This window comes from Ensifer sp. NM-2 (assembly GCF_003024455.1).
Classification (GTDB): domain Bacteria; phylum Pseudomonadota; class Alphaproteobacteria; order Rhizobiales; family Rhizobiaceae; genus Ensifer; species Ensifer canadensis.
In genome coordinates, this window is sequence record NZ_PVZR01000001.1 from 961,387 (window position 1) to 1,014,952 (window position 53,566).

The 53,566-nt window shown below is 62.5% G+C and carries 60 protein-coding genes and 3 pseudogenes (2 of these 63 running past the window's edge); 23 read left to right on the forward strand and 40 right to left on the reverse strand.

The window, feature by feature from the left end; translation table 11 throughout:
- Positions 1-612 carry the 3' portion of a glutathione S-transferase family protein gene (locus C6558_RS04665; RefSeq protein ID WP_025426245.1) on the forward strand. 9 nt of this gene lie to the left of the window's left edge, so 612 of the gene's 621 nt are visible here — the last part of the coding sequence; its start codon lies beyond the left edge, outside the window; the stop codon is at positions 610-612.
- A 9-nt stretch (positions 613-621) separates the two neighbouring features.
- On the opposite strand, the gene C6558_RS04670 is transcribed toward C6558_RS04665, so the two are convergent.
- A complete protein-coding gene (locus tag C6558_RS04670) occupies positions 622-1,038 on the reverse strand; it encodes a hypothetical protein (protein ID WP_057211496.1) in 417 nt (138 codons plus the stop codon).
- A 125-nt stretch (positions 1,039-1,163) separates the two neighbouring features.
- Complete coding sequence (locus tag C6558_RS04675; RefSeq protein WP_025426247.1) at positions 1,164-2,081, reverse strand: bestrophin family protein; 918 nt, start codon at positions 2,079-2,081, stop codon at positions 1,164-1,166.
- A 249-nt stretch (positions 2,082-2,330) separates the two neighbouring features.
- Here C6558_RS04675 and C6558_RS04680 point away from each other — a divergent pair, with 249 nt between their 5' ends.
- Positions 2,331-2,909, forward strand: a complete 579-nt coding sequence (locus C6558_RS04680; RefSeq protein ID WP_025426248.1) for a dihydrofolate reductase family protein — start codon at positions 2,331-2,333, stop codon at positions 2,907-2,909.
- A 112-nt stretch (positions 2,910-3,021) separates the two neighbouring features.
- On the opposite strand, the gene C6558_RS04685 is transcribed toward C6558_RS04680, so the two are convergent.
- Positions 3,022-3,408, reverse strand: coding sequence for an MmcQ/YjbR family DNA-binding protein (locus C6558_RS04685; RefSeq protein WP_051509197.1), 387 nt, complete (start codon positions 3,406-3,408; stop codon positions 3,022-3,024).
- Complete coding sequence (locus C6558_RS04690; RefSeq protein ID WP_057212448.1) at positions 3,405-3,608, reverse strand: hypothetical protein; 204 nt, start codon at positions 3,606-3,608, stop codon at positions 3,405-3,407. The genes C6558_RS04685 and C6558_RS04690 overlap by 4 nt, the downstream gene beginning before the upstream one ends.
- A 90-nt stretch (positions 3,609-3,698) precedes the next feature.
- On the opposite strand from C6558_RS04690, the gene C6558_RS04695 reads away from it, so the two are divergent.
- Positions 3,699-4,640, forward strand: a complete 942-nt coding sequence (locus tag C6558_RS04695; protein WP_025426250.1) for a LysR substrate-binding domain-containing protein — start codon at positions 3,699-3,701, stop codon at positions 4,638-4,640.
- 36 nt (positions 4,641-4,676) lie between these two features.
- Here the strand turns inward: C6558_RS04695 and C6558_RS04700 are convergent, their stop codons facing one another.
- Positions 4,677-5,336 (reverse strand): glutathione S-transferase family protein, encoded by a 660-nt coding sequence (locus tag C6558_RS04700; RefSeq protein ID WP_025426251.1) that lies wholly within the window; start codon positions 5,334-5,336, stop codon positions 4,677-4,679.
- Between the two features lie 221 nt (positions 5,337-5,557).
- Between C6558_RS04700 and C6558_RS04705 the strand changes: the two genes are divergently transcribed.
- The 4 genes from C6558_RS04705 (at position 5,558) to C6558_RS04720 (ending at position 10,918) form a co-directional block, all read left to right on the forward strand.
- Complete coding sequence (locus C6558_RS04705; RefSeq protein WP_128090418.1) at positions 5,558-5,911, forward strand: hypothetical protein; 354 nt, start codon at positions 5,558-5,560, stop codon at positions 5,909-5,911.
- Between the two features lie 158 nt (positions 5,912-6,069).
- On the forward strand, positions 6,070-7,446 hold the full coding sequence (locus tag C6558_RS04710) for a PepSY domain-containing protein (protein WP_107026872.1): 1,377 nt from the start codon (positions 6,070-6,072) through the stop codon (positions 7,444-7,446).
- A gap of 169 nt (positions 7,447-7,615) precedes the next feature.
- Entirely contained in the window at positions 7,616-9,949 is a 2,334-nt protein-coding gene (locus tag C6558_RS04715; RefSeq protein ID WP_025426254.1) for an EAL domain-containing protein, read from the forward strand.
- A gap of 180 nt (positions 9,950-10,129) precedes the next feature.
- Positions 10,130-10,918: a L,D-transpeptidase family protein gene (locus C6558_RS04720; protein ID WP_107026873.1), complete on the forward strand. Its 789-nt coding sequence runs from the start codon at positions 10,130-10,132 to the stop codon at positions 10,916-10,918.
- Between the two features lie 141 nt (positions 10,919-11,059).
- Here C6558_RS04720 and C6558_RS04725 read toward each other — a convergent pair whose 3' ends face one another.
- On the reverse strand, positions 11,060-11,536 hold the full coding sequence (locus tag C6558_RS04725) for a MarR family winged helix-turn-helix transcriptional regulator (protein ID WP_025426256.1): 477 nt from the start codon (positions 11,534-11,536) through the stop codon (positions 11,060-11,062).
- 117 nt (positions 11,537-11,653) lie between these two features.
- On the opposite strand from C6558_RS04725, the gene C6558_RS04730 reads away from it, so the two are divergent.
- The gene (locus C6558_RS04730; protein WP_025426257.1) at positions 11,654-12,076 is read left to right on the forward strand and encodes an organic hydroperoxide resistance protein; all 423 of its coding nucleotides are present in this window, start codon (positions 11,654-11,656) and stop codon (positions 12,074-12,076) included.
- A gap of 223 nt (positions 12,077-12,299) precedes the next feature.
- Here C6558_RS04730 and C6558_RS04735 read toward each other — a convergent pair whose 3' ends face one another.
- Positions 12,300-12,512, reverse strand: coding sequence for an alkylphosphonate utilization protein (locus C6558_RS04735; protein ID WP_025426258.1), 213 nt, complete (start codon positions 12,510-12,512; stop codon positions 12,300-12,302).
- Positions 12,513-12,713: 201 nt separating this feature from the next.
- Entirely contained in the window at positions 12,714-14,276 is a 1,563-nt protein-coding gene (locus C6558_RS04740; RefSeq protein ID WP_025426259.1) for a helicase HerA-like C-terminal domain-containing protein, read from the reverse strand.
- Positions 14,277-14,631: 355 nt separating this feature from the next.
- Between C6558_RS04740 and C6558_RS04745 the strand changes: the two genes are divergently transcribed.
- Entirely contained in the window at positions 14,632-15,024 is a 393-nt protein-coding gene (locus C6558_RS04745; RefSeq protein WP_053250731.1) for a DUF2780 domain-containing protein, read from the forward strand.
- Here the strand turns inward: C6558_RS04745 and C6558_RS39585 are convergent.
- The 4 genes from C6558_RS39585 to wrbA form a co-directional block, all read right to left on the reverse strand.
- Positions 15,008-15,433: an MBL fold metallo-hydrolase gene (locus C6558_RS39585; RefSeq protein ID WP_128090419.1), complete on the reverse strand. Its 426-nt coding sequence runs from the start codon at positions 15,431-15,433 to the stop codon at positions 15,008-15,010. The genes C6558_RS04745 and C6558_RS39585 overlap by 17 nt on opposite strands.
- A 110-nt stretch (positions 15,434-15,543) precedes the next feature.
- Positions 15,544-15,723 (reverse strand): hypothetical protein, encoded by a 180-nt coding sequence (locus C6558_RS04750; RefSeq protein WP_025426261.1) that lies wholly within the window; start codon positions 15,721-15,723, stop codon positions 15,544-15,546.
- Positions 15,723-16,916 carry a CynX/NimT family MFS transporter gene (locus tag C6558_RS04755; protein ID WP_107026874.1) on the reverse strand — a complete coding sequence of 398 codons (1,194 nt, stop codon included), beginning with the start codon at positions 16,914-16,916 and terminating at the stop codon, positions 15,723-15,725. The genes C6558_RS04750 and C6558_RS04755 overlap by 1 nt, the downstream gene beginning before the upstream one ends.
- Entirely contained in the window at positions 16,916-17,548 is a 633-nt protein-coding gene (gene wrbA, locus C6558_RS04760) for an NAD(P)H:quinone oxidoreductase (protein WP_025426263.1), read from the reverse strand. The genes C6558_RS04755 and wrbA overlap by 1 nt, the downstream gene beginning before the upstream one ends.
- A gap of 130 nt (positions 17,549-17,678) precedes the next feature.
- Between wrbA and C6558_RS04765 the strand changes: the two are divergent.
- Positions 17,679-18,586: pseudogene (locus C6558_RS04765) on the forward strand (LysR family transcriptional regulator).
- 9 nt (positions 18,587-18,595) lie between these two features.
- Here C6558_RS04765 and C6558_RS04770 read toward each other — a convergent pair.
- From C6558_RS04770 to C6558_RS04780, 3 genes are all read right to left on the reverse strand, one after another.
- The gene (locus tag C6558_RS04770; RefSeq protein ID WP_025426264.1) at positions 18,596-19,756 is read right to left on the reverse strand and encodes an MFS transporter; all 1,161 of its coding nucleotides are present in this window, start codon (positions 19,754-19,756) and stop codon (positions 18,596-18,598) included.
- Positions 19,757-19,875: 119 nt separating this feature from the next.
- The gene (locus C6558_RS04775; RefSeq protein ID WP_025426265.1) at positions 19,876-20,712 is read right to left on the reverse strand and encodes an aldo/keto reductase; all 837 of its coding nucleotides are present in this window, start codon (positions 20,710-20,712) and stop codon (positions 19,876-19,878) included.
- Positions 20,713-20,799: 87 nt separating this feature from the next.
- On the reverse strand, positions 20,800-21,981 hold the full coding sequence (locus tag C6558_RS04780; RefSeq protein ID WP_025426266.1) for an MFS transporter: 1,182 nt from the start codon (positions 21,979-21,981) through the stop codon (positions 20,800-20,802).
- A 139-nt stretch (positions 21,982-22,120) separates the two neighbouring features.
- Here C6558_RS04780 and C6558_RS04785 point away from each other — a divergent pair, with 139 nt between their 5' ends.
- Entirely contained in the window at positions 22,121-23,014 is an 894-nt protein-coding gene (locus C6558_RS04785; protein ID WP_025426267.1) for a LysR family transcriptional regulator, read from the forward strand.
- Positions 23,015-23,039: 25 nt separating this feature from the next.
- On the opposite strand, the gene tam is transcribed toward C6558_RS04785, so the two are convergent.
- From tam to C6558_RS04810, 5 genes are all read right to left on the reverse strand, one after another.
- Complete coding sequence (gene tam / locus C6558_RS04790; protein ID WP_025426268.1) at positions 23,040-23,813, reverse strand: trans-aconitate 2-methyltransferase; 774 nt, start codon at positions 23,811-23,813, stop codon at positions 23,040-23,042.
- A gap of 12 nt (positions 23,814-23,825) precedes the next feature.
- Entirely contained in the window at positions 23,826-24,488 is a 663-nt protein-coding gene (locus C6558_RS04795; protein ID WP_025426269.1) for a haloacid dehalogenase type II, read from the reverse strand.
- A 181-nt stretch (positions 24,489-24,669) separates the two neighbouring features.
- Entirely contained in the window at positions 24,670-25,230 is a 561-nt protein-coding gene (locus C6558_RS04800; RefSeq protein WP_025426270.1) for a phosphatase, read from the reverse strand.
- A 112-nt stretch (positions 25,231-25,342) separates the two neighbouring features.
- On the reverse strand, positions 25,343-26,383 hold the full coding sequence (locus C6558_RS04805; RefSeq protein WP_025426271.1) for a zinc-dependent alcohol dehydrogenase family protein: 1,041 nt from the start codon (positions 26,381-26,383) through the stop codon (positions 25,343-25,345).
- Positions 26,355-26,909: a GNAT family N-acetyltransferase gene (locus tag C6558_RS04810; RefSeq protein ID WP_051509198.1), complete on the reverse strand. Its 555-nt coding sequence runs from the start codon at positions 26,907-26,909 to the stop codon at positions 26,355-26,357. The genes C6558_RS04805 and C6558_RS04810 overlap by 29 nt, the downstream gene beginning before the upstream one ends.
- Before the next feature lie 160 nt (positions 26,910-27,069).
- Here C6558_RS04810 and C6558_RS04815 point away from each other — a divergent pair, with 160 nt between their 5' ends.
- Positions 27,070-27,951, forward strand: coding sequence for a branched-chain amino acid aminotransferase (locus C6558_RS04815; RefSeq protein WP_107026902.1), 882 nt, complete (start codon positions 27,070-27,072; stop codon positions 27,949-27,951).
- 21 nt (positions 27,952-27,972) lie between these two features.
- Here C6558_RS04815 and C6558_RS04820 read toward each other — a convergent pair.
- The 3 genes and pseudogenes from C6558_RS04820 to C6558_RS04830 form a co-directional block, all read right to left on the reverse strand.
- Positions 27,973-28,413 (reverse strand): annotated as a pseudogene (locus C6558_RS04820) (phosphotransferase); the annotation flags it as partial.
- A 24-nt stretch (positions 28,414-28,437) separates the two neighbouring features.
- Positions 28,438-28,767 carry a hypothetical protein gene (locus C6558_RS04825; protein WP_025426275.1) on the reverse strand — a complete coding sequence of 110 codons (330 nt, stop codon included), beginning with the start codon at positions 28,765-28,767 and terminating at the stop codon, positions 28,438-28,440.
- Positions 28,768-28,942: 175 nt separating this feature from the next.
- Entirely contained in the window at positions 28,943-29,278 is a 336-nt protein-coding gene (locus tag C6558_RS04830; RefSeq protein ID WP_025426276.1) for a hypothetical protein, read from the reverse strand.
- Positions 29,279-29,502: 224 nt separating this feature from the next.
- Here C6558_RS04830 and C6558_RS04835 point away from each other — a divergent pair, with 224 nt between their 5' ends.
- Positions 29,503-30,105 (forward strand): superoxide dismutase, encoded by a 603-nt coding sequence (locus C6558_RS04835; RefSeq protein ID WP_025426277.1) that lies wholly within the window; start codon positions 29,503-29,505, stop codon positions 30,103-30,105.
- Between the two features lie 229 nt (positions 30,106-30,334).
- Positions 30,335-31,219 carry a metallophosphoesterase gene (locus tag C6558_RS04840; RefSeq protein ID WP_025426278.1) on the forward strand — a complete coding sequence of 295 codons (885 nt, stop codon included), beginning with the start codon at positions 30,335-30,337 and terminating at the stop codon, positions 31,217-31,219.
- Here C6558_RS04840 and C6558_RS04845 read toward each other — a convergent pair.
- Positions 31,185-31,880, reverse strand: coding sequence for a YafY family protein (locus C6558_RS04845; RefSeq protein WP_025426279.1), 696 nt, complete (start codon positions 31,878-31,880; stop codon positions 31,185-31,187). The genes C6558_RS04840 and C6558_RS04845 overlap by 35 nt on opposite strands.
- 132 nt (positions 31,881-32,012) lie before the next feature.
- Between C6558_RS04845 and C6558_RS04850 the strand changes: the two genes are divergently transcribed.
- The 4 genes from C6558_RS04850 to C6558_RS04870 all read left to right on the forward strand — a co-directional run bounded on the left by C6558_RS04850 (position 32,013) and on the right by C6558_RS04870 (position 35,325).
- A complete protein-coding gene (locus C6558_RS04850) occupies positions 32,013-32,651 on the forward strand; it encodes a LysE family translocator (protein WP_025426280.1) in 639 nt (212 codons plus the stop codon).
- Positions 32,652-32,859: 208 nt separating this feature from the next.
- On the forward strand, positions 32,860-33,306 hold the full coding sequence (locus tag C6558_RS04855) for a cytochrome c (RefSeq protein WP_025426281.1): 447 nt from the start codon (positions 32,860-32,862) through the stop codon (positions 33,304-33,306).
- 253 nt (positions 33,307-33,559) lie between these two features.
- Positions 33,560-34,474, forward strand: a complete 915-nt coding sequence (locus tag C6558_RS04865) for a cytochrome c (RefSeq protein ID WP_025426282.1) — start codon at positions 33,560-33,562, stop codon at positions 34,472-34,474.
- Between the two features lie 176 nt (positions 34,475-34,650).
- A complete protein-coding gene (locus C6558_RS04870) occupies positions 34,651-35,325 on the forward strand; it encodes a nitroreductase family protein (protein ID WP_025426283.1) in 675 nt (224 codons plus the stop codon).
- Between the two features lie 221 nt (positions 35,326-35,546).
- On the opposite strand, the gene C6558_RS04875 is transcribed toward C6558_RS04870, so the two are convergent.
- The 4 genes from C6558_RS04875 to C6558_RS04890 all read right to left on the reverse strand — a co-directional run bounded on the left by C6558_RS04875 (position 35,547) and on the right by C6558_RS04890 (position 38,292).
- Positions 35,547-36,128, reverse strand: a complete 582-nt coding sequence (locus tag C6558_RS04875) for a DJ-1/PfpI family protein (protein ID WP_025426284.1) — start codon at positions 36,126-36,128, stop codon at positions 35,547-35,549.
- 10 nt (positions 36,129-36,138) lie between these two features.
- Positions 36,139-36,642: a GNAT family N-acetyltransferase gene (locus tag C6558_RS04880; protein WP_025426285.1), complete on the reverse strand. Its 504-nt coding sequence runs from the start codon at positions 36,640-36,642 to the stop codon at positions 36,139-36,141.
- Between the two features lie 257 nt (positions 36,643-36,899).
- Positions 36,900-37,313: a helix-turn-helix domain-containing protein gene (locus tag C6558_RS04885; protein WP_025426286.1), complete on the reverse strand. Its 414-nt coding sequence runs from the start codon at positions 37,311-37,313 to the stop codon at positions 36,900-36,902.
- Between the two features lie 112 nt (positions 37,314-37,425).
- Complete coding sequence (locus tag C6558_RS04890; RefSeq protein ID WP_025426287.1) at positions 37,426-38,292, reverse strand: alpha/beta fold hydrolase; 867 nt, start codon at positions 38,290-38,292, stop codon at positions 37,426-37,428.
- Positions 38,293-38,686: 394 nt separating this feature from the next.
- Between C6558_RS04890 and bla the strand changes: the two genes are divergently transcribed.
- The gene (gene bla / locus C6558_RS04895) at positions 38,687-39,571 is read left to right on the forward strand and encodes a class A beta-lactamase (protein ID WP_025426288.1); all 885 of its coding nucleotides are present in this window, start codon (positions 38,687-38,689) and stop codon (positions 39,569-39,571) included.
- A 159-nt stretch (positions 39,572-39,730) separates the two neighbouring features.
- Here the strand turns inward: bla and C6558_RS04900 are convergent, their stop codons facing one another.
- The 4 genes from C6558_RS04900 to C6558_RS04915 all read right to left on the reverse strand — a co-directional run bounded on the left by C6558_RS04900 (position 39,731) and on the right by C6558_RS04915 (position 43,825).
- Positions 39,731-40,192, reverse strand: a complete 462-nt coding sequence (locus C6558_RS04900; RefSeq protein WP_025426289.1) for a hypothetical protein — start codon at positions 40,190-40,192, stop codon at positions 39,731-39,733.
- A 105-nt stretch (positions 40,193-40,297) separates the two neighbouring features.
- A complete protein-coding gene (locus tag C6558_RS04905) occupies positions 40,298-42,631 on the reverse strand; it encodes a glucose/quinate/shikimate family membrane-bound PQQ-dependent dehydrogenase (RefSeq protein ID WP_025426290.1) in 2,334 nt (777 codons plus the stop codon).
- Between the two features lie 350 nt (positions 42,632-42,981).
- On the reverse strand, positions 42,982-43,281 hold the full coding sequence (locus C6558_RS04910) for a hypothetical protein (RefSeq protein ID WP_025426291.1): 300 nt from the start codon (positions 43,279-43,281) through the stop codon (positions 42,982-42,984).
- Positions 43,265-43,825: a GFA family protein gene (locus C6558_RS04915; protein ID WP_025426292.1), complete on the reverse strand. Its 561-nt coding sequence runs from the start codon at positions 43,823-43,825 to the stop codon at positions 43,265-43,267. The genes C6558_RS04910 and C6558_RS04915 overlap by 17 nt, the downstream gene beginning before the upstream one ends.
- Before the next feature lie 182 nt (positions 43,826-44,007).
- Here C6558_RS04915 and C6558_RS04920 point away from each other — a divergent pair, with 182 nt between their 5' ends.
- Positions 44,008-44,616 (forward strand): TetR/AcrR family transcriptional regulator, encoded by a 609-nt coding sequence (locus tag C6558_RS04920; RefSeq protein ID WP_225906244.1) that lies wholly within the window; start codon positions 44,008-44,010, stop codon positions 44,614-44,616.
- Positions 44,617-44,660: 44 nt separating this feature from the next.
- Here the strand turns inward: C6558_RS04920 and C6558_RS04925 are convergent, their stop codons facing one another.
- Both C6558_RS04925 and C6558_RS04930 read right to left on the reverse strand, forming a co-directional pair.
- On the reverse strand, positions 44,661-46,166 hold the full coding sequence (locus C6558_RS04925; RefSeq protein WP_025426294.1) for a YdiU family protein: 1,506 nt from the start codon (positions 46,164-46,166) through the stop codon (positions 44,661-44,663).
- A gap of 161 nt (positions 46,167-46,327) precedes the next feature.
- Positions 46,328-47,284, reverse strand: coding sequence for a homocysteine S-methyltransferase family protein (locus C6558_RS04930; protein ID WP_025426295.1), 957 nt, complete (start codon positions 47,282-47,284; stop codon positions 46,328-46,330).
- A gap of 241 nt (positions 47,285-47,525) precedes the next feature.
- Between C6558_RS04930 and C6558_RS41510 the strand changes: the two are divergent.
- A pseudogene (locus C6558_RS41510) lies at positions 47,526-47,684 on the forward strand (TetR/AcrR family transcriptional regulator); the annotation flags it as partial.
- Between the two features lie 274 nt (positions 47,685-47,958).
- A complete protein-coding gene (locus C6558_RS41515) occupies positions 47,959-48,030 on the forward strand; it encodes a hypothetical protein (protein WP_354006113.1) in 72 nt (23 codons plus the stop codon).
- A 116-nt stretch (positions 48,031-48,146) separates the two neighbouring features.
- On the opposite strand, the gene C6558_RS04940 is transcribed toward C6558_RS41515, so the two are convergent.
- The 5 genes from C6558_RS04940 to gstA all read right to left on the reverse strand — a co-directional run bounded on the left by C6558_RS04940 (position 48,147) and on the right by gstA (position 52,315).
- Positions 48,147-48,674, reverse strand: a complete 528-nt coding sequence (locus C6558_RS04940) for a DUF1697 domain-containing protein (RefSeq protein ID WP_025426297.1) — start codon at positions 48,672-48,674, stop codon at positions 48,147-48,149.
- Positions 48,675-48,793: 119 nt separating this feature from the next.
- The gene (locus C6558_RS04945) at positions 48,794-50,902 is read right to left on the reverse strand and encodes a S9 family peptidase (protein WP_025426298.1); all 2,109 of its coding nucleotides are present in this window, start codon (positions 50,900-50,902) and stop codon (positions 48,794-48,796) included.
- A 183-nt stretch (positions 50,903-51,085) separates the two neighbouring features.
- Positions 51,086-51,298 carry a 4-oxalocrotonate tautomerase family protein gene (locus C6558_RS04950; RefSeq protein WP_025426299.1) on the reverse strand — a complete coding sequence of 71 codons (213 nt, stop codon included), beginning with the start codon at positions 51,296-51,298 and terminating at the stop codon, positions 51,086-51,088.
- A 10-nt stretch (positions 51,299-51,308) separates the two neighbouring features.
- On the reverse strand, positions 51,309-51,704 hold the full coding sequence (locus tag C6558_RS04955; protein ID WP_025426300.1) for a nuclear transport factor 2 family protein: 396 nt from the start codon (positions 51,702-51,704) through the stop codon (positions 51,309-51,311).
- Positions 51,701-52,315 (reverse strand): glutathione transferase GstA, encoded by a 615-nt coding sequence (gstA, locus tag C6558_RS04960; RefSeq protein ID WP_025426301.1) that lies wholly within the window; start codon positions 52,313-52,315, stop codon positions 51,701-51,703. The genes C6558_RS04955 and gstA overlap by 4 nt, the downstream gene beginning before the upstream one ends.
- Positions 52,316-52,450: 135 nt before the next feature.
- Here gstA and C6558_RS04965 point away from each other — a divergent pair, with 135 nt between their 5' ends.
- Positions 52,451-52,849: a helix-turn-helix domain-containing protein gene (locus C6558_RS04965; protein ID WP_025426302.1), complete on the forward strand. Its 399-nt coding sequence runs from the start codon at positions 52,451-52,453 to the stop codon at positions 52,847-52,849.
- A 27-nt stretch (positions 52,850-52,876) separates the two neighbouring features.
- Here C6558_RS04965 and C6558_RS04970 read toward each other — a convergent pair whose 3' ends face one another.
- On the reverse strand, positions 52,877-53,566 hold the 3' portion of the coding sequence (locus C6558_RS04970; RefSeq protein ID WP_107026877.1) for a LysR family transcriptional regulator. Its footprint extends 243 nt past the window's final position; 690 of the gene's 933 nt are visible here — the last part of the coding sequence; the start codon falls outside the window, past its right edge; it ends in the stop codon at positions 52,877-52,879.

The following is a 53,566-nucleotide window of genomic DNA, read 5'->3' on the forward strand; positions in this document are numbered from 1 at the left end:
TTGTTTTACACCCCGGGAACCTGCTCGCTGGCCTCGCACATCGCGCTGGAAGAGACTGGCATCGATTACACGGCCGCGCCGGTCGATTTTTCCAAGGCGGAACAGACCAAGCCCGACTATCTCGCGATCAACCCGAAGGGGCGTGTCCCCGCGCTCGTCACCGATCGCGGCACAATTACCGAGACCCCGGCGATCCTCACCTACATTGCCCAAAGCGCTCCGCAAGCGAAGCTGGCACCGCTCGACGATGCCTTCGAGTTTGCACGGATCCAATCCTTCCTGAGCTATCTCTGCTCGACCGTGCATGTCGCCCATGCCCACGGCCGGCGTGGCTCGCGCTGGGCCGACGACCCGGCGGCGCATGAGGCGATGAGGGCCAAGGTTGCTTCGAATATGACGGATTGTTTCGAGCTGATCGAAACCAGGATGCTCGCCGGTCCCTTCGTCACCGGCGACACCTACTCGATCGCCGACCCCTACCTGTTCACGATCGCTGGCTGGCTCGAGCCGGATGGCGTCGACCCGACACGCTTCCCGAAGATTTTGGACCACCGCAACCGCATGACGCAGCGGCCGGCAGTCGCCCGGGTTCTCGCGGTTCTGAAGGGTTAAGGATCGGGGCTAACGGCCAGCGAGTCTCTCGGGCAGGTCGAGCGGGGGTTCGTCTGCCCAGGCGACGAATTCCCCGTAGCTGATCTGATCGTCGATAATGGCGCGGACGAACAGGCGGCAATAGGCTGCCGGAATCTCTGCCAGCCGCACGTCAAAATGGGACCCCAGCTTCGCCAGGTCGACATTGGCGATCCGGCCTTCGGCAATTCGCTTTTCCATCCCAAGCCTGCACCCGGTCACTGCACGGGAAAAGGCGTGGCGTTCTTCGCGAAGAGCACGTTTCCTCTGCTGCCATTCCTCGACCGTAAGGTTGTCAGCGCTGGAGGCACGGCCGAATTCGGCCACCCTGAAGTTCATCACAAGCATGAGAACAACGACAAGGCCGAGGCTTACGATGAGTCCGTTCAATGCCTTGCTGAGCCGCATTCGAAACCTTCGCTTTCAGGACACCCTGCATAGCAAATAGAAAACAAAGCTGGAAGCTGCAATGAGTTATCATGGCTATCCTGGCGTGTGTTGCCACAAGCCTGCGGTCCTTGGAAATCTGTCGGCTACATCAACATGTAATCCTTCGGTTGCGGCAATTCGGGCAGGTCGGTTTCTCCAAGCGCCTCGCGCAGATTGATCTCGATCGTATCGGCAAGCGCCACGATCGGCAGGTCGTTCGGCAGCGTGCCGAACGGCTCCTCCAGTTCATCGCCAAGCGCGTCGAGACCGAAGAAGGTGTAGGCGACGAGTGCCGTTACGAACGGCGTCGCCCACCCGAGCGCATCGGCAAATCCGAAGGGCAGGAGGAAGCAGAAGAGATAGGCGGTGCGGTGCAGAAGCAACGTGTAGCCGAAGGGAACCGGCGTGTTGCGGATGCGCTCGCAGGCGGCAAGCACGGCCGACATGCGTCCGACCGTGCCGTCCAGCATCATGTACTGAATGTCGCTGATCCTCTCAGTGGCACGCAGGCTGGCAAGCAGGCCGCCGATCTCGCGCAGCAGCAGGTCCGGGGCATTGCGGCTTGCCTTGTAGGTAGGCAGGAGATCCGCTGGCAGCCTCCGCAACGCCTTGTCGGGCTTGCTGCCCGGCCGCAGGTGGCAGACCAGCGTCTGCGCAAAGATGATCACCAGATTGAGCAAACGTGCCCGCGCGCCGTCCGCGTCACCTGCTTCGAGGATCAGTGTCTGGCGGGCAAAGTCACGCGAGACGAAAATCAGCTGCCCCCAATCCTTGCGGGCCTCCCACCAGCGGTCGTAGCAGGCATTGTTGCGAAAGCCGAGAAACACCGAAAGGGCGATGCCCAAAAGCGCGAACGGTCCGCTGTTGACGCTCGGCACCATCGTCGGGAAGGCCTGGTGCGACCAGACGACGCCGGCTGACAGGGCAAAGACGAACAGCACCTGCGGGAAGATCCGCTGGATGACCGAGCCGCGCAGAATGAAGAAGAGCTTGGGGAGGCTGGGGCGGTCGCGAACGATCATCGACGGGTACCTGTGCGGCAAGGATTTAGCATCGGTACAGGCGGGACACGAAAATTGGAAGAGCGCGCGATGTTGTCAGCGCCCGCATCCGTGCCTTGCCATGACCAGCAATGTAAATTGGCGATCTTCCCGCTGCCGTCCTTTTCGCCGCCTGCACCGCGGCACCAGTCTCCAACGATATTTCAGGCACCCTGTCGGCACGCGGGCGTCCCGCTCGTCCTTGATGAGAGCATCGAAGAGGAGACGAAAATGCGCAAGGTTGTTGCCGGCATGCAAATGTCCATCGATGGCAAGATCGATGGTCCCGATGGCTATGCCGATTGGGTCGAGTCCTGGTCGGATACCTTTGATCTCTTGCCCGAAATCGATGCCTGCGTGCTCGGAAGCGGCATGTATTCGGGCTACGAACAATATTGGAGCGCGATCAAGGCCGACCCGCACAGCCCGCTCGAATTGAGCGGAAACCTGCCGACACCAGAGGAAATCGAATACGCCGACTTCGCCCTGAACACGCCGCATTATGTGCTGTCCAACACGCTCGACGGCGTGCGCTGGGCGAACACGACGGTGCTGCGCGACGCAGCGGATGTTGACGCTTTGCGGCAACGGTCGGGCAAGACCATCTATGTGGTCGGTGGCGCGCAGACGGTTTCCGGCCTGCTCGACAGGGGCGTGATCGATGAGTTGCGCCTGACGATCCATCCGCTGGTGGTGGGGGAGGGCAAGGCGCTGTTTGCAACGATCGCGCAACGGCATCGCCTGCAGCTCAACGAGGCGAAGTCGCGCCCGGACGGCACTGTCAGCCTCGTTTATGCCGTCGGCGATTGAGCGATCCGGCTGGCTTGGGTTCAAAGGCAGGGAGCTAACGGCGTGGCATAGCAGGTATTTGTCGGGTAACGGCCCGGTGATCCGCCAGGCCCACGCGACGAGGAATGTCGAGTTAGGCCGGAAAGTCGGCTGACAGTTTCCGCGGCGCCTTCTCGCGCCAGGCGGCGATCAGCCTCTGTGTCAGGCTCGCGTCGTCGATCGCTCCAAGACGCACCAGCATCGCCGGCCATCCCTTGTAGTGATCGGTTTCGAAGAAGAGTGACGGATCGAGTTCCAGCAGCATTTCTTTTTCTTCGAGCGCGCACATGACCACCAGGGTGTCGGCGTCCTTCATGCGCGCAAAGCTCTTGCCTTTTACCAAGAGAGCGGGCGTGCCATAGGAGGTGCCGAGCGACACCTCCGGCAGGCCAGAGGCTTCGGCCAGCGTCACGACGCGGGCAAAAGGACCGTCGAGGTCTTCGCTCGGGCGGCCATTATGCGCGGCCGGAGGGTGGCTCATCGCCTGGCCGCCGAGGCGCAATCGCAATTGCCGGTCCGCGGCCAGGGCCAGCCCGGGAAGGGCAGGTCGCCGAGTTCGCGCCCGTCCATTCGTTCGAGATCGGGATGTTGCAATGGGTCGCGTGCCCAGGAGAGCGAGGCGTCCTGTCGGGTGTCGGTAAGAGATCGGGTCGGTTTCAACAGGGAGAAAATCTTCAGCATGGCGGGCCATCCTTTCGATGCTTCAGAGCATCTGCCTGTTTGACCACGATTTCAATTGAGATTGCCAAAGGGTAGGTTTAGAAAAACTATATGAAAGAATTGAATGCTATTCACCTGAACGGCTTGCGTGCGGTCGAGGCGGCCGGTCGCCTTGGCTCGCTGGCAGCAGCAGCCGAGGAATTGGGGGTGACCCCCGGCGCGGTCAGCCAGCAGATCGCCAAATCCGAGGCGCAGCTCGGCCGCATCCTGTTCGAGCGCACATCGCGTGGGCTGGTGGCCACGGATTTCGGCCGGCTGTTCCTGGCGCGGCTGAGCAATGCTTTCGGCGAGTTGGCTGAGGCGGTTGCCTCGGCGCGGCGGCGGGACGAATCGGTGCTGACAATCTCGGTCGCGCCGGTCTTTGCCGCGCGCTGGCTGGTCTACCGGCTCAATCGTTTCGCCGAGCGCCATCCTGATATCAGGCTGCGCATCGACGCGACGACCAGGCTCGTTAATCTCGATACATCGGATGTCGATGTCGGAATTCGTGTTGGTGAGGGTCGCTGGCCGGGGGTCAAATCGGAGCTGTTGCTGGAGCAGGAGGTTTTCCCGGTCTGCTCGCCGGCGATGGCTGAAAACCTGCGCGAGCCTGCAGATATTCTAAAGATGCCGGCGGTTATCGACGGCCATTCGATGTTTACCTGGGAGGTCTGGCTGCGCGAGGTCGGGCTTTCCGGTGCCGAATTGGGCGTGCGCCATACCTTCAACGAGGCATCGCTCGTGCTCGATGCCGCGATTGCCGGCCAAGGCGTGATGCTCGCCTGGCAGACGCTTGCCGGTTTCGCCGTGACCGAGGGCAGTCTCGTCGTTCCCTACGGTATCCGCGCGCGTACCGGCTACGGCCACTACTTCGTCAGCTCGCCCTCAAGGCGGGAGAGCAAGGCCACCACGGCGTTCAAACGTTGGGTGCGCGACGAGGTCGAAGAGGGCATGCGACTGCTCGACCTCAAGGCGCCACGCACCCGTTTCAAGCCACCGTCTGCGAGTGACTAATGTCGCTTCGCCGGCGTGGCGTTCGATGGCAGAAGCCTATTCGGCTTCCTTTGACCGAACCTCCATCATCGCCTTGAAAGCCGGACGAGACTGGCAGCGCGCCAGCCACGCCTTGACCTTGGGATGCCCGTCGAACAGTTCCGTCTGGCTCATGGCGTAGCGGAACACTTCCGCGAGGTTGAGGTCGGCGACGGTGAAGCGGTCGCCGACGATATGGTCCCGGCCATCGAGATGGCTTTCGAGATAGGCAAAGGCCTTGCCCAATGCGGTGACAGCCGCGCTGACCTTGGCTTTGCCCTCATCGGTGTTCTCGGTGCCGGCATCGTAGGTGAGAATGATGCGAACGGCGTGCGGCTCGACTTCGGTGGCCGCCCACATCGTCCAATTGCCGATCAGTCCTTCTTCCCGGACGTCGATGGGCGCAAGCGGCCCGCCATATTTGCGGGCGAGGTAGAGATTGTTGGCAAGCGATTCCGTCAGCACAAGGCCATCGTCGTCGATCGCCGGGATCAAGCCCATCGGATTGACGGCGAGAAACTCCGCCGACTTGGTGTTAACAGGCGCATCGTCCGCCAGCGGATCGGCCAGCCTATAGGCCTGCTTAACAGGTACGGATTTGAAGGGAATGCCGAGTTCTCCCGCCATCCAGTAATTGCGCGATGCGCGCGAGCGATAGACGCCATAGATCGTCAGCATGTCCGGTCTCCTCCTGTCATTTGCATACCCTTGTCATAGGCAATCGCGGACCGCGCAAGAAGCGGCGGGCGTTGATATCTCGCATGAAATCTTTTGCTGAACGACCGGTGCGGCGGTAAGGCCGCTTGTCTTTCAGACCTTCGCACACTAGCAATCCCAGCATCGATATGGGGGCTTGATTGGCGCGACCGCGGCGAGAGTGGATGAGGATGGACGCGGCAGTGCGCATTTTCTGCGCGCTGGTGTTCATCGTTTCCGCCCTGGTGCAACTGCCAGCGGGCGCCGCCATGCGGGCTGCACCGGATATGGCAGCCTATGTTCTGCCCGACGGCTCGCTTCCCGACCTCTGCCTGGCCGGCCATGACGATCCGGATGGCAAGGGCGGCACGAAAGCGCATGCATGCCAGTCCTGCTGTCTCGCCGCGCCGGTGCTTCTGCCCACGCCTCAGGCGTTTCACGCCAAGACCGCGCCTACGTTCCTGGCGCTCTCTTCGCCAGCAGCCAAGCTTTTGCTCGCTCGTCCGGTGCTGCTGGCTGGCTCCGGGCCTCGCGCGCCCCCACCGTTTTCCGCCTGATCTGCCTCTGAAGGGTTGAGTGCCAGCACGCGCACTGTCGACGAGGGGTTCTCGGTCGACGCGTTCGCTCCAGCGGCTGGCGCAACCACCACATCCAGACTTCAAGCAAGGGTAAGCCGCCAGCTGGTCATCGCTGGGCTTTTCCCGGGGGGACACCCATGACGACTGCATCTCTTTCCGGCGCCGCGCGACTGCCCGATGTCGCCGAGCGCGGCATTTCGCTCTACCGCGCGATCTGGCGCTGGCACTTCTTCGCCGGCCTTCTGGTCATTCCATTCATGATCAGCCTTGCCGTGACCGGCGGGCTCTATCTCTTCAACGACGAGATCGACGACACGTTCTTTGCCTATCGCAATATCGTTGCGGTGGGGGAGACGCCGCTGCCGCCCTCGGCGATCGTCGCCAACGCCGTCGAGGCGGTGCCGGGCAGCACGGCAGTTGCCTATCGCACGCCGGCCGGTGCCGATCGGTCGGCACGCGTGACGGTGGGCGTAGGCGCAGGGCGCCTGATGGTCTATGTCGATCCCTATACTGCCGGCATACTCGACATGGTCGCCCCGAGCGACGAGTTCAACCAGGTGGTCGAAGACCTGCACAGCCTCGACTTTTTCGGCAAACGTGTCGAAACGATCATCGAGATTGTCGCGGGTTTTGCGCTGCTGCTCGTCGTCACCGGCATTTATCTCTGGTGGCCACGGCAGCAGACCGGCGGTGTGATCACCGTCCGCGGCACACCGGGGCGACGGGTGTTCTGGCGCGACATGCATGCGGTCACGGGCATCGCCTCGGCGCTGCTCATCGTCTTTCTCGCCTTTTCCGGTCTGCTCTGGTCCGGTTACTGGGGCTCGACCGTCAACGGCAAGCTGACGGCGGCTGGTCTGGGCTACCCGGCCGGGCTCTGGGACGATGTCCCGACCTCGACGAAGGTGTCGACCGACGTGCTCTCCAAGGCCGGCTGGCTGGTGGAGAACGCGCCGGTCCCGATGTCGGCGGCCGGCGGCGGCTCAGTCCCGTCCATCGGGCTCGACAGGGCCGTCGCGATTGCCGACAAGGCCGGCATGCTGCCTGGCTATGAACTGGCCATTCCCGCCGACGAGACCGGTGTCTACACCGCGGCGATTTTTCCCGCCGATCTCGCCCGCGAACGCACGATGCACATCGATCAATATTCCGGCGAGCCGCTGGTCGACATCGCCTTTGGCCAGTACCCGCCACTCGGCAAGGCGATCGAATGGAGCATCAACGTTCACAAGGGCCAGGAATGGGGGCTGTTCAACCAGCTGCTGATGCTTGCGACCTGCCTGGCGATCATATTCGTGTCGGTTTCGGCGGTTGTGATGTGGTGGAAACGGCGCCCGGCCGGGCGCATCGGCGTGCCGCCGATGCCGCCGCGGCGTAGTATCTATGCCGGATTGTGGTTGCTGGCGCTACTGTTCGGGCTGGCCTTTCCGCTGACCGGCATTGCGATCATCGTAATGATCGTTGCGGACCAGGCACTGATGCTGGTTCCGCCATTGCGCAGGGTTCTGTCCTGATTTGGCATGGGGCGGCTCGCGCCGCCCCATCTTTCCGGCTATATTGAGCACCGAAATGCAACCTCTGCACGATTTTCCTTGTCTTATTTAGGGACGGCTAACCTTTGGCCGCCTATCGTTGGTTGGGGAAGTCAGACCGATCTCGACATTGTGCTTCCGGAGGCCTTGCTTGGCGAAGAACACGTCCCGCAATCCGCGTTATGCGGCCCTCAATGTGGGCGGCAACGAGGATACGCGCTGCCTGATCGATGCGAGCAATCGTCTGGCCGATGAGATGAGCCGGATATTTCCTTCCGACCCTGACATTGCCGACCGGCATTACTGGTTGGAAACGATCATCAACCACGTGCCCGACTATATCTATGCCAAGGATACCGAGGGCCGGTTCCTCATCGCCAACCAGGTCACTATCGAAGACAACGGACTGGAATCGCTTCGCGACATCATCGGCAAGACCGATTTCGACCTGCATCCGCCACATCTGGCCGAGATCATCGCCACTGTCGAGCGCCGGGTGATCGAGACGGGAGAGCCGATCTTCGGCATCGAAGAGCGTGCGATGGTGACCAAGGGTCGCGATCGCTGGCTGATGACGTCCAAGGTGCCGTTGCGCAACAAGCGCGGCAAGATCGTCGGCATCGTCGGCGTGTCACGCGATATCTCCGACCGCAAGGCGGCAGAACGTTTGCTGGAGGGCCAGGCGCATCTTCTGGAGATGATCGCCAACGGCCGGCCGCTCGAAGAATTTTTCCGCGAACTGATCCTGCTGATCGAGGCGCTGGTGCCGCGGATCCGCGGCTCGATCCTGCTGCTATCGGCCGATGGCCGTCACCTGCTGCATGGTGCCGCGCCGAGCCTGGACGAAACCTATTGTGGCCTGATCCATGGTCTCGAGATCGGCCCGAAAGCGGGCTCCTGCGGCACGGCCGCCTGGCGCGGCGAGCAGGTGATCGTTGCGGATATTCATAGCGACCCGCTCTGGGAGGATTGCAAGGAGGTCGTCACGCCCTACGGCTTCCATGCCTGCTGGTCGACACCGATCCATTCTCGCGATCGGAAGGTGCTCGGCACCTTTGCCCTCTATTCGGAAACCGTGTGCGTTCCCGACGAACCCCAGAAGGAGCTGATCGCCATGGCAGCCCATCTGGCGGGCATCGCGATCGAGCGCAAGCAGGCCGAAGACCGCATCAGCTTCATGGCTCACCACGATGCGTTGACCGGTTTGCCGAACCGGGCGCTGTTCGAAGAGCAGGTCGCCGAAGCCCTGGAAGCGTTGCGCGGAACGAGGCAATGGGCGGTCCTCGCCTTCCTCGATCTCGACAACTTCAAGCTCGTCAACGACACGCTGGGTCATGCGGCGGGTGACGAGTTGCTCAAGGTGACCGCCACGCGCATGCGCGCATCGGTGCGCAAATCCGATATGGTCGTGCGCGTCGGTGGCGATGAATTCATCCTTCTTCTGAACGGCCTGCCCTGCGAGCGCGATGTCGTGCTCGCACGCCTTGAGGATATTCGGGCGGCTATTGCTGCGCCCATGCAGATCAACGGCCGCAGCCTGCAGATATCCTGCAGCATGGGCGTTGCCTGTTTCCCCAACCAGGGCAAGACGGTCGGCGAGCTGCTCGCCAATGCCGACATGGCGATGTACCGCGCCAAGGAGCTCGGCCGCAACAATCTGCAGGTTTTCACCGAGGAGATGGCCGACAAGGCCCACGAAAAGCTGTTGAAGCAGGCGGAGTTGCGCCAGGCGATCGCGGGGCAAGAATTCCTGCTGCATTTCCAGCCGCAAGTGAATATCGAGAGCGGCCGGGTCTTTGCCGCCGAAGCGCTGCTTCGCTGGCGGCATCCCGAGCGTGGCATGATTTCGCCGGGCGATTTCATTCCGCTGGCCGAAGAGACCGGACTGATCGTGCCGATCGGCGATTGGGTGCTGCGCGCCGCCTGCCGTCAGTGCAAGGCGTGGCACGAGGCCGGGCTGCCGTTGCTGATCGTCAGCGTCAACGTTTCCGCACGCCAGTTCCGCGAGCGAAACTGGGCGGCGCATGTCGCCGCCGTTCTCGCCGAGACCGGGCTGGAGCCGCGGTTTCTCGAGCTGGAATTGACCGAGAGCCTGATCATGCAGGACGTGCCGGGCGCATTGGCGACCATGCACGAACTGAAGGCGATCGGCGTGCATCTGGCGATCGACGATTTCGGCACGGGATATTCGAGCCTTAGCGCATTGAAGCGGTTTCCCGTCCGTCGCCTGAAGATCGACCGATCCTTCGTCGAGGATATCCCTGGTGATGTCGACGACAGGGCCATCACCGCGGCGATCATATCGCTCGCACAAAATCTCGGGCTGCGGGTGATCGCCGAAGGGGTCGAAACCCAGGCGCAGGTGGAGTTCCTGCGCCATAGCGGTTGCGACGAGATCCAGGGCTATTTTTTCAGCCGCCCGCTTGCATCAGCGGATTTTGAGGCGCTGTTGCGCCAGCCCGGCTTGAACGCCGACGGCATTTGAGCCACGCCGGCGTAACGCCGAAAAAGCTGTCGGAAACGTGATCCGACGTTTACCGACACAAGCCTCGTTCCAGCCGTAGATGCCAGCATTCTTAAATTGGGCGGGTCTGCGCGAATCGTTTCATTAATCAATTTCGTGCAGCACTCCAGTTCGTCGCGCACTCAAGCCTTTCAGAGTTCGATGTCCTCTTCAGTTATTTTCTCCCGTCGCCAGTTTCTCCGCACGTCCGGTATTGCGCTCGCCTCCGCGGGCCTTGCGAGCTGCACGTCTTCGATGAACACCGATCGCTTCCGCCAGGAAACTGCGCCGATCTTTCGCAATCCTGCTCTTGAAGGGCGTTGGGTCGATCCGCGTGCCGAGGTCATTCTGGAAGGCCCTGCCTATGGAGGTCCGTTGCCGACGGGCCTGCCGCCGCAGAGCGCCTATATCGGCGATATCTATGCCGCTGTCGACGATGGCGGCAATCAGATCCCGGCCGTGCCTTATCGCCAGATCGATGCACGCTTCTATCGCCAGGAGGTCAGCGATCCCTTCGGCGAGCGTCCGGGCACGATCGTCGTCGATACCGGTGACAGGTTCCTCTATCTGATCCAGCCGGGTGGCAGCGCATTGCGCTACGGAGTTGGTCTCGGTCGCGAGGGCTTTGCCTGGTCGGGCCGCGGCGTCATCCAGTGGAAGAAGAAGTGGCCACGCTGGACGCCGCCCGATTCGATGATCGCGCGCCAGCCGAAGCTGGCAAAGTATTCCGCCAGCAATGGCGGCATGGCACCTGGTATCGACAACCCGCTGGGCGCCCGCGCGCTCTACATCTTCCAGAACGGGCAGGACACGCTCTACCGCGTGCATGGCTCGCCCGAATGGCAGTCGATCGGCAAGGCCGTTTCGTCGGGTTGCGTGCGCATGCTCAATCAGGATGTCATAGATCTCTATGACCGCGTGCGAGGCAAGGCGCCGATCCTCGTCGTCTGAGCTGCGCTTACAGCGCCGCAGGTTGGATCAGTCCGGGCGTTCGACCTGCGCGCCCGGTTTCTGTGCTGCGCAAGATCGGCGCGACAGCCACGATCCCGGCACGTTTCTCAAGTTTTGAAATTTCGACGTTGCCGCCCGCGATCAGACTTCGCTCTCGCCGGAGGAGAGCCGTCGCGTCAGCTGATGTAGGGTTTCCCTGATTTCACGGGCTTCCTCCAGGCTGCAGCCCGACGCCTTGCCGATATCAGCGAGAATGCCGAAAGCCTCCGTCTTGAGGTCATGACCCTTCTCCGTCAGGCTGACGATCACCTGCCGTTCGTCGCCGGGATCGCGTTGCCGACCGACATAACCTGCCGCCTCTAGCCGTTTCAGCAGCGGGGACAACGTTCCCGAATCGAGCCCGATCTCTTCGCCGATACGCTTGACCGTCATTCCGTCCTGTTGCCAGAGCGCCAGCAGCACGAGATATTGCGGATAGGTGAGGCCAAAACGATCGAGGAGCGGCTTGTACGCGCGGTTGAAGGCATGCGCAGCGGAATAGACGGCGAAACAGAGCTGTTTACCGAGCGTCAGCGCTTCGTCCGGGAGCGTGTCGAATTGTGCCGCTTTGATCGTCATCTCAGCATTGTCGCAAATTTGGGCCGAAAATGCAATTTGCAAAATTAATTTGCGCACAATTTAATTTTGCAGTATGTAATTCTCATTCGACAACGAAACGCAAAGGAGACCCCGCCAATGCCCATTCTCTATCGTACCACTGCATCCGCAACCGGTGGCCGCGCCGGCCAGGCCAAGAGCGCCGATGGCGTTCTCGACGTTACGTTGACCGTGCCGAAGGAACTTGGCGGCGACGGCGCCCGCGGCACCAATCCCGAACAGCTCTTCGCTGCCGGCTATTCCGCCTGCTTCCTCGGCGCGCTCAAATTCGTCGCCGGCAAGGAGAAGGTAAAGCTTCCGGAAGACACCACCGTGACGGGCACGGTTGGCATCGGCCCGCGCGAAGACGGCACCGGCTTCGGCATCGACGCTGCACTCGAAATCACTTCGCCGGGCGTCGACAAGGCGGTTCTCGAAGATCTCGTCCAGAAGGCGCATATCGTTTGCCCCTACAGCCATGCGACCAAGGGCAATATCGACGTCACGCTGACGGTCGCCTAGAGCCTTTGCAGGAAAGTGCGAAGCGGTTTTCCGTCAGGAAATGCTTGGAAACAAAGAGGCCGAGCGTTTGCGGCTTCGTTTAAACCGGAAACGCTCTAAGCCTCTCGTTTCGCTAATAAACAATAAAGCCCGGCTCCCGCCGGGCTTTATTGTTTGTCTGCTCAGCTTCGCGCGTCATTGACGGCGAGGGCGCGCTACCCGTTTCCTGCCGCGCGCAGCAGCATCAGGCCTTCTTCAGGAATTCGGTGCGCAGCACGAGGCCCTTGATCTTCTCGACCCGGCACTCGACTTCGTCAGGATTGTCGGTGAGGCGAATGCCCTTGACCACCGTGCCGCGCTTCAGCGTCGTCGAGGTGCCCTTGACCTTCAGGTCCTTGATCAGGGTGACGTTGTCGCCGTCGTTGAGGATGGCGCCGTTCGAGTCTTTCACGTCCATGGGATGTCCTTTCAAGATGCAGGCACGCCCTGATCCGGCGGATCAGGGCGTGCAGAGATGGTCTATTCTATCGCCGCGGCGGACAGCGTCCGCGCCGTTGCGCTGCGGCGCTTCCGCTTTAGAGGAGCCGGGGAAACGCCCTCGCTCCTGCCTTTCCGTATCTCCTGACGGAAAACCGCTTCGCACTTTCCTGGAAATACTCTAGCGCCTGCTCAGGCTGCCAAGGATGCCGCGAACCAATGCGCGGCCAACCTGGGTTGCAACGGTGCGGGCAACCGATTTCATCGCCGCTTCCACCACGGTTTCGCGTTGATATCCGGAGGAGCGCGGACGGGCCTGCTTTCCGGCCGGGGCCGCAGACTCGTCGTCGCCGAAGCCCGGAAGCGTCCAGCGGCCACCGCCGGTATCGGCTTCCACCGGCGCCTGCTCGGCTTGCTGCTGCGCTTCCGCCACCTTCTTGGCGCGCGCCGTCAGCATTTCATAGGCCGAATCTCGGTCGAAATCTTCGTCGTACTGGCCACGGACGGGGCTGACATCCATGACCTTCTGCCGCTCTTCCGCCGTCAGCGGGCCGACACGCGATTGCGGCGGGCGCACCAGCGTGCGCTCCACCATCGACGGCGCGCCCCTGCCTTCGAGCGTCGAGACCAGCGCCTCGCCGGTGCCGAGATTGGTGATGACGGTGGCGCAGTCGAACTCCGGGTTCGGGCGGAAGGTGTCGGCGGCGGTCTTCACCGCCTTCTGGTCGCGCGGCGTATAGGCGCGCAGCGCATGCTGGACGCGGTTGCCAAGCTGGCCGAGGATCGTTTCCGGCACGTCGAGCGGGTTCTGCGTCACGAAATAGACGCCGACGCCCTTGGAGCGGATGAGGCGGACGACCTGTTCGACCCGCTCGGTCAGCACCTTCGGCGCATCGTTGAACAGCAGATGCGCCTCGTCGAAGAAGAACACCAGCTTCGGCTTCTCGGGATCGCCGACCTCAGGCAGCTCCTCGAACAGCTCGGACAAAAGCCACAGCAGGAAGGTCGCGTAGAGGCGCGGGTTCATCATCAGCTTGTCGGCGGCAAGCACCGAGATCGCGCCGCGCCCGTCATTGGTCGTGCGCATGATGTCGGTGATCTTCAGTGCCGGCTCGCCGAAGAAATGTTCGGCGCCCTGCTGTTCCAGGATTAGCAGTTCGCGCTGGATCGAGCCGACGGAGGCCTTGGAGATGAAGCCGAACTGGTTGGAAAGCTGGGTGGCGTTCTCGCCCATGTAGTTGAGCAGCGCCTGCAGATCCTTCAGATCGAGCAGCGGCAGGCCGCCCTGGTCGGCGATCTTGAAGGCGATGTTGAGCACGCCTTCCTGAGCGTCCGTCGCATTCATCAGCCTCGACAGGAGGAGTGGACCCATTTCCGACATGGTGGTGCGGACGCGGTGGCCCTTTTCCCCGTAGAGATCCCAGAAAATGACCGGGAATTCCTGGAACTCGTAGGGGTTGGTCGGCAGGCCGATCTGTTCGGCGCGCTTGAGGATGAAGTCTTTGGCCTCGCCGATCGCACCGATGCCCGAGAGGTCGCCCTTGACGTCGGCGCAGAACACCGGAACGCCGGCGTTGGAAAATCCTTCGGCGAGGATCTGCAGGGTAATGGTCTTGCCGGTGCCGGTGGCGCCGGTGATGAGCCCGTGGCGGTTGCCGAATTTCAGCTCGAGATATTCGCCTTTGTTGATCGTATCATCCGGCTTGCGGCTGGCGCCGATAAAGAGCTTGCCTTCTTCCACCATGTGGGCTTCATCTCCGTTTCATCAATGAAAGCGGGCGGTTCGCGGCATGTCTGCCGGGCCCGTCATCGAAATGTGGCTCGTTCCTGTTATAGGCGGTGCTGCTCCACCCGGCAACAAGGTGATTGCGGCGCGCAACCCGAAACCAGCGGAGCTGGTGGCGGCCGATCGGTCGCATTGCCAAGCGGTCACGACCGTGAAACGATTGCCCCGAGCCGCGGAATTGCGCCGCTACGCGATGCGCGGAGAGCTGCTTGAAAGCTGGTGGATTGCCCGGCATTCCATCCATCGTCGCTTGTTATTTCGGAAGCGATCATTTACCTTGACGTCAACGTCAAAATTCAACGAGGAGTTATCCATGAATGAACTGGTCACGCGCGTAGCGGAGAATGTCGGCCTAGAGCCTGCGACGGCTGAAAAGGCTGTCGGCATGATCCTCGGCTTCCTGCAGCGCGAAGCGGCTGACGGTCCGGTCGCCCAGATGATCGAATCGATCCCGGGCGCAACCGACCTGATCGCACAGTACAACGGCGAAGGCACGGGCGGCGGCGGTCTGCTCGGCGGCCTGATGTCGGCGATCGGCGGCGGCGGTGTCATGGCGCTCGGCCAGCAGCTGATGAGCCAGGGCCTCGGCATGGGCGAGATCACCTCGCTCGCCAAGGAAACCATTGCTTTCGCCAAGGAAAAGGCTGGCGCCGATGTCGTCGACGAAGTTGTCGCCTCGGTCCCGGGCCTCAGCCAGTTCGTCTGATCTCTTTCGGCTCTGCTTGAAGAAAACCCACCGGCGCCAGCGCCGGTGGGTTTTTTGTTGTCTTGGTGTCGTACCCTCGATCGACGATAGAGCGTTTCGGGTTTGGACGAAGTCGCAGAAACGCTCTATCTCTTTGTTTTTTACGGATTTCCTGACGGAAAATCGCTTCGCACTTTTCCTGGAAATGCTCTAACCATCGGCACCGTGCTTCAGCCGCCGCGTCATCGCATCGATCTGGCGTTCCGTTTCCCGTACCTCGGTCTGATGAAGCGGCAGTCCCTTTGCCAGGCTCGGCACGACGCTGGCCATCGTCCCAGAGAAAGCAGGCCGAGCCCGCCGTATGCCCAGGTGTGGGGATCACTTCAAAATCCGCGGAAGGCAGTTCGCGATCAGCAAAACCACCGGCCATTCGGCAATGTGCCCGGATCTGCCGGCGTTCCAGGGTCCAAACAGCGGTGCGCCGAGGTGGTCTGAGGCCCAATCGCAGGAGGGCATCGCCTGGTGATGGTGGTTGATGTGCTACCGTGCGATCGCGCCCACCGAAACGAGGCCTTCGGCCTCTTCGGCCAATTGCCGCGAGGCGCAGACGAGCAGGGTGCCAGCATCGCGACGAAGTACGAAGGCGCGACCGGTGAAATTGGGGGCGAAGCTGAGCCGTTCCGCCCCGGCGCCGTAGAGGGTGTCGAACAGATGCTCCATCACGCTTTCTTCTGTTCCTTAACAGGAAGGGCGCGATCAAGAGTTGTCGCCAGCAGGATGCAGGCGAGTGCGCCGATGCCGATGAAGGCCGCACCGGAAGTCCAGCCGTAAACTTCGATCGCGGTTCCGACAGCAACAGGTCCGATGAGCTGCCCGAGATTGCTGCCTTGCATCAAGAGGCCCATCGCCATCGGTGCGGGCGCCGGGCTTGGCGACAGCATCGGTACGGTCGATATCAAGGTCGCAGGGATCAGTCCGCCAATCGCCGAAAATAGCACGCATGATGTAAACGTCAGCAAGTCACCCGACTGCGAAAGGAAGATCCAGAGGCCGGCAGCGCCCATCAGCGTGGCTGCAGTGATAACCAGACGACCGCGGCCGACGCCGCGGGACAGCATGTGGCCGGCGGCAAGATTGCCGATGACGTTGGAAAGCGTGATGAGGGCACTGAGCACCCCAGCCGTTCCAAGCGCGACGAGCAGGATCGGCAGGAAGCTGGACAGGGTGAACGTCATAAGGCTGTAGAGGGCGAAAAGGGCGAAGAGCAGCACCGGCCCTCGGCTTTTCACCGTTGCGATCACGTCCGCGTGGAAGCCGCCAGCGGATGGGCGGGGCCTGCTCTGCGAGGGCGATATCGCTGCAATGATCGTCAACAGGCTGAGGAGCGCGACGAGGCCGTTGATCCACCAGATTGCCTGCCAGGAGGCAAACAGAGGACCCGTGAGCATCGCGATTGCCATGCCCGCCGGCATGAAGCAGCTCCAGACCGCAAAGACCAGATCACGCCGCCCGGAGCCGACAATGCGCATGAGGATCGCCGGACCGGCAACGACGACGAGCAGGAAACCGAACCCCTCGAAGATGCGGGACAGGATGAGCAGCGTGAAGTTCTGGCTCGCGGCACCGGTGATGATGCCGAGCAGGAGGATGCCCATGCCGACGCCGAGCATGCGCCGGTCGCCGATGGCCGCGACCATGGCTCCGGCCGGCATGCCGCCGACAACGCCGACGATCGCAAAGACGGAGGTAAGCCAGCCGAGTGCGGTCAGGTCGAGCCCGAGATCGGCCTGCAGCAGGGGGCCGGCGATCAGCCCCTTGCCCACCTGCATTGCGGCGACCATGCCGGCGGCAACGACCGCCGTTACTGCGGTCCAGCTGGTCCTTTCCGGGACGAAAGCGACGACCGTCGACATCAGGCCACCTCCGCCACACGCGCCCGGCCGGCGACCAGCGCCCGCGCCAGTTCGGCGACGTGGCGGCCCTGGAAGCGTGCACCCTCCAGATCGTTGGTGCTTGGCTGCCGGTCGCCGCCATTGCCGTCGTCGGCGAGCGTCGAGGCGCCATAGGGCGAGCCGCCGCTGATCTCATCCATGCGCATCTGGCCCTTGAAGCTGTAGGGCAGACCGGCGATCACCATGCCGAGATGCAGCAGCACCGTGTGTGTTGCCAGGATCGTCGACTCCTGGCCGCCGTGCTGGCTGCCGGTCGAGGTGAAGACGCTGCCGATTTTTCCCACCAGCGCATCCCTGGCCCAGATGCCGCCCGCCTGATCGAGGAAGTTCTTCATCTGCGCGGCCATGTTACCGAACCGCGTCGGCGTGCCGATGATGATCGCGTCATAATCGGGCAGTTCGGCAACGCTTGCGGCGGGTGCGTCCTGGTCGCGCTTGTAGCCGGCATTGATGGCGACGGCTTCCGGTACGATCTCCGGCACCCGTTTCACCGCAACGCTGGCGCCTGCGGCCCGTGCGCCTTCCGCAACGGCTGCGGCCATGGTCTCGATGTGACCGTAGGAGGAGTAGTAAAGCACGAGGATCTTTGTCATTTCCGGTTCCCTTGTTGCGCTTGCTTCGGTCTGCGGAGCGTTCGCGGCCGCTGATGTCAGGCAGGATGGGTGCTTTCATCGATCTGAAAAAGTGATATAAAATGCATCAAACTGATCTATGGAATCGATCATGATTGACGCCTTGACCCTGGACCAGATGCGGACTTTCGTGGTGGTTGCCGAAAGCGGCAGTTTTCGCTCCGGCGCTGCCGGCTGTCCCGCGTCCAGTCTGCCGTCAGCCACGCCATCGCCAATCTCGAGGCCGGGCTCGGGGTTTCCTTGTTCGATCGCTCCGGCCACCGGCCGGTGCTGACACCCGAAGGCCAGGCTCTGCTTGCCAATGCGCGCGATATCCTGTTGCGCGTCGATGCCATGCGTGCCCGCGCCCGCGGCCTCGGCGAGGGCATCGAGCTGGAACTGTCGCTGATCGTCGATACGCTGTTTCCGATTGTGACCGTCGGCGCTGCACTGAAGGAAATGCGGGTGGCCTTTCCCTCGGTTGCCATCAGGCTTTCGGTTTCGCCGCTCGGCGGCCCGCTCGATGGCCTGATCGAGCGACGCTTCACGCTCGGGATCATGGTGGGTGAAGATTTTCGCGATCCGGCGATCGGCCGGCAGGCGCTGACGGACGTCCAGCTGATCGCGGTGGTGGCCGCGCAGCATCCGCTGGGTCTGAACGCCGTCAACGGCGTGCTCGGCAGCCCGGAGCTCGCCGACCATCTGCAGATCGTCCAGTCGGATCCCTCGCAGCGATCGGAGGGGCGCGACTTCGGCGTGCTTTCGCCGCAGACCTGCCGAGTCAGCAACCAGGATACCAAACATGCGATGATCCTGGCGGGGCTCGGCTGGGGGCGGTTGCCGCTGTGGCAGGTGGAGCGCGATCTCGCCGAGGGCCGGCTCGTTCGCTTGCCTACGGCCTCGCTCGGCCGCAACAGCCAGGTCGCCGCCGAGGCCTATCTCGTGCACCGGATCGACGAGCCGCTCGGGCCGGCGGCGCGTGTTTTTGGCGACGCGCTTACCCGACTTTGTCGGCGCTGACGGCCGCGCCTATCTCCTGCCGGCGACGGCGAATATCAGCGTGAACATGACCAGTACCATGCCGACCCCGAGCGGACCGGCAGTGGGATTGATCAGCGCCATGAGAAAGCCGGTGGCGCCCGATCCGGCCGCGCTGCCGGCAGCATAGGCCAGCGAAAAGGCGGCACTGCCAGCCACCAGCATGCTGCCGCGATATTGCTCGCCGAGCATGGTCAGCGCTGCCGTGTAGAGGGCGAAGCTGGCAGCGCCGATCAGCGCGAACAGCGCCAGCAAGAGCGGTGCCGACGTCACCAACGGAATGGCGAGATAGCCGGTTGCCGCCACCGCGGCTGCAGTAATCGCCACCCGCCGACGCGGCAACTTGTCGAGCAAGACACCAATGAAGGGCTGCGCCAGTGCCGTCGGCACCGCAAGCACCGTCACGCTCAACGCCGCGAAGGCCTGACTGTGGCCGGACTTGACGAAATAGACCGGCATCGCCGAGATCGCCGCAATATCGGCAAAGCCGAACATCAGCACCATCAGGATCAGGGTCGGCGCGTGCCGGAAGAACGCGAACAGATCGCGCGTCGAAGATGGCTCCGGCCGCGTCCGCGCGCCCATCGTCAGAAGGCCGGTGAGGAAGGCGACGAGCGCGATATAGATCGCCAGCAACGCAAAGCCGAGCCCGCCGCTGGTGCCGAGAAGCGGGATCGCCAGCGGCCCGGCGGCAAAGCCGCCGCACATGCCGGCGCCGTAGAGGCCGGATACCCGGCCGCGCAGCCGGTCCGGGCAGGCGGTGTTGAGCCAGGCTTCGCCCAGCATGAAGACCATACTGACGAAGAAGCCGAGCGCGAAGCGGGCGATGAACCAGACCGGAAGCGAGGAGGTGGACGCAAGTGTTGCGAGGCAGAGGGAACAGCCGCAGAGGCTGGCGATGATCAGCTTGTCTGCGGAGGCAAGTCGCGTCAGATGCCCGAGCAGCAGGGTCGCCGCGGCAAGGCCGGCGGCAAAGCCCATGGCATTGAGACCGATCGTGGCGGCCGAGACGCCGCGGCCTTCCAGCGACAGCGAAATCAAGGGATAGGTGAGCCCTTGCGCGACGGAAAAGGCGGTAACGCCAAGCACGACGGCGATGATGGCCGGCCAATCCGGAGCGATGTCGCCCACCTCAACGGTTTTCGACGTCATCGGCCCCTCCCATCGACAGTGCGTCCCCTGGGGAGATCGGCATCGATCTCCCCAGGGGATCTGCATAGATCATCCGCCGCCGGTTTGGAACTCGACCGGCGGCGGATCGGCAACTATTGTCAGGCGGCCTTGTCCCACACCGGCGACAGACCCTCGGGGCTGACGATGCGGCCGTCCGGACGGGCGAGGCCATGGATCGCCGCCATCTCGCCGTCACCAAGCGCGAAGTCGAAGATGTCGAAGTTTTCCTTCAGGCGCTCGATCGTTGCTGTCTTCGACAGGGTGATGACATCCTTCTGCTGCACCAGCCAGCGCAGCGTCACCTGCGCCGCGGTCTTGCCGTGGCGCGCACCGATGTCCTTCAGCAGCGGATCGTTCGGGATCTTGCCGTTGGCCATGGCGTAGTAGGCTGTGATCGACATGCCGTGCTTGCGGGCCGTGGCGAGCACCTTCGTCTGGTCGAGATAGGGATGGTATTCCACCTGGTTGGTGGCAACAGGCGCGTCGCTGAGTTTCACCGCCTCTTCCATCTGGGCGGTGTTGAAGTTGCTGACGCCGATGTGGCGGACCTTGCCGGCCTTGTGCACTTCATTCAGTGCGCCGATGCGCTCGGCCATCGGCACGTCGCTACCACCCGGCCAATGCAGGAGAAGCAGGTCGACGTGATCCGTCTTGAGCTTCATCAGGCTCTCGTCGACAGAGGCGAGAAAATCGCGATGGGCATATTTGTCGACCCAGACCTTGGTGGTGAGGAAGATATCGGCGCGGGCGATACCCGATTTGTGGATGGCTTCGCCGACTTCAGCCTCGTTGCCGTAGATCTGGGCGGTATCGACGTGGTGGAAGCCGAGCTTCAGCGCTTCCGGCAGCACGCGCAGCACGTCGGCACCGGGCATGCGAAAGGTGCCGAAGCCGAGCGCCGGGATGTTGGCGCCGTTGGAATTGACCGAATGCATGTGGGAACTCCTTGTTTTTGCAGAACGCCCGGCCATCGGCCGGGCGGGAAAGAGGCGAGGGTATAGGTGGGCCAGTTGGCCGCTTGGTCAAGCCGGCTGGGCGACTGTTTCTGCCTTGCGATCGAGTGCGCCGCTCAGAAGCGTCAGCAGCAGCGCGCCAACGACCAGAACGGAACCGACGACCGGCGTCATGCCGAGGCCAAGCGACGAGGCAACGATGACGCCGCCAAGCCAGGCGCCGATGGCGATACCGAGGTTGAAGGCGGCAATGTTGAGCGCCGAGGCGACGTCGACAGCGCCGGGCCGATGCTGCTTGGCAAGCTGCACGACGTAGAGCTGCAGGCCGGGCACGGTGGCGAACGACAGGAAGCCGAGGCTTGCCAGTGTCACCAGCGTCAGGACTTGCGACGTGGCCGTGAAGGTGAAGAGCACAAGGACGACGGCTTGAGCAAGGAAGAGGCCAACCAGCGCCTTCACCGGATCGCGGTTGGCGATCTTGCCGCCGGCGATGTTGCCGATCGCGATCGCGACGCCGTAGAGCACCAGGATCAGGCTGACGGCGCCTTCGGAAAAGCCGGTGATTTCCTGCAGGATCGGCGCCAGGAAGGTGAAGGCGACGAAGGTACCGCCATAGCCGAGCGCGGTCATGGCGAAGACGATCAGCAGCCGACCAGAGCCGAGAACGCGCACCTGGTCGATCAACCTTGCCGGCGGCGCCTTGGTCAGCGTGTTTGGCAGCAGCGTGGCGATGGCGGCAAGCGCTATGACTCCAAGCCCGGTGACAGCCCAGAATGTGGCGCGCCAGCCGAAGGTCTGGCCGATCCAGGTGCCGAGCGGCACGCCGGTGACGATGGCGACCGTCAGGCCCATGAACATCATGGCAATCGCCGAGGCACGGCGATCCTCGGGCACGAGGTCGGCGGCAATGGTCGAGCCGACGGAGAAGAAGACGCCGTGGGCGAAGGCGGAAATCACGCGGGCAATGAGCAGAGGCTCGTAGCTCGGCGCCAGTGCCGCCGCGGCGTTGCCGATGATGAACAGCGCCATCAGTCCGACCAGCAGCGGCTTGCGCTCGATCCGGCCGGTGAGCGCCGTCAGGATCGGTGCGCCGAAGGTGACGCCGAGCGCGTAGACGCTGACGATGAGGCCGGCAAGCGGCAGGGTGATGTTGAGATCGTCGGCAACCGTCGGCAGCAGGCCGACGATGACGAACTCGGTGGTTCCGATCGCATAGGCCGCGATCGTCAATGCGAAGAGTGCAATGGGCATGACAAGACCTTTTCCCGTCCGGCTGGGAGGACCGGGCGTTTTGGTGTTGATGTGTTCGACGGGAATATGAGGGTGGAGAGCTTGCGCGATAATCCGTATAATCGGATAAACGGCTGTGAACTGAATTCATAGGTGAGTGATGGACAACCGCGCCGGTGAAATGGAGGTCTTCGTCGCCGTCTGCGAAACGCGCAGCTTTTCTGCCGCCGGCCGGCGGCTGAGGCTATCGCCATCTGCGGTCAGCAAGCTGGTCACCCGGATCGAGGATCGGCTGGGCACGCGCCTGCTGGTGCGCTCGACCCGGTCCCTGCAATTAACGCCGGAGGGTGAAGTCTACCTGCAACGCGCCCAACGCATTCTGACCGAGATCGCCGAGACCGAGCAACTGGTTGCGGCCGGCGGCCGGCTCTCTCCCCGCGGGCTTCTGCGCATCAACGCATCGGTCGGCTTCGGCGAGCGCTACATCCTGCCGCTCGCGCCGGAATTTCTCGAACGTTATCCGGAGGTGCGCCTCGATCTGACCCTGACGGACAGCCTGATCGACGTGGTCGGCGAACGGGCCGACGTGGCGATCCGCACTGGCCCCTTGCGCGATTCGTCGCTGAAGGCGCGCAAGCTGATGGAGAGCCGGCCGGTGGTGATCGCGTCACCGGCCTATCTGGCCAGACACGGCGTGCCGCAGACGCCTGCCGACCTGGAAAATCACAATTGCATTCGCTTCAACTTCCGCCGCAGCGTCGACGAGTGGGCCTTCCGTGCCCCCGGCCAAACTTCGGCCGAGCTTCTGTCGGTCTTCGGAAATCTGCAGGTCTCGAGCGGCGCGATCGTCCAGCAGCTTTGTCTCGCCGGTGTCGGCATCGGCCGTATCGGCCGCTTCCACGCTGAGCCGGACTTGGCCGCGGGACGGCTGGTTGCGTTGCTGGAGGATTATCGGCCGGACGAGATCGAAACGGTCTACGCCGTCTATGCCGGCCATGAACATCTCGCGGCCCGCATCCGCGCCTTCATCGACTTCCTGGCCGAACGGATCTGATGCATGGCCCGCGGGATGGTGTGTCTTAGTCGGCCTTGACGGCGACGACGAAGAACCTGGGAAAGCGCAACAGCACCCGGCCGTCGCTCATCGCCGGATAGGCGTCACGGATCCGGTCGGTATAGGCTGCAGCAAAGGCGTCGCGTCGCTCAGGCGGCAGCGCATCGAGATAGGGGCGCAGGCCCGTGCCCTTGACCCATTCGACGATCGCTTTGGTGTTCGCCAGCCGGTGATAGTAGATCGTGTGCCAGACCTCGATATGGGGCGCATGGCGCGACAGACGCTCGACATAGACAGTCGGTGCCGGCAACGCATTGCGGCGGATCGTCCGGCCCTCGAAGGCATCGGCGAAGTCGGCGCTGCGGGCCGTTTCTTCCATCAGCAGATGGGTCGGTTGGTCGATATTGTCGGGCATCTGCACCGCCAGCGTACCGCCGGGCGCAAGCGAAGCGGTCAGCCGTTCCAGCACGTCGAGGTGATCGGGCAGCCACTGGAAGACGGCATTGGCGAAGAATAGCGACGCGCCCTTCGGCGGCACCCAGGTCGCCAGGTCAGCCTTCTCGAAGGTCAGGCCCGGCAACCGCTTGGCGGCGGCCAGCAGCATGTTTTCGTCGCTGTCGAGGCCGGAAAGGGAGGCGTCCGCAAATCGCTGGTGGATCAGTTCGGTCGAATTTCCCGGGCCGCAGCCAAGATCGAAGGCAGGACCGGAGGGCAGGTCCGGAACCTGCGCCAGCAGATCGCGTGCCGGCCGCGTGCGTTCGTCTTCGAATTTCAGGTATTGCGACGCCGACCAAGCCATTGAGACAAAACCTCAGATACCGAATTGCAGACTTTCGAGCGAAGGCAGGATCAACGCCGGCCCCTGGTCACGATATTCGTCAGGCATGTCGGCCCGGTTGATCCAGACCGTGCGGAAGCCGAACTTCGTCGCCCCTGCAATGTCCCAGCGGTTTGACGACTGGAAGGAAACCGCATGCGGGTAAAGCCGATAGCGCGTGGTGACGAGATCATAGACCGCTGGTGCCGCCTTGTAGGTCTTCACCGTGTCGACGGAGAAGACGTCGTCGATGACGATCTCGAGCGCTGCATTGTGCACCGCTGCAGCCAGCATATCAGGTGAACCGTTGGAAAGGATCGCGAGCCGCGCTCCGCGCTCCTTCAGCCCTTTCAGAACGGCGGGAACCTCCGGGTAGCAATCGAGCGTCCAATAGGCATCAAGCAGCGGTTTCCTCAGCTTGCGGTCGGCGGAAGGGAAGCGGGAAAATGCGTAGTCGAGCGATTGCTCGGTCAGTTGCCAGAAGTCCTGATAGGCGCCCATCAAGGAGCGCACCCAGGAATATTCGAGCTGCTTGGCGCGCCAGAGTTCGGAGAACGCCTGTCCGTCCGGACCGATCTCGGCGGCATGGCGCCGAACCGCCGCATGCACGTCGAAAAGCGTGCCATAGGCATCGAACACATAGGCCGCGTGGGACATTCTTTCCTCCCGTCTGTCATCCCCGGCCACACAGCGGGACAAAATGTCATACCCCGTAAAAGCGTGGCCGAAAACAAAGGCTTACCGCATTGTGCCGGTGTTGGCACGCCGCGAATACCGTTCTTTTGCGCGATCATGTCAAAGATTTGTGCGTTGCACAACGGCATTGCGCCACCAGGCGTCAGCCTTTGCCTGGTTTCCAGACCTTTGCGGGGAAGCGGAGGGCCTGTTTGGCAAGCTTTCCCTTGAGCCCGAGCGCCGCATCGCAAAGCCCGACCACATGCCGGTTCGGCTTGGCTTCCGGCCGCAGGGCATGCAACGCCGCGGCCGCTTCCTCGGGCGACATGTACCGCGCAAGAATGCCGAGGCTCAGTGCCGTCGCGCGGCCGATGCCGCGCAGACAGTGCACCAGCAGATGCGCATCCTCAGGCAAGCCGTCGATAAAATTGAAGGCCGCCTCGATCGCGTCCGGACGGGCGGCGTCAGGAGCATCGGGGTCGGTGGCGTCGCCGAAATAGAGTTCCAGGTGCTTTTCGGGCGGCAGCTCGATCATCGACAGCAGCCGGCTCGCCGGCGCCCGCATCGAGATCAGGTGCGTCGGTGCCCAGAGCGCCCGATTGTGCCGCGCCTCCGTTTGTGAACTGATGACCATCTGGATGGGCCATCCGTTCGGATGGGCCGGATTGGCATTAAGAACGGGGCTGTAGAGTTCTTCCCCGGTGGCAGCTGCCGCTAGCGCCATGACAGGACCTCGTCGTGATTCTTCCTGTGGTGATTTTGCCCTGAAACCGGTTCTGACTTAAGGGCAAAATCGCATCCGCAGCCAAAAGCAAACAGGCTTTGGAATGTCCCCTTCAGAACCGTGTGATCACGCTGATGCCGAGATCGGTGGCGCGGTCCATCGAAACGAGGGCAGGGATCGCTTCCTCGAGCGAGATCTCGCGGCCGATCAACTGTTGCGGATTGAGCTTGCCGCCAGCGATCATCGACAGCATGGCGTCGTATCGCCAAGCCTGCATGCCATGGCTGCCATAGATCTCGAGCTCGTGGCCGATCACCTGCGCCATTGGGATTTCCGGCGTGGCATGGTCGCCGAGCATCAGGCCCACCTGCACGTGGCGGCCGCGCCGGCGCAGGTTCTTGATCGAGTTGAAGCAGGTGACGGGATGGCCGAGCGCGTCGATCGAGACATGGGCGCCGCCGCTGGTGATCTCCTTCACGGCACCTGCGACGTCGTCCGTGTCGCGGCCGTTGACCGTGGCAACGGCGCCGAGCTTCTTGGCGAAGGCGAGTTTTTCTTCGGAAATGTCGATCGCGATCGGATGTGCGCCAAGTGCAGCAGCAATCATGATCGCCGAAAGGCCGACACCGCCGCAGCCGTGAACCGCCACCCATTCGCCGCCCTTGACCCGTGCCTGGTCGGCGACGGCGCGAAACGAGGTGGCAAAGCGGCAGCCGAGGCTGGCGGCAGTCTTGAAGTCCATGTTCTCAGGCAGATGCACCAGGTTCTGGTCGGCGAAATCGAGTGCGACATATTCGGCAAATGAGCCCCAATGGGTGAACCCCGGCTGGAACTGCGCCTCGCAGACCTGCTGGTTGCCCGAACGGCATTCGCCGCAGCGGCCGCAACCGGAAACGAAGGGTACCGTCACCCGGTCGCCGACCTTGTAGCGCATCACGCCGCGGCCGGTGGCGGTCACGATGCCGGCGAGCTCGTGGCCCGGCACGTGCGGCAGGCGAATGTCGGCGTCGTGCCCCATCCAGCCATGCCAGTCGGAGCGGCACAGACCCGTCGCCTCGACCTTGACGACCACGCCGTTTTCGGTCGGCGTCGGATCGGCAAACGTGCGAATCTCGGGCGTCTTCTCAAAGGCGTCGTAGTACATGGCTTTCATCGGGGCACTCCTTGCGATGTCTGGCCGGTGCGGCGCGACCGTCTATGTGCCGCGCCATCAGAATTTCGTCGACCTCTTCCTCGCCGTCGAGCAGGCCACCTGGAACGCGCCCGATTTCGTGGAACTCTTCGCGCCTGTAGAAGCGGATGGCCGTCTCGTTGTCGGCGCGGGCGACGAGCTCCAACATCCGGATGCCGGTCGAGCGGGCATGGTCGGTCAGGTGTGCAAGAAGCTCGCGCGCCACGCCGGAACCGCGCGCCTCGCGGCGCACATAGACCATGATGATGGTGGCACGGTGCGCCATCCGGCTGGAGCGCTGGCGCATGAGTCCCATCATGCCGACAGGCTCACCCCCGTCGAGCGCGACGAAGACGGTGTTTGCGGCGAGCCTTGCCTGCCATTCCGCCGTCGACAGCCGCGCCCAATCCGCCGCGGTGGAAGCGAAGGCTTGCGGCTCGCGCTGCAGCGCCTCCAGCCGTATGCGGCGGAAGATTTCCACGTCGTCCTGATCAAGATGCCTGATGATGTGCACGTCTGCCCCTTTGCCCTGCGAGAGAGACTACGCGAGAGGCCGTTCCGGTGCCAGAATGGACGCCATGACATTTTTTGATGTACCCATTCACCCCCATGCTGCTTTTTCGAGCTATGGCGGAAGATACGGAAGACAAAACGTGAAGGAGACGCAGATGGCCGTCGATACATCCCCCCGCTCAGTGACCTGGACCTATGTCGACGGCGAATGGCTGTCCGGCAATCCGCCGCTGATCGGCCCGACCTCCCATGCCATGTGGCTGGGCTCGACCGTGTTCGACGGCGCCCGCTTCTTCGACGGCATCGCGCCGGACCTCGACCTGCATTGCCAGCGCGTCAACCGCTCGGCAACGGCGCTCGGACTGAAGCCGACCGTGAAGCCGGAAGAGATCGAGGCCTTGACCTGGGAAGGCGCCAAGAAATTCGACGGCCAGACCGCGCTCTACGTCAAGCCGATGTATTGGGCCGAGCATGGTGCGGCCGGGATGGTCGCCATCGATCCGGAATCGACCCGCTTTGCGCTTTGCCTGTTCGAGGCGCCGATGGGTAACGGCCATGGCGGCTCGTCTCTGACCCTGTCGCCGTTCCGCCGGCCGACGCTCGAATCCATGCCGACCGATGCCAAGGCCGGCTGCCTCTATCCCAACAATGCCCGCATCCTGACCGAGGCGCGGTCGCGCGGCTTCGACAATGCGCTGGTGCGCGATATGCTCGGCAACATCGCCGAAACCGGCTCGTCCAACGTCTTCCTGGTCAAGGATGGCGTCGTGTTCACGCCGGCCGCCAACCGCACCTTCCTTGCCGGCATCACCCGCTTCCGCGTCATGACGCTGTTGCGCGAAGCCGGTTTCGAGGTTGTCGAGGCGACGTTGTCGATGGCCGATTTCGAGGCTGCCGATGAGATCTTCACCTCCGGCAACTATTCCAAGGTCCTGCCGGTCACCCGCCTTGACGACCGTGACCTGCAGGCCGGACCGGTCGCCGCCAAGGCAAGCGATCTCTACATGGATTGGGCCCATTCGAGCCAGGACGCCTAACGAGATCGACTATGGCGCGGGTCAGGTTGCCCGCGCCACGGTCGCGGCCCAGGTCTCGACGCTGCGCAGCATCGTCGGCGCATGCTCGGGATCGTCAACGAGTTCGGCCAGTTCCGACAGCCGGTGCACGCCGGTCAGCACCGCGATGCGCCGGCGGTCGAGGGCCCGACCCGTCAGTTCTTCATAGGTTTCGACAATCCGCGCCGTCAGATCCGGCGAAATGAAGTTCGAATAGATGAACTCACGGTGAAGCGGGCCAATGCCTGAATCGGCAAAATCATAGATGCCGTTGAGCCGGCGCTCCCCATGGTCGAAGGCCATGTTCCAGCCATGGCCATCGAAGAAGCCGTAGGTGGAGCCGTGCGGGTCGGGGCCCAGGCGCTCGAAGGCTTCGACAGTTTCCGCCGCCAACGTGGCAAGGTCGGCCGGAAGAGCCGGCAAGGCCTTGCCCCGGATCGTCTCCACCGTTGGTCCGTGAAAGGCTGCTTAGCGCCCCTGCACGATCTTTATGAGGTTGACCGTAGGTTGGCCGGGGCGGACGTCCGCATACTTCAGCCGGCCCGATGCCAGAGCGCTCGTCAACCGCTTGCAGGTCAACGCCTGGACCTTGTTGATCGGAACGCTCATGATCAACGCGCCAGTTTCGAGGTCGGATTTCGACCATCTCTTGCTGATGCAATCCTTCACAATCGCTCTCTGAAGCGCGGGGCTGCCTTGAACCGCCGTCTGCACCGTCTCATACTCGCGCTGGCTTGGGGCGCAGGAGGCTAGGGTCAAAAGGGTAAACGCGAACGAAGCAATATGGATCGGTTTCATGGCAATCTCCGGTTGGAGAATTGCCGGTAATTGTGGCGGCTGTGATTCGCAACCCTGACGTTGGGCGGTGCGGTTTCCGGCCGGTTGCTCGACGATGAGAGCCGGAAACCGCTTGCATGAGCGCTTGTGCGCGCAAGCTCGCGCGAGCCTGCGATCACAGATCGCCGGCGACAGCCTACTTGTCTGCGGCCGGTGCCACGACCGTGACGGTGTCGGCTGCCAGTTCACCGCCGATTTCCACCGTCTTCTTCTGCTTGTCGTAGACGCAGATCTGGGTGACGGCATTTTCGGCGCCCTTGGGCTTGCCCGAGACCAGCGCCAGCCCGAAGCTTTCCGAGCCGAACGGATCGACGACGACGACCGGCTTGTCGAGCGAAGGGGCGGCCGCAATGCACTTCTCCGAAACGTCGGCCCGGAATTCTTCCCAGGCATCGCCTGAGGACGCATGGGCGCCGGTCGCGGCAAATCCGGTTGCTGCCACAAGGGCAAGGGTCAGGATCGGGCGATGCAGCATGTTCAGTCCTTATTCTCAACTGGTTGCAATGGGTGCACGCTGCCCGCGAAACGTGGCGCGAATGTGCTCGGGCCGCGGGCGCTTTCAAAATGATGTTGAAAGTATATTCCGTGGGTTGAGGAAAAATTGGCATCGCATCGGTTGCCTCCGTCAAGGCCGGTGCCTATGTTCCCGCTCACAGATTTCTTTGACGAAATCCCATGCCAAGAGGAGATGCCCACATGGCTTTCGAATTGCCGAACCTTCCCTATGACTACGATGCGCTGGCGCCCTACATGTCGCGCGAGACGCTCGAGTACCACCACGACAAGCACCACCTCGCTTACGTGACCAACGGCAACAAGCTTGCCGAGGAAGCCGGTCTCTCCGACCTCTCGCTCGAGGAAGTCGTCAAGAAGTCCTATGGCACCAACCAGCCGCTGTTCAACAATGCCGGCCAGCACTACAACCACATCCACTTCTGGAAGTGGATGAAGAAGGGCGGCGGCGGCACCAGCCTGCCGGGCAAGCTCGACGCAGCCATCAAGTCGGATCTCGGCGGCTACGACAAGTTCCGTGCCGATTTCATCGCGGCTGGCACCGGCCAGTTTGGTTCGGGCTGGGCATGGCTTTCGGTCAAGAACGGCAAGCTCGAAATCTCCAAGACCCCGAACGGCGAGAACCCGCTCGTTCACGGCGCTTCGCCGATCCTCGGCGTCGACGTCTGGGAACATTCCTATTACATCGACTATCGCAACGCGCGCCCGAAGTACCTCGAAGCGTTCGTCGACAGCCTGATCAACTGGGATTACGTACTCGAAATGTACGAAGCGGCTTCCAAGTAAGCCTTCCCAAGCCTCGACTTCAGGACCCGGCGCTTGCGCCGGGTCTTTTCGTTTGGGGGTGACCGGTGGAGGCGGGATGCTCGGCCGTCACCAACGTGTCATCGCCCGGCGCTACTGCATGTTTCCTTAAATCGTCTTCGATTTAAGGATAAAAACATGCAGCAATTCAAAGTGCTACAGCAACCTTTGCGCATCTAATAGGACGCGCAGCGCTGTAGGGAGAAGCACCATGCACGCAGACACATCACCTCTCCTCCGCTTCGGCGTCATCGCCGACCCGCAATATGCCGCTGTGGAACCGAACCTCGTCCTCGGCCGCTATTATGCCAACAGCCTGACGAAGCTCGCCGAAGCGATCGAGACCTTCAACGCCGAAGACCTCGCCTTCGTGGTGACGCTCGGTGATATCATCGATCGAGGCTGGCAGAGCTTCGATGCGATCCTGCCGCTCTACGACAAGCTTCGTCATCCCAAGCATTTTCTGCTCGGCAATCATGATTTCGGCGTCGATCCGGAGAAGCTCGGGCAGGTTTTCGGCCGGGTCGGCATGCCCTCGCCCTATCAGACATTTGCGATGGCCGACTGGCGGTTCGTGTTGATCGACGGAAACGAGGTCAGCCTTTTCGCCCCGCCACCCGGCGACCCGCGGCGAACCGCAGCCGAGACGTGGATCGAGACGCTGAAATCGCAAGGGGCCGATAACGCCCATCCCTGGAATGCCGCGCTCGGCGACGTGCAGTTCGCCTGGCTGGAGGAGACGCTGCGCAAGGCGGAGGCTGCCGGCGAGCAGGTGGTCGTCATGGGCCACTACCCGGTCTATCCGCCGAACGCCCACAACATGTGGGACAGCCAGCGCATCGTCGATCTCTTCGGTCGTTTCAAAAACGTCGGCGCCTATTTCTGCGGTCACAACCACGACGGCAATTACGGCCTCGCCGACGGCACTCATTTCGTCAATATCAAGGGCATGGTCGAGACGCCGGATACGACAGCCTATGCGATCGTCGAGATCCATGCGGACAGAATGGCAATCCGCGGCTACGGCCGCGAAACGGATCGAACCCTGCAGTTGGAGACGATCATGCCCCGCCTGGTTGTGGCCGCCAGCCGCTGATCCAGAGGTCCCGCAGGCCTTCGCCTTCGCCTGGAAAGAAGTCGTCGGTCGCTTCGCAATGTTCGACCCGATCGGCGCGGAAGTTGCGGATCGCCTGACGCAGCTCGCACCAGGCGACGATATTGGCGGTTTCGGAATAGTAGATCAACGCGACCGGCCGGATCGTCCGCTCGGTGGCGCGGCCGAGTTCGTCGCGATAGTCGATGCCGAGCTTGCGTTCGTCGCGGATCGCGCGACGCACCAGTGCCAGATCGACGCCGGTAGGTGAGGGTGCCACCGTTCCCCAGGCATGCAGCGCCTGTGAGCGAAGCGCAAGCCGCAGCGGTTCTGGCACAGCACCTGTGATCTTCTGATTGACGCGGCCGGCTGCCGCCCTCAGCTCCTCGTCTCCGGTGCGCGCCAGCAGCGCCAGCGCCAGTACGATCGCCTCGGTTTCCTCGATCGAGAACATCAGCGGCGGCAGGTCGAAGCCGGGGCGCAGGATATAACCGATGCCGCGACCACCTTCGATCGGCACGCGCATGGCCTGTAGGGCGGCGATATCGCGATAGATCGAGCGCGGCGTCACCTCCAGCGTCTCGGCCATTTCAGCGGCGGTCACCGGCTTTCGGGCCAGCCGCAGGATCTGGATAATCTCGAACAGGCGCGAGGCCTTGCGCATCGAAAAAACTCCGCTGTTCCAAAACGCTCCTGACAAGACCCTGTCAGTTGGCGACGCTTATAACATTGGGCAACGGATTGAAAAATAAGCAATCCGCTCAGGCAACGATCGAACGGACCTCGGACAACTGACATGAGCTATACGGAAAATCTCTGGCTTTTCTTCACCCTTCTCTTCGGCATCATCATCGTGCCGGGCATGGATATGATCTTCGTGCTGGCGAATTCGCTGACCGGGGGGCGAGCCTCCGGCCTGTCGGCGACGGCCGGTATCATGGCGGGCGGTGTCCTTCACACCCTCTACGCGGCGCTCGGGGTCAGCGTCATCCTTCATCTGGTGCCGCAACTGTTCAACGTGCTGCTCATCGGCGGTGCCGCCTATATCGCCTGGATCGGCTATTCCCTCATCCGCAGTTCCATCACCATCGGCGGTATCGACGGCGCCGCGCGGCTGTCGCGCTGGGCGAGCTTTCGTCAGGGCGCACTCACCAGCCTGATGAACCCGAAGGCCTATCTCTTCATGCTGGCGGTCTATCCGCAGTTTCTCAAACCCCAATTCGGGCCGGTATGGTCGCAGGCGGCGGTCATGGCGTTGATGATCGCCACCACCCAGCTTGCCGTCTATGGCGGCTTGGCGCTCGCCGCCGGTCGCGGCCGCGACTTTCTCGTCGGCAGCCCCGGTGCGACGGTTCTGATCGGCCGTATCGCCGGCGTTGTTCTGGTGCTGGTCGCAGCTTTCACCGTCTGGCAGGGCTGGGCCGGCGGACGGTAGAGCCGTCACGTACAAACATGACTGCTGTAGTCATGTTATTGGAACGACGCGGTCGAGACGATCAAGAATCGCGCGGCCGCGTCAAATTATGCTGTTGTGACAAGGACATCAAAAAAATGTTACTTCCGTCGAAAGGCTAAAATGACATCATGCCGGCGCATTCAACACGAAGGCCGCAGATGCGGATTCGAATGACCGGGAGATCACGATGAAGATACGCGCTCTAATGCTTGCGGCCGCCCTCGCTGGGCTTGGCGTTACCGCCGTGACCGCGGCTGACGAACCGCAGGCGGTTCGTCAGGCCCTGATGAAGAAGGTTGGTCAGGCTGCTGGTGCGCTCGGTGGTATCGCCAAGGGCGAAAAGCCTTATGACGCTGAGATCGTCAAGGCGTCGCTGACGACCATCTCCGAGACGGTCAAGGTCTTCCCGGACCATTTCCCGGCCGGTTCCGAAACCGGTTTGGAGACGGAAGCAAGCCCGAAGATCTGGGAGAACATGGACGATTTCAAAGCCAAGGCGGCCAAGCTTGGTTCTGACACCGACGCCGTGCTCGCCCAGCTTCCGGCCGATCAGGCTGGCGTCGGTGCGGCACTCGGCATGCTCGGCAAGGATTGCGGCAGCTGTCATGAGACCTATCGCCTGAAGAAGGACTGACGGTAGGTCGTTCTCCCCGAAATTCTCAGACGATGCGCCGACTGTTTCGGCGCATCATCGCGCTGTTGCCGCAGTAAGGTTGTGGCTTGTCACGCAGTTTTGAGTGTGAGCGAACCTACTGCATGTTTCCTTAAAACGTATCCGATTCAAGGATAAAAACATGCAGCAATTCAAAGTGCTACAGCGGCCTTGGCGCGTCTGATAAGACGCGCGGCGCTGTAGCGGGTTGGGGATGCAGTTGAAAGGAAGCCTGATGGGCCGACGGATTAGAAAGCTGGTCTCGGGTCTCGTGATTCTGGGCCTTGTCGGCGGTGCGGCCTTTTGGTGGCTGACCAAGCCCGCGCCCTGGGCGGCGGCTCATTGGGAGGGTCTCGGAGAGCCAGATCTGACCAATGGCGAGCAGATTTTCTGGGCCGGCGGCTGCGTCAGCTGCCATGCAAAGCGCGGCAGCGAGGGTGACGCCCGGCTGGTTCTTGCCGGCGGGCCGCCGCTAAAAAGCCCATTTGGCACCTTCCACGCGCCGAATATCTCGCCTGACGAAGCGGCCGGTATCGGCGGATGGACGCTTGCGGAATTCGGCAACGCCATGACGCGGGGCGTCGGTCGAAACGGCGAACATCTCTATCCGTCCTTCCCCTACGCCTCCTACATCAGGATGACGCCGAAGGATGTCAACGACCTCTGGGGCTACATCAAGACGCTGCCGAAGGCGAGCGACGTTGCGCCGGACCACGAGCTGCCGTTCCCCTATAATATGCGGTTGGCGCTCGGCGGCTGGAAGCTGCTGTTCCTCACCGACACCCCACGCGTGACCATCGATGCCGCCGATCCGAAGCTGACGCGCGGCCAATATCTGGTCGAAGGGCCGGGTCATTGTGGCGAGTGCCATACGCCACGAAACGCGCTTGGTGGCTTCGAGCCGGCCCAGTGGCTGGCTGGCGCGCCGAACCCGGAAGGTAAGGGACGCATCCCCGACATCACGCCGGGCTCGAAGAGCATCGGCGGCTGGAGCGCCTCCGACATCGCCTCCTATCTCGAAACCGGTTTCACGCCGGAATTCGATTCCGTTGGTGGCTCCATGGTCGAAGTCCAGAAGAATATGGCGAAGTTGACCGCTGCCGACCGCGAGGCGATTGCCGCCTATCTCAAGGCCGTTCCCGCACTCTGAAGCGTAGTCCGGGCCGCTTGATTCCGGGTGGTCGGCACGCTCTAACGTCTCCTGGAACTACTGCATGTTTCCTTAAATCCTATTCGATTTAAGGATAAAACATGCAGCCATTCAAAGTGCTGAAGCGACCTTGGCGCGTCTGATAAGACGCGCGCCGCTGTAGGAGAAGACTTGCCATGCGTGCTCATGAAACCGTGCCCTACGACCAATGGATCGAGCGCAGCCCCGAGGAGATGGCAGCGCGTGCGGCTGAATTCTACGAGGACATCAACCGCCGCCGCACCACGCGCTCCTTCAGCGAAAGGCCGGTGCCGAGCGCGGTGATCGAGACCTGTCTGCTGGCAGCCGGCACCGCCCCGAGCGGCGCGAACCACCAGCCCTGGCATTTCGCGGTCATCGAAAGCCCTGGCATCAAGGCGAAGGTGCGTGAAGCCGCCGAAGAGGAGGAGCGCGTCTTCTATCAGCAGAAGGCCCCGCAGGAGTGGCTCGACGCGCTGGCGCCGCTTGGCACCGATGAGGACAAGCCGTTTCTGGAGACGGCGCCCTACCTGATTGCCATCTTCTCGCAGAAGCGTGGTGGCCCCAATCCGGGCGACACGAAGAAGAACTACTACATCAACGAAAGCGTCGGCATTGCCACCGGCATTCTGATCGCGGCGCTGCACCATGCCGGGCTCGCGACACTGACCCATACGCCGGCGCCGATGAATTTTCTCAACGAAATCTGCGGACGGCCGGACAGCGAAAAGCCGTTTCTGATCCTGGTGGTCGGTTACCCCGCGCCCGACGCGACCGTGCCGGTGGCCGGCAAGGTGAAGAAGCCGCTTGAGCAGATATCGACCTGGTTGTGATCGCCGAAGCATGTCGCGCAAAAGTGTTCAGCGGTTTTGCGATGCCGACAGGCGCAAAAGACAAAGATTTTGAAGCGCGGCAAGCGAATCCTACTGCATGTTTCCTTAAATCCTATTCGATTTAAGGATTAAAACATGCAGCCATTCAAAGTGCTACAGCGACCTTTGCGCGTCTAATAAGACGCGCGGCGCTGTAGAGATCGTGATGCGCTTTAACTTGCTCATGCGGCTGTCGTTGCTGCCGCATGTTCCCGGCCATAAAGCGCTGCATAGCCGTCGAGTTCGGGCGAGCCGAGACCGAGCGCGCGAAAGATCTCGACCGCAAAGGTGACCGGCGCCGTGCCGGCAGCCGTGACCACACGGTTGTGGCTGAGAGCCTGCGGCTGATCGCGATAGGAGCCGTGTCCGTGATAGCCGCGGAGTGACGCAAGGCTGTCCGCGCTGTTTCCGGTGTGATCCGTGGCGTCGAGAATTCCGCTCGACGCCAGCGCATCGACGCCGCCGCAGATGGCGGCGACCAGCCGTTCCTGCCGATGGAAGGAGCGGATCGTGGTGGAGAGGTCGGGGGCGTCGGCGGTTCCCCAGATCGCGCCGCCGCAGATCACCAGGCCATCGAAGCCCGCGGGGTCGAGCGCGTCGATCGACAGATGCGCGGAGACGTCGAGCCCGCCCATCGACGTGACTGCCGCGCCGTCCAGGGTGGCGACGTCGATATCGACGCCGAGGTGAGCGCGCGCCGTCGCCATCAACAACGCGCATTCCCAATCCGCAAACCCTTCATGAAGCACGATTGCAAGCCGCATCGCCTCATCCTCAGCCAAGTTTCTGCATATAGCGCATGCCCGTTACCGGGCGAGGTACGAAGCGCTCGGATTCGTAGAAGTGATGGGCCTTGAAATTACCCGTGGCGGCGCTGACCGACAGGTAATCGCAGCCGGCCATCTTCGCCTGTTCGCGCGCCTTGGCGACGAGGTGGCGGCCGATGCCGGTGCCGCGATTGTCGGAGCGCACGAAGAGATGATGCAGCTCCATGCCGCGCGCGCCTTCCGCAGCCCGGTAGATCGGCACGAGGATGGCGTAGCCGATCAGTCGGTTGCCGGCCTCCGCGACAAGCGCGGTGATCCAGGGCGTGCGACCGAAGAGGTCGCGCTCGAGCTGCTCCGGCGTGATCGGGGCTGCGTCGCCGTGATGGGCGGCGAGTTCCGCGATCATTTCGCGCAGTTCGGGAAGGTCGCGCTGTTTGGCGCAACGGATCGTCACCATCGGCGGCCGCGTCGATGGCAGAGGATGGAGAGAGGGGATGGCGGTCTGTAGCATTGTCGGCTCCTCATGGTTCTCTAGCCATCAGGTGCCGTGAAAAACAAAAGCCGCCTGATGGCGGCCTTGTTGAAATTGATCAGCAGGCCGCTCCTATGGGAACAGCCAAAAATACGCGCGGCAGATGGGTGCGTTCTTGATCATGTGCGTAGATTGTCCGTTTCCGCGCTTTTGTCAACGGGGATTTTTGCACTGAGTTGGAGACGGGTCGCGACTCCGTTCGAAGTCGGCCCAAGTCTGCAGCCTCGCGCCGGCGCTCAATGGTCGCTGTCGCACATGGAATGGTCTGCAAGCGCACGGATGACGTAGCAATCGCCGATCGTGTGGTCGCCGTTGCAGGCGACGATGCGCTCGAGCTCGCGTTCCAGTTTCTGCAACTGGGCGATTTTCTCCCGCACGGTGATCAGGTGTTCCCTGGCGATACGGTCTGCTTCGCCGCAGGGGCGCTCCGGATGCTGGCTCAAGGCCAGCAGATCGCGGATCGATTCGATCGAAAGCCCCAGATCGCGTGCATGGCGGACGAAGGCGAGACGTTCGAGTTCGCGTTTCTCGTAGCGCCGCTGGTTGCCTTCGGAGCGTTCCGGGGCCGCAATCAACCCCATCTGCTCGTAGTAGCGGATTGTCGGAATTTTTACGCCCGTGCGGCGGGAGAGATCGCCGATCGAATACATGTCCATGCTCCAAACCTATAGCTTCTGGAGCATTAGATAATCGCTTTCCGGCGACGGTCAATGTGGGGCTGGGAGGAAAGGCCCGATCGGGCCTTTCCCTTGGCGATGCCGGTTAGCGTGCGAGAAGGGCAAGCAGCGTCTCGTCGAAGAGATCGCTTTCCTCAAGCTGCGGTGTGTGGCCGCTTTTTTCGAACATGCGGACCGTCAGATCCGGAAAGTCCCGGCGATAGGCGTCCCAGGTCTCGGCCGGCGCAACGAGATAATCGCATTGCCCGAGTGCCAAGAGCACCGGCATCGCAAGCCGGTCGAGCCCGTCCCGAATATCGATGTCGCGAAACACTTCGCCCCAGAGATGGTCGAAGACGGGATTGTTGACGGTGACATCACGCCATAGCGGTGCCGCGTCGAAGGCGGGTAGATGCCAGCTCTTGGCGCCAAGACGGATGAGCAGCGACTTGAACCGCTCCTCCGGTCGGGCGGCGATATCGGTGCCAAGTTCGGCCATCTCGCGCTCGAAGATCGCCTTGCGCTCCGGCGCGACCAGCTCCTCCCACCGGCGATCGGCAAGCGCCGTATGCGCGGCGGAATGGCTCGGTCCGGTGCCGACCATGATCACGTGGCTGATATTCTGGGGATGGCGTTTGGCGTATTCGAGCGCCATGTAGCCGTGGCCGGAGTGCCCGAGGACGGCGAAGCGATCGAGACCGAGATGCCGGCGCATCCACTCGATATCGTCGAGGACCACGTCGAAGCCGATATCATCGCGCGTGTAGGACGCATGCGCCGGCGCGAAGCCGCGGTGATCGATGAAATGGAGCTTTGTCCGCTGGCGCAGTTGCTTCGAGAAGGTACTGGGATAGTAGGCGGCGCTGCCAATGACGAGCAGCGGCATGCCGCTGCCCTCGATGCGATAGCCGAGCTCGAACGGACCGGCGCGCAGGCTACCGGTTTCAGGCAGGGATGAACTGGTCGTTGTCATGGATATGATCCTGCAAACGGCCGGAGAACGATGGCTCAATGGTTGGCGCTCTCATCGGCCTTAAAAAAATGCCCACGCCAAACGGTGCCGCGAGGCGGCCTTGGCGTCGGTGGTTCTTTCTTGCCGGTGAGCGTCGCTAACGGATCAGGCGCACGGATCAGTATCCCTGTTTTGTTGCGACTTCATACCAGTCCGCTCTGTTGAGCCGCAACCGTCGAATCGAGACATTCGGGCCGTCATCCTCTCATTCGAAAAAAGGTGGCACAAGGACGCCACAATCACCGCCTAGCGATCTGCACGGCACTCGATTCGGCCCAGCGTCGATCCGAATGCATGTTTTGCAACAGTTAGTTAGAGCGTCGGCATATATGCGTGGCGCACGACGGAGGAACACGTGCCGCTGCTCATCAATCGCCGCCAATTGCTCGTCGGCTCCGCGCTGATCTATCCGGCAATCGCCCTCGGCCCGGCCGCAAAAGCCGCCACCGGCGGCGATGTCGATACACGCCTTGCCGAACTCGAAAAGCGCACGGGCGGACGGCTTGGCGTTTCCGTTCTCGATATGGAAACCAACGTGTCGTTCGGCCGCCGCGAGAGCGAGCGTTTCGCCATGTGCTCGAGCTTCAAGACGCTGGCGGCGGGATTCGCGCTCGCCCGTGCGGATCAGGGCGCCGAAAAGCTTGATCGCCGTATCGTCGTTGCGCAGAAGGATATCGTCGCCCATTCGCCGGTAACCGAGAAGCATGTCGGCGGCGAGGGCATGACGATCGCCGAACTCTGTGCCGCGACGTTGACGACAAGCGACAACGCGGCGGCAAACCTTTTGCTGGAAAATTTCGGCGGTCCGCCGGCGCTGACCGCCTGGTTGCGCACGATCGGCGATGAGACCACGCGCCTCGACCGGAACGAGCCCGCACTCAACGAGGCGAAAGTGGGTGACCCACGCGACACGACCACGCCTGCCGCAATGCTGGAGACGCTCGGCAATCTTGCTTTCGGCCCCGTGCTGGCGGAAGCGTCGCGCAAGCTGTTGATCGAGTGGATGGTCGCCAATACCACTGGCGACCTGCGCATCCGCGCCGGCCTGCCGAAGGCCTGGAAGGTCGGCGACAAGACGGGAACCAACGGCAACGGCGCCGCGTCTGACATCGCCATCGTTTGGCCCGAGGGTAGGGGACCGCTCCTGATCGCGGTCTACATCGCTGAGGCGACGGCGCCGCTGGCTGAGCTGAACACCGTCTTTGCCGATGTCGGCCGGATGGCGGCGGAGATGGTCTAACCGCCGATCGTCAGGTGAGCACTGGTCATGGCGTCTTCAGCTGTCTTCAATCTGATAACCTGGCCGCTGCGACGTCCAGCATTGTTATAGTCAAGGCGATCTACAGCATTCCGGGCATGAAGCCCCAGAAATGTCGTCGCGTTGAAGCTTGCAGGCGATTCATGCGGCGCTTCCGTCGGCGATATCGGATGCGGTATCGTCGCGCTGCTGGTCGATGCCCATCGCGCGTTCGACCGCCTTGCGGATTTCCTCCTCGATCGCTTCGCGCTGCTCCGGATCCATCGCCTTCAGCTCGTCTTCGGTGATGCCATGCGCTTCCAGGATCTGTGCACGGATCTGTTCCGCCAGGCTCATCTTGGCGCGTTTCAGGAATTCGTCGCTGACTGAATCGCCGGAGGCGGTCTGTTCGCCGCTTCCGATCGAAGGCTTGGCCTCTTCTTCCCGGGATGCGCTGATCCAGAAGGCGTTCGATAGCGAGGCCGACGTGGATGCCGGCGCAATGGTCGGCGAGAGCCGCGGGCGCGTGTCACCGCCGCCAGTTTCTTCGAGCGGCATGACCGTTCCCGATTGGGCACGGCGCTGCGAGAAATAATAGTTGGAGATGCTGCTATCGATCTTCATGGGAAGCCCCCGGAATCTGCTGTCCGGGGGAGGCTGCTTCTGGTGGCTTGCGCGGGGCTTGCCGATGCAACCCATTAGCGAGAATTAGGGATGCCTTTTCGCGTTTTAGGGTAGGGTATAGGCGATGACGTAGTCTCCGGGCTTTGTGCCGACCGAGCCGTGGCCGCCGGCGACGATCACCACATATTGCTTGTCGCCGACCGTGTAGCTCATCGGCGTCGACTGGCCGCCGGCCGGAAGGCGCGCCTCCCAGAGCTGTTCGCCGGTCGTCACGTCATAGGCGCGCAGATAATCGTCGACTGCCGCCCCAAGGAAGGCGACGCCGCCCTTGGTGATCATCGGTCCGCCGATGCCGGGAACGCCGACTTTGAAGGGCAGCGGCAAAGGCGTCATGTCCTCGACGGTGCCGTTCTTGTGTTTGTAGGCGATCTTGCCGGTCCTGAGGTCGGCACCGGCAACATAGCCCCATGGCGGCGCCTGGCAGGGGATTTTTAGCGGGCCGAGGAACGGGCCCATGAAGACGCCATAGGGCGCGCCGTCGTTGCGGTTGAGGCCTTGCTCGGATCCCTTTTCGTCCTGGCCCTTCGGCGGGATCTGATCGCGCGGAACGAGACGAGAGGTGAAGGCGAGGTAGGTCGGCATGCCGAACATCACCTGTCGCTCCGGGTCGACCGCGACCGAGCCCCAGTTGAACGTGCCGAAGTTGCCGGGATAGACGAGCGTTCCCTCAAGCGACGGCGGCGTATAGCGACCCTCGTATTTCAACGAGCGGAACGATATGCGGCAGGCGAGCTGATCGAACATCGTCACGCCCCACATGTTCCGCTCTTGCAGCGGGGCGGGCATGAAGGTCAGGCCGGAGACCGGCTGGGTCGGTGCGGTAAAATCTTCCGGGATTGCGCCCTTGGGTGCCGCGACTTCCGCAATCGGGATGATCGGCTCGCCGCTCCGTCGATCGAGCACATAGATGTCGCCCTGCTTCGTCGGACCGACGAGTGCCGGCACGACCGTGCCATCCTCCTTGGTGACGTCGAGCAGTGCCGGTTGTGCGGGCACGTCCATGTCCCAGAGGTCGTGGTGCACCGTCTGTTGCACCCAACGCACAGCACCGGAGTTGATATCGAGCGCGACGATGGAGGAGGAATATTTCTCCACGTGCTCGCTGCGCCCCATGCCGAGCTGGTCCGGCACCTGGTTGCCCATGGGAATATAGACGAGGCCAAGGCCCTCGTCGTAGCTGAATACCGACCAGCTGTTGGGCGAGTTGGTGCTGTAGGTCTGGCCCTCGGCAAGCGGCGTCGCTACATCGGGATTGCCGCTGTCCCAGTTCCAAATGAGCGCGCCGGTGTTGATGTCGAAGGCGCGGATGACGCCGGATTGCTCCTGGGTGGAATAGTTGTCGTTGACGGCGCCGCCAATGATCAGCTTTCCGGCAACCGCAACCGGCGGCGAGGTCGAGTAGTAATAACCGGCCGGATTGTATTTCATGCCCTTTTCGAGGTGCAGCACACCGTTGTCGGCAAAGCCGGTGCAGACGGCGCCGGTTGCCGCATCGAGCGCGATCAGGCGGGCATCGGATGTCGGCAGATAGACCCGCTCGGCGCAGACGCTGCCGGCGGTTGCCGCCGGGTCGGCCCAATAGGTGACGCCGCGGCAGGTCTGGTGCTGCCGGTCAGGGTTCATGCCGGAGTTGCTGTCATATTTCCACTTCTCTTCGCCGGTCGCCGCGTCAAGCGCGATCGCCCAGTTGTGCGGCGTGCAGGCAAAGAGCGTGTCCTTCACCTTGATCGGCGTCACCTGATAGGTGGTCTCGCCCACGTCTTCGGGGCGTTTGATGTCGCCCGTCTGATATTGCCAGGCGACCTTGAGATTGGCGACATTTTCGGGCGTGATCTGATCGAGCGGCGCATAACGCTGACCGAATGGCGTGCGCCCGTATTGATGCCATTCTCCTGATGGTACGTTGCCGCCGAGAGGCGGATTGGCGGCGACCACGTCGCTCGGCAGATCGCCGCGGATGTCGTGCGGATCCTGGGTCATCGAGTAGCCGGCAATGCCGATCGACACGAGCACGGCAAGCGCCAGCGGCCAGGCACTGGCGGCATACCGTTCTCCTGTCGGGCTCTCAAATCCGAGCGGACGCCGGACCGCCGGTAGCATCAGCCACAGGCCGAGCAGCACGATGATGCCGCCACGAGGGCCCAGTTGCCACCAGTCGAAACCGACTTCCCAGACGGCCCAGGTGAGCGAGCCAAGGATGACGAGCGTATAAAGCCAGATGGCGGCGGCCTTGCGCATGAAGAGAAGGATGGCCGTCAGCAGGAAGCCGATGCCGGCGATGAGATAATAGGGACTGCCGCCAAGCATCAGGAGCTTGGCTCCGCCGCCGCCGAGCGCAAGGCCAATGAGGGCGAAGACGATGGCCGCCAGAATGAGCATGGTGGGAACTCCCGAATTGAAGAACGGCGCCGTGGCACGGCTTTTTCATTGAGGCGGCGCGAATGAGCGGCCGCGCGGGAAAAAATCGGTTTCGGGGTCGGCGGTCGCGAAGGAGGCCGCGGCCGTCAGATCGGGCTTGGGCAAGTCACGCGACTGCCCGCCCCCTAGCACCTAACGCGCCGGTCCTGCCTTTCAATAGCCATAATTTCGCAGCGCAAAAAATTAGGGTGCCCGCAATGAAGTTGCGCGCCGAGGGATCGAGTGACGCTTTGCTGCTTTGATGTGAGGGGGCAGCCGTCGTCACGCGGCAGACGATCACTGTCGCGCGCTCACCGCGCGGTCTCGGCTGACTAAGCGAGCCGAAGGCGCAGCGGTTTGGTGTTTTCCCGACGCAGCACGCCCTTGGCCTCGAGATCGAGCTGGACGGCCTTCAGCCACCAACCGGCCTTCGCGCCGCCTGGAAAAAGATCGTCCGGCAGCAATGGCAGCAGCTTCTGCTTGGCTTCCGCGATCGTGAGGGCGGACTGCTCACGCGATAGGGCGGTGAGAAGCGCATCCTTCATTGCATCGTACTTCACCTTGTCGACACGTGTGACGTGTCCTGGGGAAACGATGTTCTGGATCTCGACCTTTTCACGTTCCATGGCCATCAAGCTCTCCCTTGACATAGTCGATCTTCGGGGACCGGAAAGCCATTGCCGCCCAGGCGCCGATCAGCTTCAGCATGGATTTTCCGGAATGACCGGCGTAGCTCGGCAGGTCGTTCTTGACGCTGACATCTGCCCGGCGGTCCCGCGTCATTACCCGCATCTGCAGGGGTGGGCGGGCGTCCTTGTCGAGACGATGCCGGTAGAGCGTCAGCCAATGGCCGCTGGTAAACTCGAGAAACATCGGCGCATTGCAGCAGGTGGCGACGACACGGCGGGTCTTCGACGTCGGCGTCAGCCGGTGCTCGCGAAGCTGATCGGCCCCACGCACGCAGTCTATCCGATCCTTGCGGAAGAGCACGAAGTCCGTGGACCCATCGCTGTTGAGTACTGGTGCGGCGCCGGGTATTGCCTCGAGCAGTGCGCCTGCCTTCCGGCAGCTCGCGCAATAGCAGGCGGTCGCCACGATCGGCCTGCCGACGGCGTGCATCTGCACCCGCCCGCAGTTGCATTGCGCATTCAAGGTCCGGTTTTCGCTCTTGCTCACCCGCCGTCTCCGCCTTCATAAGAAATCAAACTGTACCGTCCAGTTTGATTTGTCAATGCGGTCGTGCTACTGCGACCTTTGCGCGCCTAATAAGACGCGCGGCGCTGTAGTCAGGAACTTGTGCTATCGCGTGCTCATCTGAGAGGTCGTGGTTGAGAATGACGAATCCCGTCGAGACGCGAATGACGAGAAAGCGCCAGTCCATCCTGACTGCCGCCACTGAGCTGTTTCTGCAGCGCGGGTTCCTCGCGACCAACATGGACGAGGTGGCGGCGATGGCCGTCGTGTCGAAACAGACCGTTTATGCCCACTTCGGAACCAAGGAGGCGCTCTTCCTCGATATTGTCACCGGCATGACGGGCGTGGCCGGTGATGAGCTGGAGGAGCAGGTCGCCGATCCCATAGATGGGCGCCCGATCGAGGATTTTCTGCTCGATTTCGCCGAGCAGCAGCTGGCGATCGTCATGACGCCGCGGCTGATGCAACTGCGGCGCCTGGTGATTGGCGAGGCGGAACGCTTTCCGGAATTGGGCAAAAGACTGCATGCGAAGGGGCCGCGTCGTTCGATCGACAGGCTCAGAAAGGCCCTTGCTCATTACCGCGAGGCCGGCGATGTCGAGGCGCAGGACCTGCGCGCCGCTGCGTCCTTCTTCAACTGGCTGGTGATGGGCGAGCCCGTCAACGATGCCATGCTGCTCGGCGATCGGGCGATTCCCGATGCCGGTGCTCTTCGCGCCCACGCAAGGGAAAGCGTGCGGATATTCCTGTCGGCCTATGGCCGAAAGCCATAGGCCACGACTACCGGGCGCGCGCACTATGCTGCCGTCGATTTACCTCACGTGCCGCAGAAGGTTTGCCGCACTTCCTCTTCCGGCTGCGGCGGATCGGCATAGGCGGTAAAACGCGGCTGGTCTTCGTAGGGCTTGGACGTCACGTCGACGAGCGCTTCGAACAGCGAGAAGTCGGCATCTTCCGTCGCTGCTGCAATCGCCTGTTCGATACGGTGGTTGCGCGGAATATAGGCCGGGTTGACCGCCCTCATTGCCACGGTGCGCTCGCCTGCTGCGCCGGGCTCTCGCTCCAGGCGCTGTCGCCAATCGGCAAGCCATGAGGCAATCCTGGCAGGGTCGGTGAACAGGGATATCAGGGCAGCGTCCGCCGCTGGATCGGCCGCACAGTCGCAAAGCCGGCGGAAGGTGAGGATGAAGTCGGCTTCACCGTGATGCATCGCCGTCAGCAGCGCCTGGACGAGATCAAGGTCGCCTTCCTCCTCGCCGACAAGCCCGATCTTGCGGCGCATGCCGTCGAGCCAATGCCGCTGGAAGATCGCGCCATATTCGCCGAGCGCATCGTTCGCGAGATCGACCGCGGTCGCCGCCACCGGATCAAAGAGCGGCACCAGCGTCTCGGCAAGCCTCGTCAGGTTCCATTGGCCGATCGCCGGCTGGCTCGCATAGGCGTAGCGTCCGAACTGATCGATCGAGGAGAACACCTTCTTCGGATCGTAGGCATCCATGAAGGCGCAGGGGCCGAAGTCGATGGTCTCACCCGAGATCGTCATGTTGTCGGTGTTCATGACGCCATGGATGAAGCCGACATGCAGCCAGCGGGCAATCAATACCGCCTGCCGCGCGACCACCGCCTTGAAGAAGGCGAGATAGGGGCGCTCGTCATCCCGTACCTCCGGGTAGTGGCGGTCGATCGCATAGTCGGCCAGGGCCTGGACCGAAGCCATGTCGCCGCGCGCCGCAAAAAACTGGAAGGTGCCGACGCGGATGTGACTTGCCGCAACACGGGTAAAGACGGCACCCGGCAGGATCTGCTCGCGATAAACAGGTTGGCCGGTTACCACGGCGGCAAGCGCTCGCGTCGTCGGGATGCCGAGCGCGAACATGGCTTCGCTGACGATGTATTCACGCAGCACCGGGCCAAGCGCTGCCCGCCCGTCGCCGCGTCGCGAGAACGGGGTCTGTCCCGGTCCCTTCAGCTGGATGTCACGCCTCTGCCCGTTCCGATCGATGACCTCGCCAAGAAGGATCGCGCGGCCATCGCCGAGCTGCGGCACGAAGGTGCCGAACTGGTGGCCGGCATAGGCCATGGCGAGCGGCGCGGCACCGGCAGGCACGCTGTTGCCGGAAAAGATCTGCCCGCCGTCGCGCCCGAGACTGTCGACGTCGAGGCCGAGTTCTTCGGCAAGCGGCCGGTTGAGCTTGATCAGCCAGGGTTCGGCAACCGGTGTCGGGTCGACACGGGCGAAGAACTGCTGCGGCAACCGCGCAAAACTGTTGTCGAAGCGAAAGACGTCGGTTTCGGCGGTCGGCGAAGGAGGCGCGTAGTTCATGGTTCTGCGGTCAGCGGTTTCTGCCGGGACTTCCGGCCACCGCCCTTTCGCGCCAAGTCTACACGAGCTGTCCCCGTTTCGCGAGGGTTGACAGACGAGGCGGCGCCCTCCCGCGAGAGGTCGTTCGCGGGAGGGCCGGGAGGGCGAGTACCGTCTTCGTTTCAGGCGCTAAGCGCCGTCGGCGATAGGCAGGCCTCGCAAATCGCCGCGATATGGCGGTGGTCGGTGCCGCAGCAGCCACCGAGAACGCGCAGTCGCGGCAAACGATCGGTCAGCATCCGATACTGCTGGCCGAGCGCCGTCGGATCGCCGGGATCGAGCGTCTCGCTTTCGTCGAGCTCGCTGTGGCTTTTCGTCGAGGCATTGGCGCGGATGCCGCCGATCCTGTGGACCCAGGCGCTACCGGCATCGAGACTCGCGTCGAAGTGGTCGGGATGGGCGCAATTGATCATGTAGTATTGCGGAAACCGGCCGGTCGCCGCATCGACGGTCTCGATCGCATCCTTGAGCGCGCGGCCGTTCGGCAGCCGCCCGTCTGTCTCCACCGTAAACGAGATGGCGCAGGGCATGCCGTGGCTCTGCGCCGAGCGGGCGATGCCGATTGCCTCGTCGATATTGGTGATCGTATAGGCGCAAATCATGTCGGCGTCGCTGACGGCGAAGGCAGCGACCTGTGCGGCATGATAATCCTCGGCCTCGTCAGGGCTCATGCGACCAGCCCTGTAGCCGTCGCCACGCGGGCCGATCGCACCGCTGAGCACGATCGGGGCCCGCGGCCGCTCGTACTCGGCGCGCAGTTCCGTCAGCAAATAGACGGCATCCTGGTTCAGTTCGGCGAGCGCCCTGGCATCATAGCCAAGCTTGGCGCCCCAGTCGGCGCTCGCACGCCAGGTCGCAGAGTCGAGCACGAAGCCAGTGCCGTGGTGTTGTGCGATGTCGAGATAGCGCGTGTAGTAGTTTAGCAGCCGCCGTCGTCCTTCGGACGTCGACAGCAGGACGAAGGAGGCAAAGTGCGGGAGCTCGACGCCTTCGTGAAAGATCAGCGTCGTTTCCATGCCGCCGTCGCTGAGAAAGGTTGCACCTTTCATGAGCGGCAGGCTGCGTCGGTATTTGGCCATGTCGGTCTCCACCCGTTTTTTGCTAGCGTTGGATCCCGGCGGAGCGCTCCCATTCCCGCAAGGATGGTTAAATTTCTGCCTTTTTATCGTCTTCTAAACTAGGCGACTTAAGGTATACTATTGCTAATATACGTAAATATCTCAGTGAAATCATAGGCTTGCTGGTTGCGATTTGCCGCGGCATTGCTCGCTGGTCGCCATGTCATTGGTGGAAACTGTACCGAAGGTAGGGAAACGGCTAATGCGAAAGGGTGAGGAAACGCGCGCCAAGATTCTCGACGCCGCCGAAGTCTCGGTGCTGGCGAAGGGATTTGGCGGGACCTCGATCGATGAGTTGATCGCCGAGACCGGTATCACCAAGAGCGGTTTCTTCTACCATTTTCGCGACAAGAACGAGCTGGCGAAGGCGCTGCTCGAACGCTACGTTGAAAACGACGAGCGGATCTATGACGAGATCTTCAGCCGGGCGCGCGAGCTTGCGGACGATCCGCTCCAGGCGTTTCTGCTTGGCCTCAAGCTGTTGTCGGAACTGCTCTCCGATCTTCCGAACGGTCACCCCGGCTGCCTGGTTGCGGTGATCTGTAGCCACGAGCGTGCCTTCGACCGCGACATACAGGAGATCAATCGGCAAGCGGCGCTGATGTGGCGCCGCCGTTTCGGAGCGATGTTCCGCGATATCATGCAGGTCTACCGGCCACGTGAGCCGCTGGATGTCGACCAGCTTGCCGACATGGTCTCAACGGTGATCGAGGGTGGCATCATCCTGTCGAAGGCGCTGAAGGAGCCTAAGAACCTGCCCGCCCAGCTGCTGGTCTTCCGCACCTTTGTCCGGCTGCTGTTCCAGCCGGCAGCCCCGTGAGCATCAGTCTTTGTCGTCTTCCATGGTCTGCGCCATTTCGGCGAGCTTGCGCACCGTATTGAGGTTGCGCGCGGTGCCCGGCTTCAACGCCGGCAGCTTCAGCTTCGATCGCCCGGATCCACCAGGATAGTGCACATAGATTTCGTGCCCGGCGACCTGCACTTCCTCACCGTCGGGCGCGACAAGCCTGTCGAGCGCGTCCGCCGGCGCCGCATTCGGCAGGAAGACCACATGCAGCAGATTGGTCTTGGCGTCGGGGAAGGGGGCGTTCTCGGCAACCGTCTGCAGCTGCCTGGCGTTCTGGATCATCACGCCGGGCGCCTTGCCGAGCTTCTCGCCAAGCGCAGCATCGAGTTTTGCCGCCGCCTCCGGCGCCGGCAAATCGGAGCGGAACAGCACGTTGCCGCTCTGGATATAGGTCTTCACGTCGTTAAAGCCGAGCCCCTCGCAGATCGCTCTGAGGTCGGCCATCGCCAGCATGCCGGCCCCGCCGACATTGATGGCACGAAGGAGGGCGACGTGAACGGGCATGGTGCGTCTCCTCTTGCATGTTTCCTTAGATCGTATCCGACCTAAGGCTAAAACATGCAACCATTCAAAGTGCGACAGCGACTTTTGTGCGTCTGAAACGACGCACGGCGCTGTAGGTTTTACATTCTGCCGGCGACCTTGATGGCGAAGGCATACTCGAAGGCGATCTCTTCAAGTCGCTGGAAGCGGCCGGAGGCGCCGCCGTGGCCGGCGTCCATGTTGGTCTTCATCAGGATCGGCTCAACGCCCGTGGTCTTTTCGCGCAGGCGGGCGACCCATTTCGCCGGTTCCCAATAGGTCACGCGCGGGTCGGTCAAGCCGCCGAGCGCAAGGATTGCAGGGTAGGGTTTTGCCCCGACATTGTCGTAGGGCGAATAGCCGGCGATGATGTCGTAGAACTCAGGGCTGTCGATCGGATTGCCCCATTCCGGCCATTCCGGCGGGGTCAGCGGCAGGGTGTCGTCGAGCATGGTGTTGAGCACGTCGACGAAGGGCACCGCGGCGATGATGCCGGTGAATTTTTCCGGAGCCATGTTGGCGATGGCGCCCATCAGCATGCCGCCGGCCGATCCGCCTTCGGCGACGATGTTCGCGTAGGACGTGAACTTCTCCTGATTCAGATAGTCAGCGGCGGCGATGAAGTCCTTGAAGGTGTTGGTCTTCTTGGCCATCTTGCCGTCCTCATACCAGGAGAAGCCCCGGTCCTTGCCGCCGCGGATATGGGCGATGGCATAGACGAAGCCACGGTCGGCGAGCGACAGGCAGTTGGTATTGAAGCCGGCAGGAATGGTGATGCCATAAGCGCCGTAGCCATAGAGCAGGCACGGTGCCGAACCGTCGAGCGGCGTATCCTTACGATAAAGCAACGTCACCGGCACCTTCGTTCCATCCCAGGACGGCGCGAAGACGCGGCGGGTGACATAGTCGTCGGGATTGTGCCCTGATGGTACTTCCTGTGTCTTGAGCAGCGTGCGCTTACGCGTCGCCATGTCATAGTCGAAGAGCTGCGACGGCGTCGTCATCGACGAATAGGAAAAGCGGATGACGTCGGTGTCGTATTCGGCAGCGCCGGAGAGCCCAAGCGAATAGGCTTCCTCGGCAAAGGCGATCGCGTGCTCTTCGCCGGTCTTGCGGTCGCGGATGACGATTTCCGGCAGACCGTCGCGGCGCTGCAGCCAGACGAGGTGGCGGGCATAGGCCATGTGGCTGAGGATCAGCGTACCCGGCCTATGGGCCACGACCTCGCGCCAGTTCTCCTTGCCCGGTGCTTCCACCGGCGCTTCCATGATCTTGAAATCCTTGGCGCCGTCGGCATTGGTGAGGATGTAGAAGACGTCGCCGCCTTCGGTCATGGCATATTCGAGACCGATGACGCGACCGGCGACCAGCTTCGGCTCGGCCGTGAGATCCTTGGTCGAAAGCAGGCGATACTCGCTGGTCTCGTGGTCGTTGATGTCGATGTAGATGAAGTCGTCGAGGAGCGATCCGCCGACCGACATGAAGAAACCTGGGTCCTTTTCTTCATAGACCAGCCGATCGTCCGCCTGGGGCGTACCGAGCACGTGGTGGAAGATCTTCGACGGACGGTGGTTGTCGTCAAGCACGGTGTAGAAGAAGCTCTTGCCATCAGGCGCCCAGGCGCCGCCGCCGCCGGTGTTCTCGATCACGTCGGCAAGATCCTCGCCGGTCGAAAGGTCGCGCACCTTCAGCGTGAAATATTCCGATCCCTTGTCGTCGTACCCCCAAAGGCCGCGGCTGTGGTCGGTCGAGTGGTCGAGGCCCGCAAGGCGGAAATAGGACTTGCCTTCGGCTTCCTTGTCGCCGTCAAGCAGCACCTGCCGGATGGTCTCGTCCTTATTGTCGGCGTCGCGCGGGATGCGGAAGTAACGCGGCTGCTCGCCGCCGGTTACGTAGAGGCTGCCATAGGCAAAGGGGCCATCTTTCACCGGTATCGAACTGTCGTCTTCCTTGATGCGGCCGCGCATCTCGGCAAACAGCGTCTTCTGCAGCGCCTTGGTGTCGTCCATCGCCGCGTTCATGTAGGCGTTTTCGGCCTCCAGATGCTTGCGGATGTCAGGGTTGAGGATCGAGGGATCCTTGAACATTGCCTGCCAGTTGTCGTCCCGCAGCCAAGCGTAGTCGTCGGTGCGGGTGATGCCGTGGCGCGTATCGGTCACCGGCTTTTTCGCGGCGACGGGAGCTTCGGGCAGGTTCTTGAAAACGGACAAGGCGTGTCTCCGGGATTTATGCGGCGGGAGACAATGAGATAGAGAGCCCGGCTGCGACGATCAAGCGGAAAGGACTTCGCCGGTCGATGGTTCCTTCTCCCCATCGGTGGGGAGAAGGCAGTGGAACGCGACCGGGCAAGCGTTCGATCGTTCGCTGGGCAGACCCAAGGCAGTGAGGAACGACTAGCTCTTTGCTTTCAGTTGCTTTCGATATTCCTCCACCGGCAGGCCACCGACGCCCCAGTCTTCGAATGCCACCTCGTCGATGACGACGAAGGTGGTGGCCGGGTTCTTGTCGAGCACCGTGACGAGCAGGTCGGTGACGCCCTTGATGAGCGCCGCCTTCTGTTCGCTGGTCGCGCCTTCGCGGGTGATCTTGATGTTTACATAGGGCATTGCTGGCTCCTTAGCCTGGTTGTCGGATGTCGTAGTGAAAGACCTTGGCGATGATCTGCCAGCGTCCGTCAACGAAGATCAGCGACAGGAAGTCGGTGAACGCCTTCTCGCCGATTGCGCATTGTACCTTGGCGAAGGCCGTCACCGGGCCGGCAAATTCGATCGAGACGATCCTGTCTGCGCGCACCTCGCCACGGCTTGCCGGCGAGGGACGTTTGTCGACGATCGGGAAATACCTGTTCATGTCGAGTTCGAGCAGTTCTCCCCCAGTCGCGGTGGCGTAGTGGGCTTTCGGGTGAAAAACCTCGCGCAGGATCGCCGTGTCGCTGTGGTAGAGCCCGTCGAAGTAGCGCCCGAGCACATCGATGACGGCCGCAAAGTGCGGATCGTTGTGGGTGCCGCTCATGCCGCGATCAGCCCTTCGGCCTTCATGGCTGCCTGCACTGCCGGGCGCTCGCGAACACGCTGCATGTAGGCCGTCAGGTGCGGCCACGGGCTAAGCGAAATTCCGGTGACGCTGGTCCAATTGACGACGGTGAAGAGATAGGCGTCGGCAACGGAGAAGGCTTCGCCGAGCAGATGGGCGCGACCATCGGAAAGCAGGGTTTCGACGTTGCCGAGCCGTTTGGAAACCTGCGCCGCGGCCGTCTCCTTGGCATCGACGCTTGCCGTCTTGCTGAACAGCGGCGAGAACGCCTTGTGCAGTTCGGAGGCGATGAAGTTCAGCTGCTCCTGCAGGCGGGTGCGTTCCAGCGTGCCGTTGGCAGGGGCAAGCCCGGCCTTCGGAAAGCGATCGGCAATGTACTGCACGACGGCCGCACCTTCGGTGACGACGTCGCCGGTTTCGAGCACCAGTGCCGGCACATAGCCCTTGGGGTTGACCGCCTTGAAATCGGCGCCGCTTTCGGTGAGGTGCGTCGCGGTATCGACCTTGACGATCTCGAACTCGACGCCCGCTTCGCGCAGGCTGATATGGGGCGAGAGCGAGCAGGCGCCGGGGGCGTAATAAAGCTTCATGGCCATGTTCCTTTTGCAATGATGGTCTCTGTCGAAGACGGCGGAACCTAAACCGAAGCGATAACTTTTGTATATGAGATTACTTTATGTTACCGACGTTTGCGGTTTCCCCACGGTAACTGGAGAATTTTGCCCATGAGCTTGAAAATTCGAAAGAATAGAGCTGCGGCATTGCCGCCGACCTGCCCGGTCGGGGAGTGCATGGTCATGCTTGGCGGCGCCTGGGCGCCCAACATCATCTGGTATCTGAGCGGCGGTCCACGCCGCTTCAGCGAACTCAAGATCGATATTCCCGGCATTTCGGCGAAGGTGCTGAGCACGCGCCTGAAGGATATGGAGGAAAAGGGTGCGATCGAACGGCGGATCATGCCGACATCGCCACCTTCGGTCGAATACAGGCTGAGCGATCTCGGTCAGGAATTCGTCCCGGCGATCCATGCGATCGTCGAAGTCGGTTACAAGCTCAAGCTTCGCCGCGAGGCAAAGCTTGCAAAGGAAGCCGCGCAGAATGTCGCCCAGGTAGAGCTCGCCTGACGGCGGGATGTTGCGCGATCGTGACGGCTACCACCGACCTTTGAGGGACTGCGCCGCATGCTCAATGAAGGCGCGAACCTTCGGCGTTTCCGCCTGGCGATCGACGAAGCAGGCATAGAAGTCGAAGGGCTCGTGGTCGGTGTTGGCAATGCCTTCGCGCGGTGCGCCGCCGAACAGCGGCACAAGCAGGCCGCGCGCAATCAGGTCCGTTGCGATGAAGGCACCGAGCCGCGTGATGCCGGCGCCGGCGATCGCCATTTCGGCAAGTGTGTCGATATCGTTGCTAACGATCGTTGCCTTCAGTTCCGGCTCAAAACGCAGTCCATCCCGCACGAAACCCCAGCGAAAGATTCGCCCGTGCCCGGCATAGCGGTAGACGAGGCAATGATGATGGATCAGGTCTTCCGGGTGCTCGGGCCGGCCGCGCCGCTCGATGTAGGACGGGGAGGCACAGATGACCATCGGCACCGAGGCAAGCTTGCGCGCAATCAGCCCAGGCTCCAGCTGCAGGCCGAAGCGCACGCTGATATCGATGCCCTCGCCGATGTGGTCGATCTCCCGATCGGTGACGACGAGTTCGATCGAGACCTCCGGATGGCGTGCGGCAAAGGATGGCACGAGAGGCGCCACCACATGACGGCCGAAGGCGACCGAGGACGCGATCTTCAGCGATCCCCGCGGCTCCTGGCTCAGCGATGCGACTGCAACGGCTGCGAG

Excerpts from the sequence above, each read along its gene's own strand:
- C6558_RS04770 (WP_025426264.1), bottom strand. The coding sequence starts at position 19,756 with ATGACGTCGAAAACCGTTGAGGTGGGCGACATCGCTCCGGATTGGCCG.
- C6558_RS04780 (WP_025426266.1), bottom strand. The coding sequence starts at position 21,981 with ATGCCCATTGCACTCTTCGCATTGACGATCGCGGCCTATGCGATCGGA.
- C6558_RS04795 (WP_025426269.1), bottom strand. The coding sequence starts at position 24,488 with ATGTCCCACGCGGCCTATGTGTTCGATGCCTATGGCACGCTTTTCGAC.
- C6558_RS04870 (WP_025426283.1), top strand. The coding sequence starts at position 34,651 with ATGCGTGCTCATGAAACCGTGCCCTACGACCAATGGATCGAGCGCAGC.
- C6558_RS04920 (WP_225906244.1), top strand. The coding sequence starts at position 44,008 with ATGACGAGAAAGCGCCAGTCCATCCTGACTGCCGCCACTGAGCTGTTT.
- C6558_RS04865 (WP_025426282.1), top strand. The coding sequence starts at position 33,560 with ATGGGCCGACGGATTAGAAAGCTGGTCTCGGGTCTCGTGATTCTGGGC.
- C6558_RS04740 (WP_025426259.1), bottom strand. The coding sequence starts at position 14,276 with ATGGTGGAAGAAGGCAAGCTCTTTATCGGCGCCAGCCGCAAGCCGGAT.
- C6558_RS04680 (WP_025426248.1), top strand. The coding sequence starts at position 2,331 with ATGCGCAAGGTTGTTGCCGGCATGCAAATGTCCATCGATGGCAAGATC.
- C6558_RS04710 (WP_107026872.1), top strand. The coding sequence starts at position 6,070 with ATGACGACTGCATCTCTTTCCGGCGCCGCGCGACTGCCCGATGTCGCC.
- C6558_RS04855 (WP_025426281.1), top strand. The coding sequence starts at position 32,860 with ATGAAGATACGCGCTCTAATGCTTGCGGCCGCCCTCGCTGGGCTTGGC.
- C6558_RS04845 (WP_025426279.1), bottom strand. The coding sequence starts at position 31,880 with ATGCGCAAGGCCTCGCGCCTGTTCGAGATTATCCAGATCCTGCGGCTG.
- C6558_RS04805 (WP_025426271.1), bottom strand. The coding sequence starts at position 26,383 with ATGAAAGCCATGTACTACGACGCCTTTGAGAAGACGCCCGAGATTCGC.
- C6558_RS04875 (WP_025426284.1), bottom strand. The coding sequence starts at position 36,128 with ATGCGGCTTGCAATCGTGCTTCATGAAGGGTTTGCGGATTGGGAATGC.
- C6558_RS04700 (WP_025426251.1), bottom strand. The coding sequence starts at position 5,336 with ATGCTGACGATCTATGGCGTCTATCGCTCGCGCGCATCGCGCAATTAC.
- C6558_RS39585 (WP_128090419.1), bottom strand. The coding sequence starts at position 15,433 with ATGGCCGGTGGTTTTGCTGATCGCGAACTGCCTTCCGCGGATTTTGAA.
- C6558_RS04725 (WP_025426256.1), bottom strand. The coding sequence starts at position 11,536 with ATGACGATCAAAGCGGCACAATTCGACACGCTCCCGGACGAAGCGCTG.
- C6558_RS04735 (WP_025426258.1), bottom strand. The coding sequence starts at position 12,512 with ATGGACGTGAAAGACTCGAACGGCGCCATCCTCAACGACGGCGACAAC.
- C6558_RS04850 (WP_025426280.1), top strand. The coding sequence starts at position 32,013 with ATGAGCTATACGGAAAATCTCTGGCTTTTCTTCACCCTTCTCTTCGGC.
- C6558_RS04785 (WP_025426267.1), top strand. The coding sequence starts at position 22,121 with ATGGACAACCGCGCCGGTGAAATGGAGGTCTTCGTCGCCGTCTGCGAA.
- C6558_RS04890 (WP_025426287.1), bottom strand. The coding sequence starts at position 38,292 with ATGACAACGACCAGTTCATCCCTGCCTGAAACCGGTAGCCTGCGCGCC.
- C6558_RS04800 (WP_025426270.1), bottom strand. The coding sequence starts at position 25,230 with ATGGCGCTAGCGGCAGCTGCCACCGGGGAAGAACTCTACAGCCCCGTT.
- C6558_RS04950 (WP_025426299.1), bottom strand. The coding sequence starts at position 51,298 with ATGCCCTATGTAAACATCAAGATCACCCGCGAAGGCGCGACCAGCGAA.
- C6558_RS04730 (WP_025426257.1), top strand. The coding sequence starts at position 11,654 with ATGCCCATTCTCTATCGTACCACTGCATCCGCAACCGGTGGCCGCGCC.
- C6558_RS04745 (WP_053250731.1), top strand. The coding sequence starts at position 14,632 with ATGAATGAACTGGTCACGCGCGTAGCGGAGAATGTCGGCCTAGAGCCT.
- C6558_RS04775 (WP_025426265.1), bottom strand. The coding sequence starts at position 20,712 with ATGCATTCGGTCAATTCCAACGGCGCCAACATCCCGGCGCTCGGCTTC.
- C6558_RS04835 (WP_025426277.1), top strand. The coding sequence starts at position 29,503 with ATGGCTTTCGAATTGCCGAACCTTCCCTATGACTACGATGCGCTGGCG.
- wrbA (WP_025426263.1), bottom strand. The coding sequence starts at position 17,548 with ATGACAAAGATCCTCGTGCTTTACTACTCCTCCTACGGTCACATCGAG.
- C6558_RS04720 (WP_107026873.1), top strand. The coding sequence starts at position 10,130 with ATGTCCTCTTCAGTTATTTTCTCCCGTCGCCAGTTTCTCCGCACGTCC.
- C6558_RS04965 (WP_025426302.1), top strand. The coding sequence starts at position 52,451 with ATGAGCTTGAAAATTCGAAAGAATAGAGCTGCGGCATTGCCGCCGACC.
- C6558_RS04685 (WP_051509197.1), bottom strand. The coding sequence starts at position 3,408 with ATGAGCCACCCTCCGGCCGCGCATAATGGCCGCCCGAGCGAAGACCTC.
- C6558_RS04750 (WP_025426261.1), bottom strand. The coding sequence starts at position 15,723 with ATGGAGCATCTGTTCGACACCCTCTACGGCGCCGGGGCGGAACGGCTC.
- C6558_RS04955 (WP_025426300.1), bottom strand. The coding sequence starts at position 51,704 with ATGAGCGGCACCCACAACGATCCGCACTTTGCGGCCGTCATCGATGTG.
- C6558_RS04905 (WP_025426290.1), bottom strand. The coding sequence starts at position 42,631 with ATGCTCATTCTGGCGGCCATCGTCTTCGCCCTCATTGGCCTTGCGCTC.
- C6558_RS04840 (WP_025426278.1), top strand. The coding sequence starts at position 30,335 with ATGCACGCAGACACATCACCTCTCCTCCGCTTCGGCGTCATCGCCGAC.
- C6558_RS04690 (WP_057212448.1), bottom strand. The coding sequence starts at position 3,608 with ATGCTGAAGATTTTCTCCCTGTTGAAACCGACCCGATCTCTTACCGAC.
- C6558_RS04670 (WP_057211496.1), bottom strand. The coding sequence starts at position 1,038 with ATGCGGCTCAGCAAGGCATTGAACGGACTCATCGTAAGCCTCGGCCTT.
- C6558_RS04755 (WP_107026874.1), bottom strand. The coding sequence starts at position 16,916 with ATGTCGACGGTCGTCGCTTTCGTCCCGGAAAGGACCAGCTGGACCGCA.
- C6558_RS04910 (WP_025426291.1), bottom strand. The coding sequence starts at position 43,281 with ATGGCCATGGAACGTGAAAAGGTCGAGATCCAGAACATCGTTTCCCCA.
- C6558_RS04825 (WP_025426275.1), bottom strand. The coding sequence starts at position 28,767 with ATGAAACCGATCCATATTGCTTCGTTCGCGTTTACCCTTTTGACCCTA.
- C6558_RS04930 (WP_025426295.1), bottom strand. The coding sequence starts at position 47,284 with ATGGCCAAATACCGACGCAGCCTGCCGCTCATGAAAGGTGCAACCTTT.
- C6558_RS04940 (WP_025426297.1), bottom strand. The coding sequence starts at position 48,674 with ATGCCCGTTCACGTCGCCCTCCTTCGTGCCATCAATGTCGGCGGGGCC.
- C6558_RS04695 (WP_025426250.1), top strand. The coding sequence starts at position 3,699 with ATGAAAGAATTGAATGCTATTCACCTGAACGGCTTGCGTGCGGTCGAG.
- tam (WP_025426268.1), bottom strand. The coding sequence starts at position 23,813 with ATGGCTTGGTCGGCGTCGCAATACCTGAAATTCGAAGACGAACGCACG.
- C6558_RS04675 (WP_025426247.1), bottom strand. The coding sequence starts at position 2,081 with ATGATCGTTCGCGACCGCCCCAGCCTCCCCAAGCTCTTCTTCATTCTG.
- C6558_RS04925 (WP_025426294.1), bottom strand. The coding sequence starts at position 46,166 with ATGAACTACGCGCCTCCTTCGCCGACCGCCGAAACCGACGTCTTTCGC.
- C6558_RS04815 (WP_107026902.1), top strand. The coding sequence starts at position 27,070 with ATGGCCGTCGATACATCCCCCCGCTCAGTGACCTGGACCTATGTCGAC.
- gstA (WP_025426301.1), bottom strand. The coding sequence starts at position 52,315 with ATGAAGCTTTATTACGCCCCCGGCGCCTGCTCGCTCTCGCCCCATATC.
- C6558_RS04900 (WP_025426289.1), bottom strand. The coding sequence starts at position 40,192 with ATGAAGATCGATAGCAGCATCTCCAACTATTATTTCTCGCAGCGCCGT.
- C6558_RS04880 (WP_025426285.1), bottom strand. The coding sequence starts at position 36,642 with ATGCTACAGACCGCCATCCCCTCTCTCCATCCTCTGCCATCGACGCGG.
- C6558_RS04885 (WP_025426286.1), bottom strand. The coding sequence starts at position 37,313 with ATGTATTCGATCGGCGATCTCTCCCGCCGCACGGGCGTAAAAATTCCG.